Source organism: Pseudomonas sp. LFS044 (assembly GCF_047978245.1).
GTDB lineage: Bacteria > Pseudomonadota > Gammaproteobacteria > Pseudomonadales > Pseudomonadaceae > Aquipseudomonas.
Genome location: NZ_JBFPFX010000014.1, coordinates 1 through 56,937, shown reverse-complemented (window position 1 = coordinate 56,937; position 56,937 = coordinate 1). Strand labels below are relative to the sequence as shown.

The following is a 56,937-nucleotide window of genomic DNA, read 5'->3' as shown; positions in this document are numbered from 1 at the left end:
ATCGCCCGGGTAACCGCCGGCTGCCAGCACCACGCCGAGGCTTGGGCGCGGGTCCCACTGTGCTTCGACCTTGTCCAGTGCCTTGGCGAACGCTGCTTCGATCAGCAGCACCAGGCTCGATTCCAGGCGCAGCATGACGGGCTGGGTTTCCGGGTCGCCAAAGCGGCAGTTGAACTCGATGACCTTGGGGTTACCCGCCTTGTCGATCATCAGGCCGGCATACAGGAAACCGGTGTAGACGTTGCCTTCCTCGGCCATGCCGCGCACGGTCGGCCAGATCACCTGGTCCATCACGCGCTGGTGCACGTCGGCGGTGACCACCGGGGCAGGGGAGTAAGCACCCATGCCGCCAGTGTTCGGGCCGGTGTCCTGGTCGCCGACGCGTTTGTGGTCCTGGCTGGTGGCCATTGGCAGCACGTTGTGGCCATCGACCATCACAATGAAGCTGGCTTCTTCGCCGTCGAGGAACTCCTCGATCACCACGCGCGAACCGGCTTCGCCGAAGGCATTGCCTGCGAGCATGTCACGCACGGCGTCTTCGGCTTCCTGCAGGGTCATGGCGACGATCACGCCTTTGCCTGCGGCCAGGCCATCGGCCTTGATGACGATTGGCGCGCCTTTTTCCTGCAGGTAGGCCAGGGCCGGCTCGATCTCGGTGAAGTTCTGGTAGTCGGCGGTCGGGATCTTGTGACGTGCCAGGAAGTCCTTGGTGAATGCCTTGGAACCTTCCAGCTGGGCCGCGCCCTTGGTCGGGCCGAAGCAGTCCAGGCCGCGGCTGCGGAACAGATCGACCACACCGATGACCAGCGGCGCCTCGGGGCCGACGATGGTCAGGTCGACGTTGTTCTCGGCGAAGTCGGCCAGTTGCTCCAGGGCGGTTACGTCGATGGCGACGTTCTCGCACTTGGCTTCAATGGCGGTGCCGGCGTTGCCCGGGGCGACGAAGACTTTCTCGACGCGAGGGTCTTGGGCGACTTTCCAGGCCAGGGCGTGCTCACGGCCGCCGCTGCCGATGATCAAAACTTTCATGTCAAAACCTCGAATTCTTTCGGGCGCAAGGTAAAGCCTCACGCTGTACGAGGTCGCAATGAAGCAGGTAGATGCAAGGCGGGGCCGGTTCCGATGAGCGGAGTTGCCTTCTGGCAATGAGCATCAGCGGAACCGGCCCCAACGCAGCAGATGCCTGCTTCAGTGCGGCCGATTGCCGTAAATCAGTGGCGGAAGTGACGCATGCCGGTGAACACCATCGCAATGCCGGCTTCGTCGGCAGCAGCGATGACTTCGGCATCACGCATCGAGCCACCCGGCTGGATCACAGCGCTGATACCCACTTTAGCCGCATTGTCGATGCCGTCACGGAACGGGAAGAACGCGTCCGATGCCATGACCGCACCTTGAACCTGCAGGCCAGCATGCTCGGCCTTGATGGCCGCAATACGTGCGGAGTTGACGCGGCTCATCTGGCCGGCGCCGACGCCGATGGTCTGGCGCTGCTTGGCGTAGACGATAGCGTTGGACTTGACGAACTTGGCCACTTTCCAGGCAAACACCAGGTCGTGGATCTCTTGCTCGGTCGGTGCACGCTTGGTCACGATCTTCAGGTCATCGGCGGTGATCATGCCGATGTCGCGGCTCTGCACCAGCAGGCCACCGTTGACACGCTTGAAGTCCCAACCGGCAGCGCGCTCGGCTGGCCACTCGCCGCACTCCAGCAGGCGTACGTTCTGCTTGGCCGCCACCACGTCGCGGGCAGCCTGGGAGATTTTCGGTGCGATGATCACTTCGACGAACTGGCGCTCGACGATGGCCTTGGCAGTTTCGCCATCCAGCTCGCGGTTGAAGGCGATGATGCCGCCGAAGGCCGACTCGGTGTCGGTGGCGTAGGCCAGCTCGTAGGCCTGGCGGATACCGCCTTCGTCTTCAGGCACAACGGCCACGCCGCATGGGTTGGCATGCTTGACGATGACACAGGCCGGCTTGACGAAGCTCTTCACGCACTCCAGCGCAGCGTCGGTGTCGGCCACGTTGTTGAACGACAGTTCCTTGCCCTGCAGCTGCACGGCGGTGGAGATGCTGGCTTCGCCTTTGTTGGCCTCCACGTAGAACGCCGCGCTCTGGTGCGGGTTCTCGCCGTAGCGCATTTCCTGAGCCTTGACGAACTGGCTGTTGAAGGTGCGCGGGAATTCGCTGCGCTGTTCAGTGCTCAGGGTCTCCCGGGCCTGGTCGATGGTGCCCATGTAGTTGGCGATCATGCCGTCGTAGGCCGCGGTGTGCTCGAAAGCCTTGAGCATCAGGTCGAAGCGCTGTGCATAGGTCAGGCCACCGGCCTTGAGGCCTTCGAGGACGCTGGCGTAGTCGCTGGCGTTGACCACGATGGCAACATCCTTGTGGTTCTTGGCGGCCGAACGGACCATGGTCGGCCCGCCGATGTCGATGTTCTCGATGGCGGTCGGCAGGTCACAGCCAGGCTTGGCGATGGTGGCTTCGAACGGGTACAGGTTGACGGCGACCAGGTCGATCGGCTTGATGCCGTGCTCGTTCATGATGGCGTCGTCGGTACCGCGACGGCCGAGGATGCCGCCGTGGATCTTCGGATGCAGGGTCTTGACCCGGCCATCCATCATTTCGGCGAAGCCCGTGTAGTCGGCCACTTCCACCGCGTTCACGCCGTTGTCCTTGAGCAGCTTGTAGGTGCCGCCGGTGGACAGGATCTCGACACCGAGCTGTTGCAGCTCACGAGCGAATTCGAGGATACCGGTCTTGTCGGAGACGCTGATCAGGGCGCGGCGGACTGGCAGGCGGGTAGTCTGGTCGGTCATTTCGGATTCCAATAACGCGGTGGAGTCAGCAAAAAAGGCGCCTCTGTTCAGGGAGCCGCCTTTTCTGATTGGGATTCTGGCTTACAGCAAGTCGTACTGCTTGAGCTTCTTGCGCAGGGTGCCTCGGTTGAGCCCGAGCATCTCACTGGCCTTGGTCTGGTTGCCCTTGACGTAATTCATCACGCATTCGAGCAGGGGCGCCTCGACTTCGGAGAGCACCAGGTTGTACACGTCAGTGACGGTAGCGCCTTCCAGGTGTGCGAAGTAGTTGTGCAGCGCCTTCTCGACGCTGTCGCGAAGGGTCTGGCCCTCTTCGCTCGGCGTGTTGAGGTGCTGTTTGAGGTTGGCGTTGTCGCTCACGGGCGTTGTTCCACTCACTAATGTCTCGGTCATCATCGTCATGCGGCCACCCCTTGTCCGTCCTCTGTCTCAAGGCTCTGTCGACGTTCGTTGAAATAACCGCGAACGTTGGCGCACTGCGCTTGTGTGTCTTCCAAAGCGTTGAACCGGGAGCGAAACTCCTTGCCGCCGGGTCGTGTTGCCAGGTACCAGCCAACGTGCTTGCGGGCGATACGAACGCCCATCACATCGCCATAGAAGGCGTGCAGCGCGGCCAGGTGCTCCAGCAGGATACGTTCCACTTCGTCCAGCTGCGGGGCTGGCAAATGCTGGCCAGTCCCTAAAAAATGCTCGATCTCGCGAAAGATCCATGGCCGCCCCTGGGCAGCCCGGCCAATCAGCAGGCCGTCGACGCCGGTGGCGTCCAGCACCGCCCGGGCCTTTTCAGGCGATGTGATATCGCCATTGGCAAAGACCGGGATGGACACCGCCTGCTTGATCGCAGCAATGGTGTCGTATTCGGCATCGCCGGTGTACAGGTCGGCGCGTGTGCGGCCATGCACCGCCAGCGCCTGGATGCCGGCCTGCTCGGCGATCTTCGCCACGTTCAGGCCGTTTTTGTTCGCCCGGTCCCAGCCGGTGCGGATCTTCAGGGTCACCGGGACGTCCACCGCGCCGACGACGGCGTGGAGGATCTCGTGAACCAGAGCTTCATCTCTCAATAAAGCAGAGCCTGCAGCTTTGTTGCAGACTTTTTTTGCCGGGCAGCCCATGTTGATGTCGATGATCTGAGCACCCGCTTCGACGTTGGCCCGGGCCGCCGCTGCCATCATCTGCGCATCACCACCGGCGATCTGTACCGAGCGCGGCTCGGGATCACCTTCGTGGATGCGGCGCAGGCTCGACTTGCGGCTGTTCCACAGGCTCATGTCGCTGCTGACCATCTCCGACACCACCATGCCCGCGCCCAGGCGCTGACAAAGTGTACGGAAAGGCTGGTCCGTGACCCCGGCCATGGGCGCGAGGATCAGGTTGTTGCGTAGTGTGTATGGGCCGATGCGTACCGCCGACATTCAGATGAGGCCCAGCGCCGCGGCGTAGGTGGCAGCCAGCGTCTTGTTCGGCGCGTCGAACTTCTTCTGGATGTTCTTGTGGTGGAAGTTCACCGTGCTCTCGGAAATGCTCAGGATGATGGCGATTTCCCCGGAGCTCTTGCCGTCGGCGGTCCATTGCAGGATCTCGCGTTCGCGATGGCTCAGGCAGACCGGGTTGGACATCAGCATCGGATGCTCCAGGTCGGTCAGCTTCTGGGTCAGCAACTCGATCATGCAACGCAGCCGCAGGCGGATTTCCTCGCGCTCGAAGCTGGAGATGTTCTGCTGGTCGCGCGCCACGGAAAGCACGCTGAGCAAATTGTTCGGCGCGCGGATCGGCAGGGTCGCGCCGACACAGAGGCCCCAATCGCGAGCCTCGTTCCAGAGCATCCGGCTCTGGTCGAACAGGCTGTCGCTCCAGACCACCATTTCCGAGGAGCGCAGGCCGTTGAGGATCGCCGGATCCACGGCCCCGTAGTTCTGCATCTGGTATCGCTCCAGCCAGGCCTTGGGATAGGTGCCATGGACCTCGGTCTTCGGCCGGGTGAAGGGAATCGTGTGGCGCACGCCATAGGCGTAGTAATCGAAGCCCAGGCGCCGCACTTCCTTTTCCAGGACGGCGAACACGCCCTGGCTGTCGTGGATCGGCTGCATCTCGCTACGCAAACCGTCCCACCACAGCAAAAAGCCTCCGTCATTCCTCATAGGTGTTCCCTGTTGTGGGGCCGAATCATTGGAGTTCGAAAAAGGGTTGGCATAATACCCGCTCTCGGTGACCGGATAAAGATGGATCTGGATAAAATCTGAACAACTTTGGGCTTATGCCCGATGGTTAGCGACAGCAGGCTGGCGCCGAAAACACGGCGGCCAGCTGCGGCCGGTCACTCCGGTGAGCGGAAGCTGAGGCTGTAGTTCACGGCCTTCGGCCCTGGGTCGAGGATATCCAGGGCGATGTGGATCGGTGTCTGGCTGGGCATTTCGCCACGGCCAGCCAGTTCACCCGAAAGGTATTCGCTGGGCTTGAACCGACGGCTGGCGATCAGCTGGCCATTGAGGTCGGCGAAACGCAGCTCCAGCAGCGGGAACGGCTGGGCGAACGGTGCACGGTTGTAGATGATCGCGTCGACGATCAGTGCGCCCTTGAAGTCCGGGTGGCTGCGTACCACCAGGTTACTGCTCTTGATGCGGCCGATGTCGACCCGGGTAGGCACTTCGCAACCGAGCAGGGGGCACAGCTGCTGGAACAGCGGCCGGTACTGGTCCTGGCGGGCCATTTCGTCGAAATGGAACCATACATACTGAAAGGCCAGCAGGCCCGCGGCCAGTAGCGTCAGGAAGCCCCACAGCAGGCGCTTGCCCCAGTTGGGCTTGGGTTTTTCCCAGCCCAGCTGCAGCGGGTCGTCGACAACATCGACCAACGGCTCCTTGCGCGACGGGCGCTCGCCCTTGGCGCTAAAACCAGGCTCCAGGCGCTCGCCGGGCAGCGGCTCGTCAGGGTCGTCATCCCGCGCCGACAGGCGGATATCCGTTTCGTCGTCATCACGGGCACTCAGGCCTTTTTCGTGGATGATTTCCTCTTCCGCTGGCAGCGGCTCGTGGAAATCGTCCACGTCATCGTGTTGGGTAGCCCGAGGCGCAGCAGGCTCGTTTTCGAACTCAAGGTCCAGGTTGCCGCCCAGCGTGGGCTCGGTGCGGTCCCCAGGGGCTGGCTCAAGGTCCAGCGGCTCCTGCTCCAGCAGCACCGGCGCGGGCTCGACGGCTTCCAGCGGCTCATGGTGATCGTCAGTTGCATTGCCAAACAGCGCGTCGCCATGGGTGTCGGTGGCGGGCTCGTCACGCCGTGCCTGCAGCGCATCGACAGGTGGGGCAATGCGTGGCTCGTCAGGTTTGCCGCGCCGTTCAAGGCGGGCCAGCTCCTGGTCAAGGTCGAGTTCGTCCAGGGCTTGGGCAGTGGCTGCCCAGTCTTGTGGCTGGGCGCCCGGGCGTTCGCTCAGCGGCGGTTCGGGCACGGCGACGGGCTCGACCACCGGGATCGGCGGGATCACGGGCGCAGTGCCAGCGCGGCTCTGCTCCAGCAACTGCTTCGCCGCATTGAACACCTGCAGGCACTGGCCGCAGCGGACCACGCCACGCGCCACGCTCAATTGGTGATGGGTGACGCGAAAGCTGGTCTGGCAATGCGGGCACTGGGTGACGAAACTGTCGGTCATGCGGCGATCCGGAGGGCTGTGCAGAGAAGTATTCTAGGCCCGCTTAGCGGCGGCGACCACTGATGCGCACCCAGCCGTCGCGTACGACGATCGGGTCCAGCTCGAAGTCGGCGGCGTAGGCTGCGGCCACCTCCTCACCCTGCTCGGCAAGAATGCCCGAGAGGGCCAGCAGGCCACCGGGGCGAACCAGGCCGGACAATTGCGCTGCCAGCGAGACCAGCGGGCCTGCGAGGATGTTGGCGACCAGCACGTCGGCCTGCATGGCCGGCATGTCTTCGGGAAGGTACAGCGCCAGCTTCTGGTCGGCGATGCCATTGCGCTGGGCATTGTCGCGCGAGGCTTCGATAGCCTGCACGTCGATGTCGGTACCGACCGCTTCACGGGCGCCCAACAGCAGGGCGGCAATGGCGAGGATGCCCGAGCCACAGCCGAAGTCCAGCACCTGGGTGCCTTCGAGCTGTTGGCCGTCGAGCCATTCCAGGCACAGCGCGGTGGTCGGGTGAGTGCCGGTGCCGAAGGCCAGGCCCGGGTCGAGCAGCAAGTTGACCGCGTCTTTCTCCGGCGCATCGTGCCAGCTTGGCACGATCCACAGGCGGCGGCCGAAGCGCATCGGCTTGAAGCCGTCCATCCAGCTGCGCTCCCAGTCCTGGTCCTCGATCACCTCGGCCTGGTGCTCGGGCAGTTCGGCACCGGTCAGCAGTCGCAGGTGGGCGAATACTGCCTCAGGCACGGCGTCGGCTTCGAACAGTGCCAGCAGGTGAGTGTGCGACCACAGCGGGGTGGTGTTGAGGTCGGGTTCGAAGATCGGCTGATCTTCGGCATCCATGAACGTGACCGAGACGGCGCCGACTTCGAGCAGGGCGTCTTCGTAGGTTTCGGCTTGTTCCGGGCTGATGGCCAGGCGTACTTGCAGCCAGGGCATGGCGGGCACCTTTGGTAATTCGACAGGGGCAGCCCTAGGCTGCGCGAAGGCTGGCAGTTTACGCGAGTGCGGGGGGTTTGTAGAGGAGGGAGGGGAGGTGCTTGCCGTGGGGTTTCCCGTGTTCATGAAATCGAGCGCCGCCCGCGCGACGCATCGCGGATAAATCCGCTCCTACATGAGTTGCAATGCGCCATGGCCGGATAGGCCATAGTTGTCAGCCTGGATAGCACGGCGCAATTTTTCGGCACATGCATAAAAAACCCCGGCACAGGGCCGGGGTTTTCATGCATCACGCTAACGCGATCACTCCTGGTTGGCCAGTTTGTGCTCGAGGTAGTGGATGTTGACGCCGCCTTTGCAGAAACCTTCATCGCGCACCAGGTCGCGGTGCAGCGGGATGTTGGTCTTGATGCCGTCGACGACGATCTCGTCCAGGGCATTGCGCATGCGCGCCATGGCTTCGTCGCGGTCTTTGCCGTAGGTGATCAGCTTGCCGATCAGCGAGTCGTAGTTCGGCGGAACCGAGTAACCGCTGTACAGGTGCGAATCGACGCGAACGCCGTTGCCGCCCGGGGCGTGGAAGTGCTTGACCTTGCCTGGGCTCGGGATGAACTTGCGCGGGTCTTCGGCGTTGATCCGGCACTCCAGCGAGTGGCCACGAATCACTACGTCTTCCTGGCGGAACGACAGCTTGTTGCCAGCGGCGATGCTCAGCATCTCCTTGACGATGTCGATGCCAGTGACCATCTCCGACACCGGATGCTCAACCTGTACGCGGGTGTTCATCTCGATGAAGTAGAAGCTGCCGTTCTCGTACAGGAACTCGAACGTACCGGCACCGCGGTAGCCGATTTCGATGCACGCATTCAGATGAGGCCCAGCGCCGCGGCGTAGGTGGCAGCCAGCGTCTTGTTCGGCGCGTCGAACTTCTTCTGGATGTTCTTGTGGTGGAAGTTCACCGTGCTCTCGGAAATGCTCAGGATGATGGCGATTTCCCCGGAGCTCTTGCCGTCGGCGGTCCATTGCAGGATCTCGCGTTCGCGATGGCTCAGGCAGACCGGGTTGGACATCAGCATCGGATGCTCCAGGTCGGTCAGCTTCTGGGTCAGCAACTCGATCATGCAACGCAGCCGCAGGCGGATTTCCTCGCGCTCGAAGCTGGAGATGTTCTGCTGGTCGCGCGCCACGGAAAGCACGCTGAGCAAATTGTTCGGCGCGCGGATCGGCAGGGTCGCGCCGACACAGAGGCCCCAATCGCGAGCCTCGTTCCAGAGCATCCGGCTCTGGTCGAACAGGCTGTCGCTCCAGACCACCATTTCCGAGGAGCGCAGGCCGTTGAGGATCGCCGGATCCACGGCCCCGTAGTTCTGCATCTGGTATCGCTCCAGCCAGGCCTTGGGATAGGTGCCATGGACCTCGGTCTTCGGCCGGGTGAAGGGAATCGTGTGGCGCACGCCATAGGCGTAGTAATCGAAGCCCAGGCGCCGCACTTCCTTTTCCAGGACGGCGAACACGCCCTGGCTGTCGTGGATCGGCTGCATCTCGCTACGCAAACCGTCCCACCACAGCAAAAAGCCTCCGTCATTCCTCATCAACGCAGCGCTTGAAGACTTCCTGACGGGCCTTCTCGTCGATACCCGGAGCCGGCGCTTCTTCCAGTACCTTCTGGTGACGGCGCTGCAGCGAGCAGTCACGGTCGCCCAGGTGGATGGCATTGCCCTGGCCGTCGGACAGCACCTGAACTTCCACGTGGCGTGGGTTGGTCAGGAACTTCTCGAGGTAAACCATCGGGTTGCCGAAGGCTGCACCGGCTTCGGTACGGGTGAGCTTGGCCGAGGAAATCAGGTCCTCTTCCTTGTGCACCACGCGCATGCCGCGACCACCACCGCCACCGGCGGCCTTGATGATCACCGGGTAGCCGACGTCACGGGCGATTGCCAGGGCGACTTCTTCGTCTTCCGGCAGCGGGCCATCGGAGCCCGGTACGGTCGGTACGCCCGACTTGATCATCGCGTCCTTGGCCGAAACCTTGTCGCCCATCAGGCGAATGGTGTCGGCTTTCGGGCCGATGAAGGCGAAACCGGACTTCTCGACCTGCTCGGCGAAGTCGGCGTTTTCCGCCAGGAAGCCGTAACCCGGGTGAATGGCGGTGGCGCCGGTCACTTCAGCCGCGGCGATGATCGCCGGGATGTGCAGGTACGAATCCTTGGACGAAGCAGGACCGATGCAGACCGACTCGTCTGCCAGGCCCAGGTGCATCAGTTCGCGGTCAGCCGTGGAGTGTACGGCCACGGTCTTGATGCCCAGCTCTTTGCAGGCACGCAGGATCCGCAGGGCAATTTCCCCACGGTTGGCGATCAGGACTTTTTCCAGCTTCCCAGACATCGTTGGCTCTCCGCGAATCAAACGACGGTGAACAGCGGCTGGTCGAACTCAACCGGCTGACCGTCTTCCACCAGGATGGCGTCGATGACACCGCCGATTTCGGCTTCGATGTGGTTCATCATCTTCATCGCTTCAACGATGCACAGGGTGTCGCCTTTTTTCACCGACTGGCCAACTTCAGCGAAGTTAGGCGAGGTCGGCGACGGCTTGCGGTAGAAGGTACCGACCATTGGCGAACGGATCACGGTGCCTTTCAGGGCAGGTGCAGCAGCGGCAGCTTCAGCAGCTGGGGCAGCGGCGGCGGCGGCCGGAGCAGCTACAGGTGCGGCAGCCATTGGTGCTGGTGCGTAGAACTGTTGAGCAGCCGGGGTCTTGCTGTGACGGCTGATACGGACCGACTCTTCGCCTTCCTTGATCTCCAGCTCGTCGATGCCAGACTCTTCCAGCAGCTCGATCAGTTTCTTGACTTTACGGATATCCATTAATCATCAACTCCCAAAGGTTCGGTCAGGGGGCGTAAGTTAAAAAACGTATCTGAACGTTTCTCTCGAACCCCGGCCCACTCAGGCCAGGGTTTCAATCATCAGGGCTGTGCGTTGGCAGCCAGTTGTTCCAGCGCGGCTTCCAGGGCCAGGCGGTAACCGCTGGCGCCCAGACCGCAGATCACACCTACGGCTGCATCGGAGAAGTAGGAGTGATGACGGAACGGTTCGCGTTTGTGCACGTTGGACAGGTGCACTTCGATGAATGGGATGCTCACCGCAAGCAATGCGTCACGTAATGCGACACTTGTGTGGGTGAAAGCAGCCGGATTGATCAGGATGAAGTCCACACCCTCGTTGCGTGCGGCATGAATACGGTCGATCAGTTCGTACTCGGCATTGCTCTGCAGGTACTGCAGATGGTGGCCTGCGGCGCGGGCGCGTTGCTCCAGGTCTTGGTTGATCTGGGCCAGGGTCACGGCGCCGTAGTGGCCCGGCTCGCGGGTACCGAGCAGGTTCAGGTTGGGGCCGTGGAGCACCAGTAGCGTTGCCATCTGCGGATTCCTTGGATTTGTAGGGCAATTCGACACAGCGCGGCGAGTGTGCCGCAAAGCGACGGCAAGTGTCCAGTTCCCGGCAATAGCCAGCACGATGTCCGAGGTTCGCGCGAAGTATGTGACCGAATAATTAAATCCGGTCACTCATGCGCAGATTTTCCCGGCACGCGGGAAGTTATAGACCGAGTTTGCTGCGCACGCGCGTCACAGTGTCGGCAAATTCGCCGGCGTTTATCTCGCCAACCACCCGATCGTCGGTGATTTCGCTACCGTTAGCTGCAAAGAACAATAGCGCTGGCGGGCCGAACAGCTGGTAACGATCCAGCAGCGCGCGTTGTTCGGCGTTGCTTTCGGTGATGTCGAAACGCAACAGTTGGAATGCGCCCAGCTGCGGTTGAACCTGTGGCGCATTGAGCACCTCATGCTCGATGACCTTGCAACTGATGCACCAGTCTGCGTACCAGTCCAGCAGTACCGGCTGGCCGGCCGACTTGGCCTGGGCCAGGGCGGCGTCGAGTGCTGCAGATGTGGTGATGGTCTGCCAGGCGTCCGTTGCAGCTGCCGGGCTGTTGCCTGCAGCTGCGTGGGTTGGCGCGGGCAGCGGGCGCAGCGGGTCGCCCTGGCCATTGAGGGCGCCGTACCAGCAGGCCAGGGCATACACCAGCAGGGCCAGGCCGAGCAGTTGCGCCAGGCGTTGGCGCGGGGGCTTGATCACGAACTCCAGGGCACCCAGGAACAGCGCCACGCCGGCACTCAGGAAGCCGACCAGCAACAGGGTGGCCGGCCCCGGCAGTACACGGCTGAGCAAACCGATGGCCAGGCCCAGCAGCAGCACGCCAATGGCGTTTTTCACGGTGTTCAGCCAAGGGCCACTCTTGGGCAGCCAGGCCGCGCCACCGGTGGCGATCAGCAACAACGGCGCGCCCATGCCCAAGCCGAGAGCGAACAGCTTCAGCGCACCGCCCAAGGCGTCGCCGCTGGCGCTGATGTACAGCAAGGCGCCGGCAAGTGGCGCCGAAACACATGGCGAAACCAGCAGGCTCGACAGCACGCCCAGCACCGCCGCACCCAGCAACGAGCCGCCCTTGGTGCGGTGGGCGAGTGTGTCCAGGCGCTTGCTCAAGGCTTGCGGTAGCTTCAGCTCGAACAGGCCGAACATGGCGAGGGCGAACAGCACGAAGAACAACGCGAACGGCACCAGTACCCAAGCTGATTGCAGCCGCGCCTGCAGGTTCAAGCCCGCGCCGAAAAGGCCCATCAGCGCGCCCAGCACGGCGAAGCTGGCGGCCATCGGAACCACGTAAGCCAACGACAGGGCGAACCCGCGCAGGCCTCCTGCCTGGCCACGCATGACCACGCCCGAGAGGATCGGCAGCATCGGCAGCACGCACGGGGTGAAGGTCAGGCCAACGCCGGCGAGGAAGAACAGTAGTAGCGACTTCCAGCTCCAGCTGTGCTCGCTGATCGTCGCCGCTGCACCGGCCGCAACGCCATCTTCGCCATCGATGCTCAGGCGTTCGGTTTCCGGTGGGTAGCACAGGCCCTTGTCGGCGCAGCCCTGGTAGCCCACCAGCAGGGTGAACGCGCGGGGGTCGGTGCGCGGCAGTTCGATGTCGACTACACCGTGATACACCTCGACGTCGCCGAAGAACTCATCATGCTTGGCCTCGCCTGCAGGGATGACGGGCGCGCCCAGCGCGACGTCCGCAGGCTCGGTGCGGAACTGGAACCGATGGCGGTAAAGGTAATAGCCGTCGGTGGCGACGAAGCGCAGTTTGACGCTTTGCGCATCGGCCTTGACCAGGGTGAGCTTGAACGCTTCGTGTACCGGCAGGAAGTCTGCGCTGTTGCTCAGAGAGGCGGCGCCGAGGGTAGCGCTGGGGCGGTTGTCGAGCAGGCCCGAGGCGAAGGCAGGGCTGGCCAGCAGCAGGAACAGCAGGAAAAACAGGCGGCGCATGGCGGACTCGCGAGGTGGAACATGGCGGGCATGATAGCGGAGTTGGGGCGCGTTGGGGCCATGCTCCCACAAGGCCGTTCCCACATGGGGCGGCGCAGGATTCCTCAGACCCTGAACGCGCCCACCGCTCGGTTCAGCTCACCGCCGAGGGTCAACAGCTGCTCGCCGTGCTCGCGCCCCTCGCCGATGCGCTGCAGGTTGTCTTCACCCAATTCATGAATTCGCTCGCTGTGCCCACGGATCTCGCTGACCGCGCCGCTCTGCTGGGCGGTGACATCGGCGATGCGCACCGCAGTATCGGCAATGGTGCGGATTGCACTGACGATCTCATCGAGCGCGCCATCGGCTGCCTGGGCTTTGTCAGCCGTGGCTTCGGCGTGTTCGAGCTGCGCCCGCATGCCCGCCACCGATTCGCGCGCGGCCAACTGCAGCCGGTCGATCAATGCCTGGATCTCGCCGGTGGCGCCTGTGGTGCGTTGCGCCAGCGAGCGTACTTCGTCGGCCACCACCGCAAAACCCCGGCCCATCTCGCCCGCACGGGCGGCTTCGATGGCGGCGTTGAGTGCCAGCAGGTTGGTCTGTTCGGCAATCGACCTGATCACGGTCAGCACACCGCCAATGGTGGCTGATTCCTCCGCCAGCTGTTCGATCATGCGGGCGTTGCCCTGCACTTCGTCGACCAGTGCCCGCAGGCCGGAAAGGCTCTGGCCGATCACCGTCTGGCCTTGTTCCACGGCACGGCCGGCATCGCGGCTGGCATCGGCGGCAGCGCTGGCATCACCAGCCACTTGCTGAATGGTCGCTTCCAGTTCGCCCAAGGCATCGCGGATCTGCCCGGTGTCGCCCGCCTGGCGCTCGGCGCCGTCGTGCAGGGCGGCGCTCATGCCTGCCAGGGCGTGGCTGCTGCCGGCGACCTGTTCGGCGTTGTGGCGGATGGTGCCGACCAGTTGCACCAGGTACTGGCGCAGGCGGTTGAGCGATTCCTCGATGTCATGCAGCTCGCGGTTGGTCTTGCCCAAGGCTATGGGGGCGGCGAAATCGCCCTCGGCCCAAGCGGACAACCCGGGGGCCAGACTGGTCAGAGTGCGTGTCAGGCGTCGCTGCAAGGTGTCGATGAGCAGCGCGATCAGCAGGATCAGGCCAATCATCAGCCCCTGCATGATGCGCACTTCGCTGGCGATCTTCGCGTGCTGTGCTCGGACTTCCGGCTCCAGGCCGGCGATGGCCTGTTGCACGGCGTCGAGCCGTTCGTTGGTGCTAGTGGCCAAAGCGGTGCGCTGCTCGATCTGCGCGCGGGTGCGCTGCAGTTCGCCGGGGTAGCGGTTGAGCAGGCTTTGCAGTTCGCGCTTGAGGCCGACGGCGACGTCTTCCTGCTGCTCGCTGGCCTGGGTTTCCAGGCCCAGCAGGGCGGCGAAGTCATCGGCATTGGATTCGGCCGCGCGCGTCACCCCCAGCAGCGGCAGGCCTTCAATGACCTGGGCCTGCGCGCGGATCAGTTGAAGCTCGCGCTCCACCTCGTCAGCCAGTTCGGCGCGGCCACTGCTGACCAGTTTTTCCCGCGCCAGCGACAGGCGGCCCAGGTGCACGCTGGCGTCGAGCAACGGCAGCAGATAGCGGCTGGCTTCGCTGTTGCCGCTGTCACGCGCATAGCCGGCCAGCTGCTCGAAGTTGCCACCCAACTCACGTTCGGCCTGCAACAGCAAAGCCTGCGGGTCGCCGGCCAACTTGCCGGCGGCAAGCAGTTCGTTGGCGGCATACGCCTGCAGGGTGTCCAGGCTCGGGCGCAATTTGCGGGCAAGTGCGTCGGGCCAATCGGTCAGTGCGGCCTGCAATTGCTGGTTGGCGTCTATTGCGGCCGCATGGCGCAGCGCGTCGCCACTGCCCAGGTAGGCCTGGATGTTGCGGGCAGCCTGGTTCTGGAACTGTTGCGACAGGCCAAGGTAGCGTTCCATCAATTGATAGGGCCGTTCCAGGGCGCGCTGCGACCACCACAGGGTGGCGCCCAAGGCGATACACACAGTCACCAGCAACAGGGTGTTGAAATTGGTCAGCCACTTCAGGCGCATAGCCGCGAACTTCCTGCGGGGGAGTGAAGATAGGTGCCTGAAGTTATTGCTATTTTGTGACGTGGTGATGACGGTGGTGGCTTATTGCTATGTTGTGATTGAACGCTAAGGCTCTACCCGCACCACGCAATTGCGCCCCGCATGCTTGGCCCGATACAGCGCCTCGTCGGCTGCACTGGCCATGGTCAATGCATCGAGTTCTTCATCCATCTGCACCACCCCGGCACTGAACGTGCACTGCAGGTCGCTGGGCTGCGCCGGGTAGAGAATCTCGGCAAAGCGCCGGCGAATCTCGTCGAGCACCTTGTGCGCAGCGTCCAGCGCGGTGTTGGGCATGACGATGGCGAATTCTTCGCCGCCGTAGCGGCCTATGAAGTCGCTCTTGCGCAGGCGTTGCTTGAGGAACAATGCCAGGCTCTTGATCACCCGGTCACCCATGGGGTGGCCATGGTGGTCGTTGATCTTCTTGAAGTGGTCGATATCGAGCATGGCGAAGCTCAGCGGCTGGCGCTCGCGGCGGGCGCGGAAGCTGCAGTCTTCGAGCAGTTGCAAGATATGCGTGTGGTTGTACAAGCCGGTCAGGCTGTCACGGACCATGCGCGCTTTGAGGTGGCGGGCGCGGGCGGCACGGTTGCGCACCGTGGTGATCAGGTGGCGCGAGCGGATTGGCTTGGTCAGGAAGTCGTCGCCGCCTTCGCTCATTGCGTCGAGCTGTTTGTCCAGGTCGTCCTCGGCCGACAGGTAGATGATCGGCACGCTGACATAGCGGTCGTTGTGGCGGATCACCTTGGCCAGTTCCGGGCCGGAGCAGCCTGGCATGTACAAGTCGAGGATGATCAGGTCGGGTTGGAACTCGGCCAGCTCGGCCATGGTGCGGATCGGGTCGGTCAGGCTGCGGGTGATCATGCCGGCATTGGCCAACACGCGCTCGGTATGCAGCGCCTGGGTGCGCGAGTCGTCGATGATCAGCACCCGCAGCGGATCATGCGGGGCGGTGCTGGTGATCATCTCGAGTTTTTCCAGCAGGCTGGAGGCCTCCAGCGTGCCGGTCAGAAACGCCTGCCCACCTGCGCGCACGGCCGCCAGGCGGGTGGGCGTGTCGGTTTCGTGGTGGCTGAAAAACAACAGTGGAACCGCTTGTTCCTGGCCTTGCTGTACGCGTGCGGCCAAAGGCACACCGCCTCCAGGCCCGTCGAAGTCGACATCCATCACAATGGCTGCGGGCGGTTGTTCGGCCACCGACGCCATGAATGCGCCAGCGTCGAACAGCGGCTGCGCGCTCAGGCCGAAAAACTCCAGCTGCTGAGCCAGGCGCTCGGCACGCTCGTGGTCCCGCAACAACAGGTACACGGGCTTCCGTGCCGGTCGCAGCAGCGCCTGATCGGGAGGGTCGCCTTTGCGCAAGCGGGTGCGCGAAAGGCGTTGCAGCAGGTGATCGAGCTCCTGCTTGAGGCGCTCTTGGCTCGGCTCCGCGGCTTGGGTCATGTCCTGACTACTTATAGGTGGGAGGTGCAGGTGCGATGATGGCTCTATGCTAGCAGCTCTTTTAAGGCGTGCGCGTGCGCAGCATCAACAAAGCGTTGATAACGAATATTCAGTTACTGACCCACTGGTCGCTTATGCGTACGGCAGTGTCTGCTTTATAGTGCAGCTACCCGGGCTTGCCGTGGCACCCTGGCGAACGCCTGTGGTCAAAGCCCCTGAACCGTCGTGACTGATTAAGGACAAAAGCCATGCTGGACTGGAAAAACCGCGAGGCCAAAGCCGAGCCCCGTGAGCGTGTCGACGGCCGCGGCGCTGCCGCCCGTAGCTACTTGGGTGGGCTCTGGAGCCGTGCCCTGGGGACCCTGATCGGGTTGTACCTGCTGGTCTGCATTGGCCTGGGCTGGTACTGGAGCCAGGAGCCGGAACTGTTCCCGGTGCAGCAGAATGCCCAGGCGGCGGCCGAGCGCAACGGCCAGCAGATGGTGATCGGCTACACCACCATCGAAACCCTCAAGACCGTAGCCGGTACCTTGCTGAACAAGCCGGGTGGCTATATCTCCAACGACCGCTTCCCGCCGGGCCTGTGGATGGACAACATGCCGAGCTGGGAATATGGCGTGCTGGTGCAGGTGCGTGACCTGTCCCGTGCCCTGCGCAAGGACTTCGCCCGCTCGCAGTCGCAGTCCACCGAAGACGCCGACCTGGCCAAGGCCGAGCCGCGCTTCAACTTCGACAACAAGAGCTGGATCCTGCCATCGAGCGAGTCGGAGTTCGAAGAGGGCATCAAGTCGCTTAGCCGCTACCAGACCCGCCTGGCTGCCGGTGACAAGGGTGCGATCTTCTACACCCGCGCCGACAACCTGAACAACTGGCTGGGTGATGTCGCCACGCGTCTTGGCTCGCTGTCGCAGCGCCTGTCGGCCAGCGTTGGCCGGGTCAAGCTCAACACCAACCTGAAAACCGAGTCGGTGGTTGCCGGCCAGGCGCCGCAGGTGGATGAGGAGGTGGTCGAAACCCCGTGGCTGCAGATCGACAACGTGTTCTACGAAGCCCGCGGCCAGGCCTGGGCGCTGTCGCACCTGCTGCGTGCCATCGAGGTGGACTTCGCCGACGTGCTGGCGAAGAAGAACGCCACCGTCAGCGTGCGCCAGATCATCCGTGAGCTGGAAGCCTCGCAGGAACCGCTGTGGAGCCCGATGGTGCTCAACGGCAGCGGCTTCGGCATGTGGGCCAACCACTCGCTGGTCATGGCCAACTACATCTCGCGGGCAAACGCTGCGGTAATCGACCTGCGCCAGCTGCTGTCGCAAGGTTGAACATGGCCATCAGCCCAAACGAGGCCGCCCACCGGGCGGCCTCCGACCGTGAGTTGGTCGCCTGGGTGGACGAAGCCGACCAGGTGCTCGGCGCGCTGCCCAGGGCTGAACTGCGTGAGCGCGGCCTGATCGGCCGCTGCACGTTCATTCTATTGTTCAATGGCGCCGGTGAGCTGTGCGTGCACCGGCGTACCTTGAGCAAGGCGCTGTACCCCGGTTACTGGGATGTGGCGGCCGGCGGCATGGTGGCGGCGGGCGAAGCTTATGCCGATTCAGCGGCACGCGAACTGGCCGAGGAGCTGGGGGTGGAAGGTGCCGAACTGCGCTTTCATGAGCGCTTCTACTTCGACCAGCCAGGCAACCACCTGTGGTGTGCGGTGTATTCGGCGGTGTCCGATGCGCCCCTGCGGCTGCAGCCGGAAGAGGTGATCGAGGCCAGGTTTGTCAGCGTGGCCCAGGCGGAGGCTGAAAGCAAAGTACTGCCCTATTGCCCTGACTCGCTGGCGGCTTTGCAGCGATATAAAGCCAGCCAATAGGCGCGGATTCATCCGCGAGGCGCCGGTCCAGACACCTGCATTTCATGGCAAGGACTACGCCCTGTTCGCGGATAAATCCGCGCCTACACAACCGCCTGATTTATCGTTACACTGCGCGCCCTTTTCGGGCTGTCGCAGGTACTTGCGGCAGTAGCGCCGCCCCTGCCAGAGTGGGGCTTCGCGGTCGGCTCCCGCCGACCAGTTTTTGTCCTCAGCACAGAGGAACAAAAGTGGCCAAGAAAGCTTCTTCCTTTTCCGCCCTTGGCGGTCTCGTGTTCTCCACCGACGCTGGTCGGCACTGCCCCGACTGTAGCCAGCCGGTGGATGCCTGCATCTGCAAGCAGCAAACCCTTCCCGAAGGCGACGGCATTGCCCGTGTGCGCCGCGAGAGCAAAGGCCGTGGCGGCAAGACTGTGACGACCGTCACCGGCGTGCCGCTGCCGCCTGACCAGCTCAAGGAGCTGGCCACCACGCTCAAACGCCGCTGCGGCACCGGCGGTGCCCTGAAGGACGGGGTTATCGAGATCCAGGGCGACCATGTCGAGCTGTTGATCGGCGAGCTGACCAAACAGGGTTTCAAGGCGAAAAAGTCCGGCGGCTGAGGCCATCGCGCGATTTTTTGCCCAGTGCTTTCTAAACTCGTTCCCGTGGCCAGGGTCTATGCCTGAGCACGGATGAATCGTCATTTTCAGCTTTTACACTCGCCCCGCTGCCTGCGGGGCAGTGTCTTCGACTTATCTATAGGGGACTTGAATGTCCGTACGACGCACACGCAAAGACGATGGTAGCCAATGGACCGTGGCCGACAGCCGCAGTGTTTACGGCATCCGCCATTGGGGCGCTGGTTATTTCGCCATCAATGAAGCCGGGCGCGTCGAAGTGCGCCCCAACGGCCCCGAGAGCGCGCCGATCGACCTGTTCGAGCAGGTCGACGAGCTGCGCCAGAGCGGTTTGTCGCTGCCGCTGCTGGTGCGTTTCCCGGATATTCTGCAGGACCGCGTGCGCCAGCTGACCGGTGCCTTTGACGCCAACATCGCGCGCCTGGAATACCAGAGCCAGTACACCGCGCTGTACCCGATCAAGGTCAACCAGCAGGAAGCGGTGGTGGAAAACATCATCGCCACCCAGAACGTCTCGATCGGCCTGGAAGCCGGCTCCAAGCCCGAGCTGCTGGCTGTGCTGGCGCTGGCGCCGAAGGGCGGCACCATCGTCTGCAACGGCTACAAGGACCGCGAGTTCATCCGCCTGGCGCTGATGGGCCAGAAGCTCGGCCACAACGTGTTCATCGTCATCGAGAAAGAGTCCGAGGTGGCGTTGGTGATCGAAGAGGCTGCCGACCTGAAGGTCAAGCCGCAGGTCGGTTTGCGTGTGCGCCTGTCGTCGCTGGCTTCGAGCAAGTGGGCTGATACCGGTGGTGAGAAATCCAAGTTCGGGTTGTCTGCTGCCCAGCTGATTTCGGTGGTGCAGCGCTTCCGCGATGCCGGCCTGGACCAGGGCATCCGCCTGCTGCACTTCCACATGGGCTCGCAGATCGCCAACCTGGCCGACTACCAGCACGGCTTCAAGGAAGCCATCCGTTACTACGGCGAGCTGCGCGCGCTGGGCTTGCCGGTCGACCACATCGACGTCGGCGGTGGCCTGGGCGTGGACTACGACGGTACCCACTCGCGCAACGCCAGCTCGATCAACTACGACATGGACGACTACGCCGGCGTGGTGGTGGGCATGCTCAAGGAGTTCTGCGACGCGCAGGGCCTGCCGCACCCGCATATCTTCTCGGAGAGCGGCCGTTCGCTGACCGCGCACCACGCCATGCTGGTGATCCAGGTGACCGACGTCGAGAAGCATAACGACGACGTACCGACCATCGAAAACAAGCAAAGCCTGCCCGAGACCGTTCAGTGGCTGGCCGACCTGCTCGGCCCGACTGACATCGAGATGGTCACCGAAACCTACTGGCGCGCCACCCACTACATGGGTGACGTGGCAGCGCAGTATGCCGATGGCAAGATCAGCCTGGCCGAGAAAGCCCTGGCCGAGCAGTGCTACTTCGCCGTGTGCCGGCGCCTGCACAATTCGCTCAAGGCCCGCCAGCGCTCCCACCGCCAGGTGCTGGACGAGCTCAATGACAAGCTGGCCGACAAGTACATCTGCAACTTCTCGGTGTTCCAGAGCTTGCCGGACACCTGGGCCATCGGCCAGGTGCTGCCGATCATCCCGCTGCACCGCCTGGACGAGGAGCCGCTGCGCCGCGCTGTGCTGCAGGACCTTACCTGCGACTCCGACGGCAAGATCAACCAGTACGTCGACGAGCAGAGCATCGAGACCAGCATGCCGGTCCATGCGCTCAACGAGGGCGAGGACTACCTGCTGGGCGTATTCCTGGTCGGCGCCTACCAGGAAATCCTCGGCGACATGCACAACCTGTTCGGTGACACCGATTCGGTGAACATCTACCAGAATGCCGATGGCAGCGTGTACCACGCCGGCATCGAGACCCACGACACCATCGAAGACATGCTGCGCTACGTGCACCTGTCGCCGGAGGAGTTGATGACCCACTACCGCGACAAGGTGGCCAGCGCGAAGATCACCGCCCGCGAGCGCACCCAGTTCCTCGATGCACTGCGCCTGGGGCTGACCCGGTCTTCTTACCTGTCGTCGTAACCGCCGGGGCCGCTTCCACTTTTGATGTGTGGGAGCGGCCTCGCGTCGCGAAAGGGCTGCAAAGCAGCCCCCAGCTTCAGTGAACCCACAACCCTTTTTGCTGCAACCGCCACCCCACCCACCCCAGCGTCACCGCCCGCAACGCCATGAACCCAAGAAACGCCAACCACAACCCATGGTTGCCAAAGCCACTCATGGCCCACGCCAACGGCAGTGCAATCAGCACTGAAACCAGCATCGCGTTGCGCATCTCCCGCGCCCGCGTTGCGCCGATGAACAGCCCATCGAGCAAATAACTCCACACCGCCACCAACGGCAGTACCGCCAGATACGGCAAGTACGGGTAGGCAGCCGTGCGTACGCTGTCGATATCAGTCTGCAGGTCGATGAACAAGTGCCCAGCCAGCAGGAACAACCCGGCAAAGCCCAAGCTGGTGATCAACGACCAGCCACAGGCCACCACCAGTGAGCGGCGCAATGTGTCGCGGTCGCGGGCGCCGATGGCATGGCCGCACAGGGCCTCCACCGCATGCGCCAGGCCGTCGAGGGCGTAGGCAGTCAGCAGCAGGCCATTGAGCAGCAGCGCATTGGCCGCCACCGTGGCTTCACCCAGGCGCGCGCCCTGCACGGTGATCAACAAAAACACCAACTGCAGCGCCAGGCTGCGCAGGAAGATGTCGCGGTTCACCGCCAGCAACGGCCGCCAGGCTTGCCAGCGCTTGAGTGCCGCCCAGGCGATATGGCCGGGGTAGGCGCGCAGGGCAGGGCGGGTGAGGGCCAGGCCAAGCAGCGCCGCAGCCCACTCGGCGATCACCGATGCCCGCGCCGAGCCCAGCACCCCCCAGTCCAGACCCAGTACAAACCAGAGGTTGAGCGCGATGTTCAGCAGGTTGGTGGTCAGCAGAATGGCGAGCGGCGCACGGGCATTCTGGGTGCCGAGGAACCAGCCGACTAGCGCGTAGCTGGCCAGTGCTGCAGGAAGGCCGAGCAAGCGCGTGTGGAAGAAGGCTTCGGTGGATTGTTGCAAGGCCTCGCTTGGTTGCATCGCGTGCAGCGCCAACTGGCTGAAGGGCAGGGCGAGCAGGCCGATGAGCAAGGCGAAAGCAAGCGCCAGCAGCAGGCCTTGCACCAGAACCTGGCGTAGCGCGGCGCCGTCCGCGCGGCCCGCTGCCTGGGCGGCGAACCCGGTGGAGCCCATGCGCAAGAAGCCCATCAGGCCGACCATGAAGGTGAACAGCGTGGCGCCCACCGCCACTGCGCCAAGCTGGTGGGCGTGGGGCAGGTGGCCGATTACCGTGCTGTCTACCAGTGCCACCAGGGGCACCGAGATGTTGGAAAGGATCATCGGCGCGGCCAGGGCCCAGACCTTGCGATGGGTGAGACGGTGCTGCCAGTCGGTGGCAATTTGCGACATTTGAAGTCCTGGGTAAGCGGGGCCCAAGCCAGCTCCCAAGGGGCATGCACCGCCGTTGCCGGCGCTGAGGACGCTGTGGGAGCCGGCTTGCCGGCGATTGGGGCGCGCAGCGCCCCCTTTTGGATCGAATGGCCGCATTGTACCGGCCAGCCACCTGCCGTTGCGCTATAGTTGCGCCCTCACGTACACGCTGCCAAAGAGTCCCCACTCCATGTTCAACAAAGGATTGTTGCTGGCCTGCGCGCTGGCCCTGCTCAGTGCCTGTGATTCCTCGACGCCGGACAAACCCGCCGCTACCGAAAAGCCGGCCGCGACTGCTGCAGTCGAGGCCCCGGCGCCCAAGCGCGAGGACCCTGCGGTGCTCGCCAAGCGTTACGAGGGCCGCGAACTGTCCGTGCTGGATGTCTCGGAAGTGCAGCTCGATGGTGCCAGCACCCTGTCGGTCAGTTTTTCCGCACCGCTGGACGCCAAGCAGGACTTCGCCACCAAACTGCACCTGGTGGACACCGTCAAAGGCAAGGTGGACGGTGCCTGGGAACTCTCCGACAACCAGATGGAACTGCGCCTGCGCCACCTGGAGCCGCAGCGCAAACTGGTGCTGACCGTCGACAAAGGCCTGCTGGCGGTGAACGGCAAGCAGCTCGACAGCGAATCGGTGACCCGCCTGGAAACCCGCGACATGCAGCCGACCATCGGCTTCGCCAGCCGCGGCTCGCTGTTGCCCACCCGCCTGGCCGAGGGCCTGCCGGTGATTGCCCTGAACGTCGACAAGGTCGATGTCGAGTTCTTCCGGGTAAAACCGGAGATGCTGTCGACCTTCCTGGTCAACTGGGGGCGCAACAGCAGCCTGTACTACTACCAGTCCAAGGAAACCCTGGCCTTGGCAGACCTGGTCTACAGCGGCCGCTTCGACCTCAACCCGGCGCGCAACACGCGCGAAACGGTGCTGCTGCCGATCGCCGGGATCAAGCCGCTGCAAGAGCCGGGCGTGTACCTGGCCGTGATGCGTGCCTCGGGCACCTACGACTACTCGCAGCCGGCAACGCTGTTCACCCTCAGCGACATTGGCGTGTCTGCCCACCGCTATCGCGACCGCCTCGACGTATTTGCCCAGGCGCTGGAGGGTGGCAAGGCACTGAAGGATGTGAACCTCGAGCTGCATGACGAGAAGGGCAAGCTGCTGGCCCAGGCCAAGACCGATGGCGAAGGCCATGCCCAGTTGCCCATTACGGCCAAGGCCGACACCCTGATCGCTACCCAAGGCGTGCATACCACGCTGCTGCGCCTGAACACGGCAGCCCTGGACCTGGCCGAATTCGACATCACCGGCCCCCAGGCCAACCCCTTGCAGTTCTTCATCTTTGGCCCGCGCGACCTGTACCGCCCGGGGGAGACGGTGCTGCTCAACGGCCTGCTGCGTGACCAGGACGGCAAGCCGGTCAAGGCCCAGCCGGTAAGCGTGGAAGTGCGCCGGCCGGATGAACAGGTGAGCCGCAAGTTCGTCTGGGAGGCCGATGCCAATGGCCTGTATCAGTACCAGTTGCAACTGGCCACAGAAGCCCCGACCGGCCGTTGGCAGCTGCTGCTCGACCTTGGCGGTGGGCACAAACAGGTCTACGAATTCCTCGTCGAGGACTTCCTCCCCGAGCGGCTGGCGCTGGAGCTCAAAGGCAGCAGCACGCCGCTTTCGCCGGACCAGACTGCCGAGATCCAGGTTAACGGTCGTTACCTCTATGGTGCCCCGGCAGCCGGCAATCGCCTGAGCGGCCAGGCCTACGTTCGCCCCCTGCGCGAAGCGGTGCCGGCGCTGCCTGGCTACCAGTTTGGCGCTGTGACCGAGAGCGAGTTGAACCAGGACCTGGAGCTGGACGAAGTCACCCTCGACCAGGCCGGCAAGGCCACGGTCGCTATTGAAAGCCGATGGGCCGAAGCCCGTTCGCCACTGCAACTGACCGTTCAGGCCAGCCTGCAGGAGTCTGGCGGCCGCCCGATAACCCGCCGCCTCGAACAGCCAATCTGGCCTGCCGAGCGCTTGCCTGGCTTGCGTGGCCTGTTCGATGGCGAAGAGACCGACAGTGACGGCCCGGTAGAATTCGAGTTCCTGGTTGCGGACCGCGACGGCAACAAGCTGGCAGCCAACGACCTGAAGGTTCGCTTGGTCCGCGAACGCCGCGACTACTACTGGAACTACTCGCAGAGCGACGGCTGGAGCTACAACTACAACGAAAAATTCCTCACCCAGAGCGAGGAAAACGTTCAGGTCAAAGCCGGCTCTACCGCCAAGCTGACCTTCCAGGTCGAGTGGGGCCCGTACCGGGTCGAGGTGGAAGACCCCGAGACCGGCCTGGTTTCCAGCGAACGCTTCTGGGCGGGCTATCGCGCCCAGGACAACGCCGAAGGCGGCGCGGTGCGCCCCGACCAGGTCAAGCTGGCACTGGACAAACCCGCCTACGCCGACGGGGATACCGCCAAGGTCACCGTCACGCCCCCAGCCGCCGGTACCGGCTACCTGATGATCGAGTCCAGCGACGGCCCGCTGTGGTGGCAGGAGATCGACGTGCCAGCCGAAGGCAAGACCTTCGACGTGCAGCTGGACAAAAAGTGGGCACGTCACGACCTGTACATCAGCACCCTGGTGATTCGCCCGGGCGAGCGCAAGGCCAATGCCACCCCCAAGCGTGCCGTGGGCGTGCTGCACCTGCCGCTGGGCCGTGCCGAGCGCAAGCTTGCGGTAAGCCTGCAGGCGCCGGAGAAGATGCGGCCCAAACAGCCGCTGACAGTGAAGTTCAAGGCGGCCAATGCCGACGGCAGCATCCCCAAACAGGTGCATGTGCTGTTGTCCGCAGTCGACGTGGGCATCCTCAACATCACCGACTTCAAGACCCCAGACCCATTCGCCAGCCTGTTCGGCCGCAAGGCCTACGGCGCCGACCAGCTGGATATCTACGGCCAGCTGATCGAAGCCGGCCAAGGCCGCCTGGCCAGCCTGGCGTTCGGTGGTGACGCGGCCATGGCCAAGGGCGGCAAGCGCCCCAACACCACGGTGACCATCGTTGCCCAGCAGAGCCTGCCGGTAACCCTGAATGAGCAGGGCGAAGGCGAGGCGACGGTCGATATCCCGGACTTCAACGGTGAACTGCGGCTGATGGCCCAGGCCTGGACCGAAGAGCACTTCGGTATGGCCGAGGGCAAGACCGTGGTGGCCGCGCCGCTGATCGCCGAGCTTTCGGCGCCGCGCTTCCTCGCCGGTGGCGACCGCACCAGCCTGGCGCTGGACCTGGCCAACCTGTCTGGCAGCGCCCAGCAACTGAGCGTCGACATCACCACCGAGGGCCAGTTGAGCCTGGCGGCGAGCGCGCAGCAGACTGTGGCCTTGGCCGAAGGCCAGCGCACCACGCTGATGATTCCGGTGCAGGCCCAGGGCGGCCTGGGCCAGGGCAAGGTGCATGTACGGGTCAATGGCCTGAAGCTGCCGGGCGAGGCGGTAGATGCCTTCGAGCGCGAATGGACGCTGGGCATCCGCCCCGCCTACCCGGCAATGCTCAAGCACTACCGGGTGGCCCTCAAGGACCAGCCGTGGACCTTGCCGGAAGCCGACCTGGCGGCCTTCGAGCCTGCCGGGCTGGAAGCCAGCCTGGCCCTGTCGAGCCGCCCCCCGCTGAACCTGGCCGAGCAGATTCGCGCGCTCGAAGCCTACCCCTACGGCTGCCTGGAACAGACCACCAGCGGTCTGTACCCCTCGCTATACGCCGACGCCGAGAGCCTCAAGCGCCTGGGCATCAAGGGCGAGCCGGCCGACGTGCGCAAGCGCAAGATAGAGATGGGCATCGAGCATTTGCTGGGCATGCAGCGCTACAACGGCAGCTTCGGCCTGTGGAGTTCGGACAGTGAAGAAGAGTATTGGCTGACCGCCTACGTCACCGACTTCCTGCTGCGCGCCCGCGACCAGGGTTACGGCGTGCCGGCCGAGGCGCTGAAGAAGGCCAGCGAGCGCCTGCTGCGTTACCTGCAGGAGCGCAACCTGATCGAGGTCGACTACAGCCAGAACGCCGAGCACACTCGCTTTGCCGTGCAGGCTTACGCTGCGCTGGTGTTGTCGCGCAGCCAACAGGCGCCGCTGGGTGCCTTGCGCAGCCTGTTCGAACGCCGCGCCGACGCACGCTCCGGCCTGCCGCTGGTGCAACTGGCGGTGGCGCTGGACAAGATGGGCGACAAGCCGCGTGCCCAGGAGGCCCTGCAGGCGGGCCTGGGCATCAGCCGCAGCAAGGGCTGGATGGCCGATTACGGCAGCAGCCTGCGGGACCAGGCGTTGATCCTGGCGCTGTTGCAAGAGAGCAACCTGGCCAGCAACCAGGTCGACCAGCGCCTGTTCGCGCTGTCCGACGAGCTGGCAGCCAACCGCTGGCTGTCGACCCAGGAACGCAATGCGTTGTTCCTTGCCGGCCGTGGCTTGCTCGGCAAGCCGGAGAACCCATGGAAGGCGCGCCTGGACAGTGCCGGTGAGGTCCGTGAGTTCAACAATGGGGAGTCAGGCATGAAGCTGGAAGGCCCGTTGCTGGCATTGCCGCTGAGCCTGCAGAACGAAGGCAGCGAAACCGTGTACCAGCAACTGACGCTCTCGGGCTACCCGCGCCAGGCGCCTGCCGCTGGCGGTAATGGCATGGAGATCCGCCGTGAGTACCTGGGCATGAATGGCCAGCCGCTGGACCTGCACAACCTGCGCAGCGGCGACCTGGTGCTGGTGCACCTGGCACTCAAGGCCAGCGACGCGGTGCCGGATGCGCTGGTGGTCGACCTGCTGCCGGCAGGCCTGGAGCTGGAAAACCAGAACCTGGCGCAGAGCGCTGCCAGCCTGGATAACGCCAGCAGCGCCGTGAAGCAGTGGCGCGAGTCGATGCAGAACGCCAGCGTGGTGCATCAGGAGTACCGTGATGACCGTTATGTGGCGGCGCTCAAGCTAGATGGCTATGGCACCACCCACCTGCTGTACCTGGCCCGTGCGGTAACCCCGGGCACCTACCGCGTGCCGCCGCCGCAGGTCGAGTCGATGTACCGGCCAAACTTGCAGGCGGTGGGTGATGGGCAGGGTGAGATGACCGTCATAGGGCGTTGACGCGCAGCTGCAAGCTACAAGACAAAGCCAAACGCGGTGGGTCTTCCATCGCCAATCGGCTTGAAGCTTGTAGCTTGTAGCTCAATGAATCACCCAGCTCATCACCCACAACCCCAGCACCAGCCAGATGATCCCGAGGATGATCGAGGCGCGCATGAAAGCGCGGATCGCCGAGTACAGCAGCATCAAGCCGACGATAAGGGCGAGGATGCTGACCAGCGAGGTGTCCATGCCCAACGTGCGTGCCAGGCCATCGATGAAGTTGCCCCCGGCGTTGGCCAGCAGGTTGAACAAGCCGCTCAATGCGTCGACGATGAAGCGGATCAACGAACCCAGTGCCTGGCCAAGCCACTCGAAAAAACCTTCTACATGCATAGTTGCTTCCTGATGAACGAATCGGCGAGGTTGCCGTTCCCAAGCCTTTGGCCATTACCTGGCCAGGTCGGTTCCCGATGCCAAGCTTAGCCCGGCCGCGCACGCGAGCGGGAAGGTTCCTGCGTGCCGGTGTGGTCACCGTGGTCGCGTGGCTTGGCCTGTTGTGGCTGGCTGACCGTATCTGGCCGCTGCCCATGCCGGCTGATGACCTGGCGCGGGTGGTGCTGGCGGAAGACGGCACACCGTTGTGGCGCTTCGCCGATGCCGAGGGTGTGTGGCGTTACCCGGTCAGCCCCGAGGAGGTTTCGCCGTTGTACCTGCAGGCGCTGCTGACCTACGAAGACCGCTGGTTCTACCGCCACCCGGGGGTCAACCCGCTGGCGCTGGTGCGCGCGGCCTGGCTCAACCTGCGCGGCGGGCGCGTGGTGTCTGGCGGCAGCACGCTGTCGATGCAGGTGGCGCGGCTGCTCGACCCGCACGATCGCACGCTGGCTGGCAAGCTGCGGCAACTGTGGCGCACGGCGCAGCTGGAGTGGCACCTGCCCAAGCGTGAAATCTTGCAGATCTACCTGAACCGCGCCCCGTTTGGCGGCACGTTGCAGGGCGTGGCAGCAGCCAGCTGGGCTTACCTGGGCAAGTCGCCGATGCACCTCACGCCGGCCGAGGCGGCGCTGTTGGCGGTACTGCCGCAGGCACCCAGCCGTTTGCGCCCGGACCGCCATCCCGCGCGTGCCCAGCGTGCCCGCGACAAGGTGCTGCAACGCCTGGGCGAGTACCAGGTGTGGCCTGCCCAGCAACTGAAGGAAGCCGCCGAGGAGCCTTTGCTATTGGCCCCGCGCCAGGAGCCTGCCCTGGCGCCGCTGCTGGCGCGCCGCCTGAATAGCCCCGGCAGCCCGCCGCTGATCCGCACCACCCTCGATGCCTCGTTGCAACGGCGGCTCGAAGACCTGCTGCTGGGCTGGCGTGCGCGCCTGCCCGAGCGCACCTCGGCCGCGGTGCTGGTGGTCGACGCACAGAGCATGGCCGTGCGCGCCTACCTGGGCTCGGTCGACCTTGCCGATGAGCGCCGCTTTGGGCATGTCGACATGGTCCGCTCGCTGCGCTCGCCAGGCTCGACGCTAAAGCCGTTCCTGTATGGCATGGCGCTGGACGATGGCCTGATCCATTCCGAATCCCTGCTGCAGGATGTGCCGCGCCGCTATGGCGACTACCGCCCCGGTAACTTCTCCATGGGTTTCAGCGGCCCGGTCTCGGCCAGTTCGGCGCTGGCCTTGTCGCTCAACCTGCCGGCGGTGCAGTTGCTTGAAGCGTACGGGCCAAAGCGTTTCGCTGCAGAGTTGCGCATGGCCGGCATGCCGCTGGCGCTGCCGCCCCTGGCCGAGCCCAACCTGTCGTTGATCCTCGGGGGGGCCGGCAGCCGCCTGGAAGAGCTGGTCGGTGGCTATGCGGCGCTCGCTCGGGGCGGCAAAAGCGCCCGGGTGCGCCTGCAACCCCAGGACCCGCTGGTGGAGCGGCGTCTGTTGTCGCCGGGGGCGGCATGGATCATTCGGCGTATCCTCAGCGGCCAGGCACGGCCTGACCGCGACCCACATGCCGAACTGGTACAGCGCCCTCAGCTGGCCTGGAAGACCGGTACCAGCTACGGCTTTCGCGATGCCTGGTCGATCGGGGTCGGGCCGCGCTACCTGATAGGTGTATGGATTGGCCGCCCCGATGGCACCCCGGTGCCTGGGCAGTTCGGCCTGGCCTCGGCAGCACCGCTGATGCTGCAGGTGCACGACCTGCTGAGCAACCGCGACAGCCAGCGAGGGCTGCCGATACCGGTCGAGCAGGTACCGGGCAGCGTTGGAGTCGCCGCGATTTGCTGGCCGCTGGGCCAGCCCATGAACCGCCAGGACCCGAACTGCAGGCGCCAGCGTTTTGCCTGGACACTCGACGGCACCACGCCACCCACCCTGCAGGCGGCCGACCAACCGCTCGGGTTGGGCTTGCGCGAGAGCGTGTGGGTCAACGCCCAGGGTTTGCGTGTGGATGGCAGCTGCCCAGGCGCGAAGGCGCGCGACATCGCCCTCTGGCCGGCGCCGCTGGAGCCGTGGCTGGGGCGTGTGGAGCGGCGAGCCGCTCGGTTGCCGGCGGTTGACCCGAGCTGCCCGCCCCAGGCGCCCGCCAGTGCGCCGCCGTTGGCCATCGTGGGTGTACGCAGCGGTGACAACCTGCGCCGCCCAGCGACCAGCGCCGAGCCGTTGCAACTGCATGTCTCGGCGCTGGGTGGAGGTGGGCGGCGTTGGTGGTTCGTAAATGGCCAACCGTTGGGCGAAACCGAAGGCCAGGACAGCCTGCTGGTTCGCTTCGAGCACGCCGGGCAGATCGAGCTGAGCGCGCTGGACGAGAGCGGTGAAACCGCACGGGTGGCGTTTCAGGTCAGCGACTAGCCGTTCGACGTTTACCGGCGCAGCACCTACGCTTGCTGGTGACGGGTGTGACCGGCCGACGCCCCGGCGCCCAAGGGATTGTGGAGCGTCCTATGCGTCCTCTGGTCGTGCCCCTGTTGCTGCTGACCTGGGCCAGCCTGGCCCGTGCCGAACCGTTGCCGGGGTTTCTAGACGGCCACGAGTACGAGCGTCGCCTGCCCACCGCGAACCTGCCGGTTGAACACTATCGACCTGGTGCCACGCAGCTGCGACTTGCAGTGCCTGACACGGGCGCCGCCGCGCTGCCGGCGGACACGCGCCTGCGCTTGCACAAGGTGCGCTTCGAGGGGGGCACGGTCTATCCGCTGAGCGAGTTGCGTGAGCACTACCAGCCCCTGATCGGCCACATGATCTCGGTGGGCGAGCTGCAGCAGTTCACCGAGCGGCTGACCCAGCGTTACCGGCGTGACGGCTACCCGTTGTCGTATGCCTACCTGCCAGCGCAGGACCTCGCCGAAGGCCGCGTGCAGGTGGTGCTGGTGGAAGGGTACATCGATGACTATGAGTTGCTGGGCGATATCGGCCCGGCTGCGGCTTACCTCAAACAGATGATCGCGCGGTTGCAGGCCGAGCGCCCGCTGACTCAAGAAGCCTTCGAGCGCTTTATCGGCTTGACGCAACGTCTCCCGGGCCTTTCGGTAGAGGCGCAGGCTGCCGCCGCGCCGGGCCCGGATGGCCACACGCGGCTTACGCTTCGCGTGCAGCGCAGGCCGTTCGATGCCGATGTGACGCTGAGCGATGGTAACCGCAACGATCTGCAGGCGCTGTTCACGGTGTCGAGCAACGCCCACACACGCTTCGCCGAGCAGCTGACTGCGCGCTTTCTGCTGCCGCCGGGCGATGATTCGATGCATTACCAAAGCCTGGACTACAGCCAGTATCTGGACGCACAGGGCAGCCAGTTGCTGGTGTCGGCTGCGCGTTATCGCGCTGAGCCGGGCACGCGTGTGCGGCTGAAGGATGGCAGCGATGTCACCCCGCGCCGTGAAAGCGAGCGTTATTCGATCGGCCTTGGACAGTCACTGATGATTGCGCCGGATGAGTGGGTCAATGTGTCCGGGCGCTTGTATTCGGTGAGTGACCACATCGAAGATCGGCGTGCAGGGCAGCTCGAATACGACACGTATGTGCGCGCACTGTCATTCGAGGGCGACTGGCGCAAGGCGGATGCGCGTCGGCTGCGCATCGTCAGTGCCGGGGTTTATCAGGGCCTGGATTACCTTGGGGCCCGTAGCGATGCCGACTACGACATGGACTTCTTGCGCTTTCGGGTGTCTGCCTTGCAGAGCGACCAGCTGTTTGACAGCGGGCAGGGCGTGGCGTCGGCGGCGCTTTACTGGAGTGACGACAGGGTGCCCGACAGTGAGCGAGCGGTGTTCGGTGGGCAGCATTTCGGCCGTGGTTACCCCCGTGACCAAGCTGCTGGCGACAAGGGGTGGGGGGTAGCCTACGAGCTGAACTACAGCATTAGACCGGGTGACGGCTGGCTGAAGTTGCTGCAGCCCTATGCCGTGCTCGATGCCGCCCAGGCTTGGTACAACGGTGGGCCATTCGAGGATGCCCACATGAGCTCGGTGGCGCTGGGCCTGCGCCTGGGCGATGGGCGCTTTGGCAGTGTGGCGGTTGAAGTGGCCAAGCCGTTGGCGGATGTGGCGCTGGACAGCTTGAACCGTGGGCCGCGGTTGATGCTGACCATCAGCTATCAGCTTGAGTGAGGTTGCCTGTGGAGGCGAGGCCCTGTGTCGCGAAAGGGGGCGCACGGCGCCCCCAGGTTTCTCAGTGGGTAGTAAAGCGCAGATGCACCGGTGAAGAGCTGGGCGTCAGCGCCAGTGCCAGCTGCGTGCGGTTGTGCATATGGGTGAGGCGCAACACCTGCGAGACGTACAGTTTGACGGTGTTCTCGGTAATCCCCAGCTCGCAGGCAATCTGATAGTTGGTCTTGCCCTTGCTCACCAACCGGGCGACCTCCAGTTGGCGCGGCGAAAGCTTCTCGAACGCCGCAGGCAGCTCGCTTTCAGGCTCTTCGCCATCGGTGGCGCGGCGGTGCACGCCTTGGCCGCGGGCTTTTTCCAGGTCCTGATAAAGCTCGTCGATGCACCCTGCCAGGTCTTGCAGGCGCTGGTTGAGGTTACCCAAGTCCTGGAAGTTGGCTTTGCGCTCGCGCAGCACCTGCTCCTGCCGGCGCAAACCTTCGAGCAATTCGTCGAGGTCCATCGGCTTCTGGTAGTAATCGGCGAAGCCCTCGCGCAGGGCGCGGATCACATCCTGCTTCTCGGCGCGGCCGGTGAGCATGATCGCTTCGAACATGCGCTGGCGCCCGGCAACTTCCTTCAGCGCCCGAACCAGTTCGATGCCATCGCGCTCGGGCATGTGCAGGTCGCACAACACCAGCCCAATCGCCTCATCCGCTACATAGCGCTCGATGGCTTCGTCGGTGGAATGAGCCGCCACGCAATGGTGGCCCTGGTTTTCGAGGAACTCGCACAACTGTTCGACGATCAGGGGCTGGTCATCGACCACCAGAACCTTCACCTCACTAAATGACTTGTTCACGATCAACTCCCTGTTCGTAAGCGGCCCTGCTCCCGGGCCAGACGCTCTGGCAGCTTAACCATAGACGCTGCTGGCGACCCTGTACAACGCATGTACAAGTTATCGGACAACGGGATTGATTATTGGATCCATACAGCTGTGAGCATGAACCCGGCCAGCACATAGGGCACGAAGGCTTGTTTGTCGCCCATTTGTTCGGTCAGTGCCTGCAGGCGCTTCTTCACTTTGGGGTTGAGCAGGGTCCACAGCCGACGGCGCATGAGCAGCCACACCAGCACGCTGACGCCAGCACCGATGAAGGTGCCGAGCACGTATTGCGGGCTGGTTGCCAAGGCCAGAGCGCCCATCAATTTGACGTCGTCGGCGCCGAAGCGGCCGAGCATGTAGCCGGGCAAGGTCAGCAGCATGACGATTGCCAGTGCCCAGCCGGCCTCACTGGCGTCGGCACCGATCCAGCTGTGGCCAGTGACGAACAGCCAGACCAGGGCGCACGCTGCGACGCCCAAGGTCAGCATGTTGGCGATCTGGCGTTCGCGAATATCCTGTTCAGAGCACAAGGCAAGCCACATCAGGAGAACAATGCTTTGCATTGGCAGGTCGCCATCCCTATTCGTTGAACACGTCTACCCGTTCACTCAGGTGTCTTTATCAGGGTAGACGCGATCTGACGAACGGGCTATTTGCAGGCTACTTGGCTCTGCCTGGCGGGTAATTGCCCAGCACTTGGCTCACGGTCTTCTGAATGGCGCTGTTGCGCTCGTCGGGGCTGGGCGGGTAGTTGTTCATGATCTGCTCGGCACTGCCGCGCCAGACCAGCTTGCCGTCACGGCCGTCGAACATGTCGACCTGGATGGTCGCTACCTTGTAGTCGACGCTGCGAGTCTCGTTGTACATCGGCCCGCCCCAGTAACCTCCCCAATAGCCACCCCAGCCGCCGCCATAGTTGGTGGTGATCTGTTGCTGGCGCTGCTCGACGATCAGGTAGGCCCGCACCTTGAGGTCAGGCCGGGCATTGCCCTGGGCCGGGCGCAGGCCGCGCTGGTCGAGCTGGTCGGTAACGGCGGCGCGGATGCGCTGTTCGGTGAGGTCGCTCTTGATCCGTGGATCATCCGGGCGGTATTGCAGGCCCGGCTCCTGCCACGCCCAGCTGCGGTAGGCGGCGAAATCGCGGCTGGCGTCGAAATCCTGCTGGACGTTGTTGCTGGAGCAAGCCGCCAGCAATAACGCGAATGACAGTAGAACGAGACGACGCAACATGATGGTTCTCCGTTAGGTGTTAACTGGGAGGATAGCCGCTGAGTGCCTTGTGTACCGATTCGCGCAAGGCGCTTTCGCGATCGCGTGGCGAGCCTTTGTCGCTGCCGCTTTCCGCGCTCGCGCTCCACACCGGCTGGCCGTCGCGGGCATCGAACAGGTCGATGCGCACCACCATCACTTCAACTTCGTAAGTGCGCACGATCGGCACGCTGCCATAGGCGCCGTAGCCGTTGCGATAACCGCCGAAACCGACGCCACCGTAGGGGGACGGGCCGTAATACGGGTCGTAGTAGTCGTAATCACGTACCTGGCGTAATCGCCGTTCCAGCCGCATGTCGGCACTCACCAGCAGGTCGCCGGCGGCGCCCCGGGCCGGGCGCAGGCCGTGCTGGTCGAGTGCGCCACTGACCGCGTCGGCCAGCTGCGCTGGGTCGGCATCGGCAGTGCCACTTGGCAGCTGGCCACCCCGCCAGCTCCAGCTGCGGTAGCGCCCATAATCGCGCGCCGGTGCCGGGTAGGCACTGGCGTCGAAGGTGGTAGCCGCTTGCGCGGGGGCGGGTGGTAGTGGGCGGCTGCTGGCAACGTAAGGGTTGCTGCCCTGGCAAGCGCAGAGGGCGAGCGGCAGCAAGGCCAGGCATAACAGGCGGTACGGCATGGATTCCTCCCGGCGGGCAGGTCAGCGGGGGCGGCACATCCAGTGCAGGTAGCGGCCCAGCCCGGCAAAGCTTGGGTGACGGCGGTGGGCCAGTTCCATTTCCAGCAAGTCGAGCAGTTCGGCCTTGGCCTGGAAGTCCTTGGGCATGTAGTCGTGGAACACTCTCACACCACTCTCGCTTTCGACTTGCCAGATAGGCTCAAGTTGCGCCTTGAGTTCACGCGGATCAAGCGGTTTTTGTGGGGTCAGGCTCTGCTTTTCACCTTCCAGGCGGTTGCTGCGCAGCTTGCGGAAATGGCCCTTGAGCAGGTTGCGATAAACCAGTGCGTCGCGGTTGTAGAAGGCCAGCGACAACCAGCCGCCGGGTGCGGTCAGTTGGTGCAGCACCGGCAGGATGCTTTCCGGTTCGGCCAGCCATTCGAGCACGGCGTGGCACAGCACCAGGTCGTAGGGCTCGGTAAGTTGGCCAAGCAAGTCCTGCCAGGGCGCCTGGATGAACGTGGCGGCCTGGCCGGCCTCGGCAAAGCGCGCGCGGGCGCCCTCAAGCATGGGGGCGGCAGGTTCTGCGAGGGTCACGTGGTGGCCGCGCTGGGCCAGCCACAGGGCCATGTGGCCGAGCCCGGCACCGATGTCGAGGACCCGCAGCGGGCGGTCGGGCAGGGCGTCGGCCAGGTCGGCTTGCAGCACAGCCAGCCGGATGGCGCCCTTGGCACCGCCGTAGATCTTCTCGGCGAAGCGGGTGGCCAGCTCATCGAAGTGACGGTCGTTCATCGGGCGAAACGCCTTTCAGTGTCGGCCAGCTTGGCCCGTACCACCTGCTCCATGTCCAGGCCCAGTTCGCTGCAGAGCAGCAGCAGGTAGAGGACGACGTCACCCACCTCCTGCCCGGCGTGAGCGAGTTTGTCGTCAGGCAGCTGGCGCGATTGGTCTTCGCTGAGCCATTGGAAGATTTCCACCAGCTCGGCCATTTCGACGCTGGCGGCCATGGCCAGGTTCTTCGGGCTGTGGAAGCCGCCCCAGTCGTTGTTGTCACGGATCTGGTGCAGCCGTTTGGTGAGTTCTTGCAGGTTCATTGCGGGTCTCCTAGTGCCGCATAGCTTCGGTGGAGGCCTGTTGCAAAGCAAGTGGATTCGGGGCTGCGCAGCAGCCCTGGGCGTCAGAGCAAGGCCCATCTCCCGACCATGTGCAGCAGTTCGCCATGGCCATCCAGGCGCAGCTCACCCGTGGGACCTGCCGCGCTGGCGCTCAACACCACCTCCGAAGGCAACCGCACCGGCTTGCGAAAATCCACTTCGAAGGCATACCCGCTGTGCGGCAGGTGCCCGCCCAGCGCGGCCAAGGCCATGGCCTTGCTCCACATGCCATGGGCAATCGCCTTGGGGAAGCCGAACAGCCGAGCGCTGGCGGTGCTCAGGTGAATCGGGTTGTAGTCGCCACAGACTTTGGCGTAGCGCCGGCCGATATCGCTGTCGGCGTACCAGCGCGTCGCTTCAGGCAATGTCGGCGGTTCGCGTTCTTCGTGCTCATCGGCTGAGCCCTCGAGCTTCAGGCCGCGCACCAGCATGCGGCTGGTTTCGCGCCACAGCAGGCCAAGGCCATCTTCGGCCTCGGTAATCAGGTCGAAGGTGCCGCCCTTGGTATGCGCCTGCAGGTTGTCGGCATACACCGCGAAGCGCAGTCCATCGATGCCGCCCAACGGGCGCAGCACTTCGATGCGGTTGTGCAGGTGCACCAGGCCGAGCAACGGGAAGGGGAAGCCGGGCGCCGTCAGCAATTGCAGTTGCAGGGTGAAGGCCATCACATGCGGGTAGGTGCCCGGCAGGCGGCCGTCCTCGGTAAAGTGGCAGAGCCGCCGATAGGCTGCGAGGTTGTCGGGCTGCACGCGAATGAAACAGCGCAGGCCATCTGCTGGCAGCGTGTTGCCGCTGATCTTGCGTTTGCTGGCCGCGCGCAGGTAAAGGCTGGCGCGCGAGTCGGGGCTGTTCAGGTCGTGCCATTGCCGGTTCATGCTCAAGCCCCCATCAATGCCTGGCCACAAACACGCAGTACCTGGCCGTTGACCGCACCGGAACCGGGCTGGCTCAGCCAGGCGATGGCTTCGGCGACATCCTGCGGGCGACCGCCCTGACCCAGCGAACTGAGGCGCCGCCCAGCTTCGCGCAGGCCCATTGGCATAGCGGCGGTCATGTGGGTTTCGATAAACCCGGGTGCCACGGCATTGATGCTGCCGCCGCGCTCGGCGAGTTTTGGCGCCCAGGCTTGCGCAAAACCGATCAGCCCGGCCTTGCTCGCGGCGTAGTTGGCCTGGCCGCGATTGCCGGCGATGCCGCTGACCGAGGCCAGCAGCGTGATACGAGCGTTCTCGCCCAGCGCGCCGCCATCGTACAGTGCCTGGGTCAGCACCTGCGGGGCCTTGAGGTTGACGGCCATCACCGCGTCCCAGTATTCCGGGGTCATGTTGGCGAGGGTCTTGTCACGGGTGATGCCGGCGTTGTGCACGACGATGTCGATGCCGCCGGGCAACGCTTCCAGCAACTTTGCCGCGGCATCGCCGGCGCAGATATCCAGGCCCAGCGCTTTACCGCCCAGGCGGGCGGCGAGGGCGTCGAGGTCTTGCTGGGCTTGTGGCACGTCAAGCAGCATCACCTCGGCGCCATCCCGGGCCAGGGTTTCGGCAATGGCGGCACCGATACCACGTGCGGCACCGGTTACCAGCGCGCGTCGGCCCGCGAGCGGACGGGTCCAGTCTTCGACCTGGCTGGCGCAGGCCTGCAGGCGCAATACCTGGCCAGAAATGAATGCACTCTTGGGCGAAAGGAAGAAGCGCAAGGCCCCTTCAAGCTGTTCATCCGCGCCCTCGGCGACATACAGCAACTGCGCGGTTGCGCCATTACGCAATTCCTTGGCCAATGAGCGGCTGAAGCCTTCCAGCGCACGTTGGGCGACACTGGCCAGCGGCTCGTCAATGCCTTCGGGTGCGCGGCCAAGGATCACGATATGCGCGCTGGGCGCCAGGCTGCGTACCAAGGGCTGGAAGAATTCGCGCAACTGCTTCAGCTCGTCGCTGTCGGACAAATGACTGGCATCGAACACCACTGCCTTGAGTTTGGGCCCCAGGCCAGCGACCCAGGCAGGCGCTTGCAGGCTTTCGCGATTGAAGCTGTAGATTTCATCGGTCAGGCGCGGGGCGATGGCTTCGACCTGGTTTGCCAAAGGGCCTCCGCCGATGACCAGTGCGCCCTCCACCGGGCGCAGGCGGCCGGCCTGCCAGCGCTCCAGCGGCGCCGGGCTTGGCAGCCCGAGGGCATCGACGAGGCGGCGGCCGAGGTTGGAGTTGGCAAAGTCGAGATAGCGGTCGCTCATGTGCGGGTCTCCTTGAAGGCAAGCATTGAAGTGTGGACCAACTTTGTGGCGGGGTCGTTCGAATGCAGCAAAAACACCTAGGCTTTGTACGGAAAGTGCCTGCGCGACGATCATGCTGCGTTGAAAACAGGCTCGGAATGCTCATTTGCAACCAGCAAAGTCGGGCGCGACCCCGGCCGTTCCTCGCCTGTTTTCGCCTTGCCTGATCGCCGCTCGGCGACTTTCCGTACAAACCCAAGGCTGTCCGGATCGAATTGTTTAAGGAGGAATCTACGCATGCGTTCACTTCGCCGGGTCGCGATTCTGGGCGGCAACCGAATCCCTTTCGCCCGTTCCAACGGCGCTTACGCCACTGCCAGCAACCAGGCGATGCTCACCGTTACGCTGGAAGGGTTGATCGAGCGTTACCGCTTGCACGGGCTGCGCCTGGGCGAGGTGGTCGCGGGCGCGGTGCTCAAGCACTCGCGCGACATGAGCCTCACCCGCGAATGCGTCCTGGGCTCGCGCCTGTCGCCGCAGACGCCGGCCTACGATATCCAGCAGGCCTGTGGAACAGGGCTGGAGGCGGCGCTGCTGGTGGCCAACAAGATTGCCCTGGGGCAGATCGACAGCGGCATCGCCGGTGGCGTTGACACCACGTCAGATGCGCCAATCGCCGTTAATGAGGGGCTGCGGCGCATCCTGTTGCAGGCCAACCGTGGCAAGGCCTTGGGCGAGCGGCTCAAGCCGTTCCTGCAACTGCGCCCCGGCCACCTGAAGCCCGAGCTACCCCGCAATGGCGAGCCGCGTACCGGGTTGTCGATGGGCGAACATTGCGAGCGCATGGCGCAAACCTGGCAGATCGGCCGTGCCGAACAGGATGAGTTGGCGCTGCTCAGCCACCAGCACCTGGCGGCGGCGTATGCCGAGGGCTGGCAGGACGACCTGCTCACACCGTTTATGGACCTTACCCGCGACAACAACCTGCGGCCGGACCTGACGCTCGAGCAACTGAGCAAGCTCAAGCCTTCTTTCGACCGCAGCGGGCTGGGCACATTGACAGCCGGCAACTCCACACCACTGACCGACGGTGCTTCGCTGGTGCTGCTGGGCACCGAACAATGGGCTCAGGCTCAGGGGTTGCCGGTGCTGGCCTACCTGGTCGATGGCGAAACCGCAGCGGTGGACTTCGTCAAAGGCCAGGAAGGGCTGCTGATGGCGCCGGTCTACGCCGTGCCGCGGCTGCTGGCGCGCAATGGCCTGAGCCTGCAGGACTTCGACTACTACGAGATCCACGAGGCCTTCGCTGCGCAGGTGCTGTGCACGCTCAAGGCTTGGGAAGACGCCGATTACTGCCGTGAACGGCTGGGGCTGGATGCCCCGCTTGGCGCGATTGACCGCAGCAAGCTGAACGTGAAGGGCAGTTCGCTGGCCGCCGGGCACCCGTTTGCCGCCACCGGTGGGCGAATTTTGGCCAACCTGGCCAAGCTGTTGGCAACGGCAGGGAAGGGCCGCGGGCTGATTTCAATCTGCGCGGCGGGCGGCCAAGGGGTGACGGTAATCGTCGAGCGGTGAGCCTCTGACGAGCTGCAGTGGTAGGCTTGTCTGCTCACAACTACAAGAATTGCCTATGTCGAGTATCGGACAGCCGCGCGCTATTCCTGCCCTGGACCACCTGCCCAGGGCACTCTACGCCCGGGCCGAGAGCTTGGGGGCAGGGTCGTGGACCACGCGCCATAGCCATGACTGGGTGCAGTTTTCCTACGCCATCAGTGGCGTATTGGGTGTGTACACCCGTGACGGCAGTTACTTCGCACCGCCGCAGTGGGGGGTGTGGATCCCGGCCGATGCCGAACATGAAGTGGTGACGTCCGGGCAGGCTGAAATGCGCAGCCTGTATGTCCGCCGCGATGCGTGCCCGTGGGCGCCGGCACAATGCCGGGTGCTGGAGGTAACGCCGCTGGCGCGCGAATTGATCAAGGCGTTCTGCCTGTTCCCGGCGGATTATCCGGAGGGTGACAGTGATGAAGCGCGCCTGGTTGCGGTGCTGCTCGACCAACTGCGGACGCTGCCTGAGGTGGGCTTTTCGCTTCCGTTGCCGCGCCATCCTGGGCTGCTGGCGCTGTGCAATGGCCTGATCGCTGCGCCCGATCAGGTGCAGACCTTGCAACAGTGGGCACGGGAACTGGGGTGCTCGGAGAAGACCCTGATGCGGCTGTTCCAGCGTGAAACCGGGCTGAGTTTCCGTAACTGGCGCCAGCGTATGCGGCTGTTGTCGTCGCTGGCCTTGCTGGAGGCGGGGGAGAGCGTGACCGATGCGGCGTTGGGCTGTGGGTATGATTCGACTTCGGCTTACATTGCCGCTTTCAAGCAGATGTTTGGCTCAACCCCGGGCGAGCTGAAATTGTAGCGTTGGCTGCACTGGCCTCATCGCCGGCAAGCCGGCTCCTACAGGTACAGTGCGAGCTTGAAGGCCTGCGCAGTACCTGTGGGAGCCGGCTTGCCGGCGATGGGGCATTACTGGCAACCGATCAGGTACGGAAACGCCGCACCAGCGAATCCAGCTCATTCGACAACCCGGCCAGGCTCTGCGAATCCTGCCGGGCCGCCTGGGCCAGCTCGGCCACCAGCTGCGCATCGCCGTGGATCTGGCTGATATGGCGGTTGATGTCCTCGGCCACCTGGTGCTGCTCCTCCGCCGCCGTGGCGATCTGCGTGTTCATGTCGCGAATGATGTCCACCGATTCGCGGATCTGGCCAAAGCTGTCGCGGGCCAGGCCAATGCGGCTGACCGACTGCTGCGACACTTCGAGGCTGGCGTGCATCTGCTGGGCCACTTCGGCGGTGCGGCTGGCCAGGTTGCCCAGCAGGCCATCGATCTCGGCGGTGGAGTCAGCAGTGCGCTTGGCCAGGGCCCGCACTTCGTCGGCGACCACGGCAAAACCACGCCCCTGTTCGCCCGCGCGGGCGGCCTCGATGGCGGCATTCAGCGCCAGCAGGTTGGTCTGTTCGGCAATCGAGCGGATGGTGCCGAGGATCGACTGAATGGCATTGCTGTCACGCTCAAGTTGCTGGATCGACTGCGCTGACTGTTCGATCTCCTGGCTCAGCCGATCAACGCTGTTCACCGCCGCATCGATCTGCTGCTGCCCTTCACGTGCCTGCTGTTGGCCGCTGTCTGCCGACTGCGCGGCCTGGCTGCAGGAGCGGGCGACTTCGTTGGCGGTGGCGACCATTTCGTGGAAGGCGGTGGATACCATGTCCACGGCTTCACGCTGACGCCCGGCAGCCTCGGCCATATCGCCGGACACCCGGGTGGAGCTGGTGGAGGTTGCGAGGATCTTGCTGGCAGCCGAGCCGATGTGTTGAATCAGGCTGCGGATGGCACCCAGGAACTGGTTGAACCAGCTGGCCAGTTGCGCGGTTTCGTCACGGCCGCGCACTTCGAGGTTGCGGGTCAGGTCGCCTTCGCCCTGGGCGATGCCCTCGAGGCCGCTGGAGACACTGTTGATGGGGCGCACGATGAGCTTGGCGAACGCCGCGCCGACCACGGCAAACAGGGCAGCGAGGATGAGCGCGATGCTGCCGACCAGCCAGGTCAGGCGGGTGGTGGTCTGCATCACTTCGCCTTGCTGGATCAGGCCGATGAAGGTCCAGCCGAGCTTCTCGTCGGGGTAGACGTTGGCCATGTAGCGCACACCGCCGAGGTCGACCTCAACCAGGCCTTTACCGGCCTTGGCCAGCTCCGCATAACCGTCACCAAAGCTGGCCAGCTGCTTGAAGCTGTGGCTGGCATCGCGCGGGTCGACCATCACGTTGCCGTTGTTTTCCATGAGGATCAGATAGCCGCTTTCGCCCAGCTTGATCTGCTGGACGATCTCGGTCAGGCCCTTGAGCGACACGTCGATATTGACCACGCCACCGGGGTTGCCGAGCTGATTGGCGACGGAGCGCACGGTGCTGACCAGCACGGCATCATCGCCTGCCCAGTAGTAAGGCGCTGTGCGCAGGGTCTTGCCGGGGTTGGCCATGGCGGCCTGGTACCACGGGCGAGTGCGCGGGTCGTAGTTGCTCATGCTCGGGTCGCCGGGCCAGAACGCGTAACCACCGTCCTTCAGGCCGTAGGACACATAGGCATAGTCGGGGTGGCTGGTGGCCAGGCGGGTGAACAGTTCGAACAGCGCCTTGTCTTGCTCGCCGGGGGCAATCTGCGCGGCGTCGGCGCTGATGTGCTTCTTGATGGTCTCGCCGGCACCTGTAACCTGCGGCAGGCTGGCCAGGTAATCGACGTTTTGCGTGATGCCCTGGAAGAACAGGTTCATCGCATTGCTGACCTGGCGGATTTCCCGGCTGCTGCTGTCGAGGAATCCTTCGCGGGCTTCACCCCGCAAGTTGATGACCACCAGCGTGGCCACAAGGACGATGGGCAACGCGGCGATCACCGCGAAGGCCCAGGTCAGTTTCTGTTTGATGTTCATCGACGCTCCCGGAATTTATTTTTTTCGACACGCGAGGCAGGTATTTCTGCATCGGCAGCGTCCGGGATTTTTTGAGCGAAAATGCCCGTATTTATTGGGCAAAGTCGGGTTTGGCGACTATTCGGTCGGCTTAAGGCTAATATGGCATACCAAAAAGCTGATTACGTGCTCAAAGCTTCAGTGGCAGCACTCGCCTCCGTTTGCCAGGTCTTTGAGAATCGGGCAGTCGGGCCGATCATTGCCTTTGCAGTGGGCAACCAGCTCACCCAGCGTATCGCGCAGGCTGACCAGCTCCTCGATACGCCGGTTCAGCTCATCGATGTGCTGCAAGGCCAGCGTCTTGACGTCGGCACTGGCGCGTTGCCGGTCCTGCCACAGGGTGAGTAGCTTGCCGACCTCTTCCAGCGAAAACCCCAGGTCGCGGGAGCGTTTGATGAACGCCAGGCTGTGCAGGTCTTGCGCCTGGTACAGGCGGTAGCCGCTGTCGCTGCGGGTAGCCGGCTTGAGCAGGCCGATGGACTCGTAATAGCGGATCATCTTGGTGCTGAGCCCGCTGCGGCGGGCGGCCTGGCCGATGTTCATTGCTCCTCCTGCTGGGTGCTGGACGGTTTCCAGGTTTTCAACCACAGGGCATTGCTCACCACGCTGACACTGGACAGCGCCATGGCGGCGCCAGCCAGCACCGGGTTGAGGTAACCCAGCGCGGCCAAAGGGATGCCGATCAGGTTATAGATGAACGCCCAGAACAGGTTCTGGCGGATTTTCGCATAGGTTTTGCGGCAGATTTCCAGGGCGGCCGGCACCAGGCGCGGATCGCCACGCATCAGGGTGATGCCGGCGGCCTGCATGGCCACATCGGTGCCACCGCCCATGGCGATGCCTATGTCGGCGGCGGCCAAGGCCGGGGCGTCGTTGATACCATCGCCCACCATCGCCACCACGCCGCCCTTTTTCAGTTCGGCCACGGTGGCGGCTTTGTCGGCGGGCAATACTTCGGCGTGCACATCATCGATGCCGAGGCTATCGGCTACCACGTTGGCGCTGCCGCGGTTGTCTCCGGTCAGGAGGTGGCTGCTGATGTGTTGTGCGTGCAGGGCGGCAATCGCCTGATCGGCGCCGGGCTTCAGGCTGTCACCGAAGGCGAACAGGCCAAGCACGCGTGGTTGCGCGCCACGTTCGATCAGCCACGACAGGGTGCGGCCTTCGGCTTCCCAAGCCTGAGCCAGGGTGGCCAGGTCGCCAGGTTGCAGGCCGCTTTCGTCTAGCAGGCGGCGGTTGCCTAGCGCCAGCTCGCGGCCTTCCACACGGCCAGCGATGCCACGGCCGGTAAGGGACTGGCTGTCGGCCACGGTTGGAACGTTCAGGCCCTGCTCGCTGCAGGCATCCAGTACAGCCTTGGCCAGGGGATGTTCGCTGCCCCGTTGCAAAGCGCCGGCCAGGCGATGCAGCTCGCCGCTGTCATCCACTACTGCCTGGCTGTGAACTACGCGCGGGCTGCCGGAGGTGAGCGTGCCGGTCTTGTCGAACACTACACGGTTCACCGCATGGGCACGCTCCAGTACCTGCGCATCCTTGATCAGAATGCCGTGGCGCGCGGCCACCCCGGTGCCGGCCATGATCGCTGCAGGTGTGGCCAGGCCAAGGGCGCAGGGGCAGGCAATGACCAGCACGGCGACGGCATTGATCAGCGCGGTCTCCAGCGCTGCACCCGCCAGCCACCAGCCAATCAGCGTGAGCAATGCGACCACCAGTACGGCCGGGACGAACACTTGGCTGACCCGGTCCACCAGTTTCTGGATCGGTGCCTTGGCTGCCTGAGCGTCTTCGACCAGGCGGATGATCCGCGCCAGCACGGTCTCGGTACCCAAAGCCTGGGTGCGCACCAACAATCGGCCTTCACCGTTGATGGCGCCACCGGTCACATTGTCACCCGGTTGCTTGGGCACCGGCAGGCTTTCGCCGCTGATCAGGGCTTCGTCAGCGTGGCTGCTGCCTTCTTCCACTTTGCCATCGACCGGGAAGCGCTCACCGGGCTTGACCAGCACCAGGTCACCCAGCTGCAACCGAGCAATCGCGACGTCTTCCTCGCGGCCATCTATCAGCCTGACCGCCCGCTCGGGGCGCAGTGCTTCGAGGGCACGTATGGCACTGGCGGTCTGGCGCTTGGCCCGGCTTTCCAGGTATTTGCCCAGCAGCACCAGGGCGATGACCACTGCCGACGCCTCGAAGTACAGGTGCGGTGCCATGCCGGCAGGGGCCTGGGCCCACTGATACAGGCTCAGGCCATAGCCAGCACTGGTGCCCAGTGCCACCAGCAGGTCCATATTGCCGGTACCGGCGCGCACCGCCTTGTAGGCGGCCACATAGAAGCGTGCGCCAAGGATGAACTGCACCGGCGTGGCCAGAAGGAACTGTACCCAGGCGGGCAACATCCAGTGCAGGCCAAATGGCTGCACCAGCATCGGCAGTACCAGTGGCATGGCCAGCACCAGGGCGGCGCCAACCGCCAGGCGTTCCTTGCGCAGGCGGCGGTGTGCTTGCTGTTGTTCGTCTTTATCGGGCTGCGGCAGGCTGGCGCTGTAGCCGGCCTTTTCCACCGCGCCGATCAGCAGGTTGTCATCCAGGGCCTCTAGCACCTCAAGGTGGGCGCGTTCGCTGGCCAGGTTGACACTGACCTGCTCAACCCCCGCCAGCTTGCCGAGGGCGCGCTCGACCCGGCCGACGCAGCTGGCGCAGGTCATGCCGCCGATCTGCAACTCGACGGCCCGGGTCGGCACGCCGTAGCCGGCGCTGCGCACGGCATCGACCAGGGCGGGCAAGCTGTCGGCCGGGGCCTGGACCCGGGCCTGTTCGGTGGCGAGGTTGACGCTGACGTGTTCAGCGCCGCTGACTTTGCGCAAAGCGCGCTCGACGCGGCCAGCACAGCTGGCGCAGGTCATGCCGGAAATCGGCAGGTCGAAAACGGTGGATGCGGACATGGCTCTCCTCCTTGGACAGGCCACCAGCATCAACCTTGCCATGTGGGGAAGGTCAATACTCCAGATTGGCGCGTCTGAGCTCCAGCCCATTGTGGCCCATGGCAATGCGGTATTTGTTGATCTGGCCCGCCTGCAGCGTCAGCCGTGTGCTGCGCTGGTCCTCGATGCCGGGGGCGCAACCCGGCATCTGCCCGGGCAGCAAGCGCAAGCGCACGTCGATTGGGCCGGGCGGCAGGTTGAACGAGGTCGACTGCTCCTGGAACAGGCGCCCGGAAAGCTGATCGTTGAGGTACACGCCGATTTCGCAACTGGTGGCCACTTCCAGACGTTCCCGCGAAATGATCAGCACGCTGTAGTCCGAGTTGCCCTCGGCACTGGCCGGTGGCACAACCGCCAGCGCGGTCATTAGCCCGGCAACGCCCACTGCTGCCCTGAACATGAAGAATCTCCTGCTTGCCAAATCGTCAATGGCGCAGCTTGGCCGAGGTTTGCGCGGATTTCCAGCCCGGCCGTTCAACGCAGAACTTGACCTTGCCCCGGTGGCAAGCTTGAAACTGCGTAAAACCCCTAAGGAGGCAACACCCATGCAAGTGTTCAATGTTCAAGGCATGACCTGCGGCCATTGCGTGAAAGCGGTGACCCGTGCGGTGCAGGAACAGGATGTGAATGCTCAGGTGGAGGTCGACCTGGCTGGCAAGCAAGTGCGTGTACAAAGCGCGCTGTCGGCCGAGCAGCTGCTGGCGGCAATCCGTGATGAAGGTTATGTGGCCGAACAGGCTTGAGCGTGAAGGGGCCGCACGTCAGCCCCTAGTTTGTTGCAAATGTTTTCATGCTGATGGCGCCCACTGCAGGTAGACTTGTGCGCTTGCTTAGCCTGCTATGGATTCCTGATGAACCTGCGAATGGTGCTGATCCTGGGCGCATTGAGTGCGTTCGGGCCGTTGGCGATCGACTTCTACCTGCCTGCCTTCCCGGCGATGGCGCAGGCGTTCGCCACCGATGAAAAACATGTACAAACCACCTTGGCTGCCTACTTCCTGGGCCTGTCGCTCGGGCAGTTGGCCTACGGCCCGGTAGCCGACCGCTTTGGCCGGCGCATACCGCTGCTGTTTGGTGTAGCGCTGTTCACCCTGGCGTCGCTGGCCTGCGCCTACGCCCCCAACCTCGACACGTTGATCGTGGCGCGCTTTGTCCAGGCCTTGGGTGGATGTGCCGGGATGGTGCTGTCGCGGGCGATCGTCAGCGACAAGTGCGACCCGGTGGCCTCGGCCAAGGTGTTCTCGCAGCTGATGCTGGTCATGGGGCTGGCGCCGATCCTCGCGCCGATGCTTGGCGGTGTGCTGGTGAACGTGGCCGGCTGGCAGTCGATCTTCCTCACTTTGAGCTTGTTCAGCGCCGCCTGCCTGGTCGCAGTCGGCCTGGGGCTGCCGGAGAGTTTGCCTGCGCATATGCCACGCCAGCCGCTTTCAGGCGCATTGCGCCAGTACCTGCGGCTGCTGGCTGATCGGGTGTTCGTTGGGCATGCCTTGACCGGGGGAATTGCCATCGCCGGGATGTTTGCCTACATCGCCGGTTCGCCTTTCGTATTCATCAAGCTCTATGGCGTACCGGCCGAGCATTACGGCTGGTTGTTCGGCACCAACGCAGCGGGCTTCATTCTGGTGGCGCAAATCAATGCGCGCCTGCTGGCCAAGCGTGGCCCGGCGTTCCTGCTGGTGCGCGCAGTCTGGTTGTACCTGGCGGCAGGGTTGGTGTTGCTGGGTGTTGCAGCGCTGCGCCCGGCGCACCTGTGGCCACTGCTGGTGCCGCTGTTTGTCTGCATCTCGAGCCTCGGCTGCATCATCCCCAACGCTTCGGCCTGCGCCATGAGTGGCCAGGGCGCACGCGCAGGCAGTGCCTCTGCACTCATGGGTTGCCTGCAGTTCAGCGTCGCGGCCGGGGCCGCAGCGTTGGTCGGCCTGCTGCACGACGGCAGTGCGGTACCCATGACCTTGGTCGTCAGCCTGTGTGGGGCACTGGTGGTCAGTGTCGCGCTGTTGACCCACCGTTTGCAGGCCAGGCGTCCGGCATGAGGGTGTGGGGGGCCTGTAGGCGGGCCTCCAGGGTGAGCACGAAGGCGCGCGCTTCGGCCTCGCTGCGGAAACTCACAACATGCTGGTCGAGCCGGACCTGCCAGGGGCAGTTGGGGTTACGGTTCGACGCACTGACGACAATCTTCATCGCGGCATACCTCCGAATAGGGGGAGAGCGGACCTAGTGTAGCGCTGTGGCCACGTGGCGCCATGGCCGGCGTGAGTGTCCTGACTGGCGGTCGGGGCGCTTGTCCGCGAGTTGTGTCAGCCGTATCCAGGTGCAATGCCTGGATACGTGTAGAAGGTTCGCTTTTGTTTGCGCTATTTAGGGAACGACGCTGTCGGCAGAGTCGCTGGCCACGTGGGGCCATTCTTCCTGCTGCGGTATTTCTTCCCTTCCACCTCTCGGTTCCTGCCAGTTTTAGACGCCAGCGGCCAAACCTTGCGCCGGTTCGATCCCCGAGAGGGTGGCCATACCCATTCCACTTCAACACTGCAAGCCGGTGGGGCAGCTGCCGTAGTGCCCATTCGTGCGGCTTATACTGACCCAGGTGCCAGGCTCCCAGCTGCTGGGATGGCTACCGTCGTTGCCAGGCTTTGCCATTGGAAATCAGATGTGATCTTGCAGGGAGTTGAAGGACATGAGTGCAGTCAGCAGTATCAGTCAGATTGCCGGCCTGATGGCCGACCCCAAGCGCAGCGCGATGTTGTGGGCGCTCATAGATGGCATGCCGCGACCAACCGATGAGCTGGCGATGATAACGGGGCTGACCTCATCGTCAGCCTGCGCGCATCTGTCGTTGTTGTCTTCTGCAGGTTTGCTCAGGCTCGAAGCGCGGGGCCGCAAGCGCTACTTCCGGCTGGCAACGCCCCAGGTGGGGGCTGCAGTCGAAGCGTTGGCCAGCGTACAGCTTGGAGGCGAAAAAGGGGGGCAGGCGACACCGCTGCAGATGCCGATGTCGATGCGCCGGGCCCGCCGCTGTGGTGATCATCTAGGCGGCGAACTGGCGGGTGAGCTGTATCACCGCCTGGTGGTTGCAGGCTGGCTGGAGGGCGGCGTGCAGCAGATGATGGTCAGTGACGAGGGACGGGCGCAGTTGGCCAGCATCGGCGTTTACATCGATGCGCTGGCACCCCGTCAGCGAAAGGGCTGCGTGATTTGCCACTGCAATGAGTGGAGCGATCAGGGGCCGCATCTGGGCGGAAGCCTGGGGCAGGCGTTGCTCAGGTTGTTCCTGCAGTCGGGCTGGATTCGCGAGGCCGACAACACGCGGGCGTTGCAGATATCGGCCTTGGGTATTCAGCAGATCAATCGCATTGCCCGCGTGCCGACGTTGCAGGTGGGGTGACCGCAACGCCGCGCCCGGTCAGACCAGGCGTGCGTCCAGGCTGTTCTGCGCCAGGCGACGAGCCTGGTCTTCGGTCATGCCCAGGTGGGTGTGCAGGGCATGGAAGTTTTCGGTGACGTAGCCGCCAAAGTAGGCCGGGTCGTCCGAGTTGACCGTTACCTTCACGCCGCGCTCGAGCATGTCGAGGATGTTGTGCTGGCTCATGTGATCGAACACGCACAGTTTGGTGTTGGACAATGGGCAGACGGTGAGCGGGATCTGCTCGTCGATGATGCGTTGCATCAGGCGCTCGTCTTCGATGGCGCGCACGCCATGGTCGATGCGCTTGATCTTGAGCAGGTCGAGGGCTTCCCAGATGTACTCGGGTGGGCCTTCCTCACCGGCGTGGGCCACCGCCACGAAACCTTCGCTGCGGGCGCGGTCGAAGACGCGCTGGAACTTGCTGGGCGGGTGACCTTTTTCGGAGCTGTCCAGGCCGACGGCAATGAACGCGTCGCGGAAGGGCAGGGCCTGGTCGAGGGTCTTGTGCGCTTCGTCTTCGCTGAGGTGGCGCAGGAAGCTGAGGATCAGGCCACTGCTGATGCCCAATTGCTCACGGCCATCCTTGAGTGCCTGATTGATGCCGTTGAGTACCACTTCGAACGGGATGCCACGGTCCGTGTGGGTTTGCGGGTCGAAGAACGGTTCGGTGTGGATGACGTTCTGCGCCTTGCAGCGCTGCAGGTAGGCCCAGGTCAGGTCGTAGAAGTCCTGCTCGGTGCGCAACACGTCCGCGCCTTGGTAATAGAGGTCGAGGAATTCCTGCAGGTTGTTGAAGGCATAGGCGCTGCGCAGCGCTTCGACGTCATTCCAGGGCAGGGCGATCTTGTTGCGCTCGGCCAGGGCGAACAGCAGCTCGGGCTCAAGCGAACCTTCGAGGTGCAGGTGCAGTTCGGCCTTGGGCAGGGCGTTCAACCATTCATACATAGTGGGTGTTCTCGAATCAGGTACGGTTGCCGCCATTCTACAGGGCCTGGCCAGGCATTGCGCCCGGGCAGGCCCTGGAATGCGTCAACCACTGATCAGTTGCACGTCACCAGGTCAGGGCCTCGCCCTTGTAGTTGATGAAACGCAGGCCGCCGTTGCCGCTCTGGGCGTTGATCTGTTCAAGCATGCCACGGGTACTGGTGAGTACATCGATTTCCGCATGCTCGCCGCCCATGTCGGTCTGCACCCAGCCCGGGTGCATGGCCAGCACACAGAGGTCGGGGCGCTGCAGGTCGACCACGAAGCTGTTGATCATGGAGTTCAGGGCGGCCTTACTGGCTTTGTACAGGCAGATCTCGCCGCCATCGGGAATGGTCACGCTGCCCAGGATCGAACTCATGAACGCCAGCACTCCGGACCCTTCACGAACCTGGCCAGCCAGGCGGCGGGCTACGCGGATCGGCGCTACGGCGTTGGTCATGAACAGGTCGCCGATGTCCGTGCGTTGCACGGTTTCCAGGTCTTGCGGCAGGGGGCCCATGACCCCGGCATTGACGAACACCAGGTCGAATACTTCACCTTGCAGGCGCTGCTTCAGGCCGTCGAGCTGAGCGGTGTCATTCATTTCCAGCTGTTCGATGCGTACACCTGGCACCTCTTTCAGTGCGCCGGGGCTCTGTGGGTCGCGCACCGTGGCAATGATGTTCCAGCCATCTTCGTTCAGGCGTTGCACCAGGCCCAGGCCAAGCCCGCGGGAGGCGCCGATGATGAGGGCAGTTCTTGAGGTAGCCATTGGAACCTTCCTTTATCGGTTCAGGAGAAAGGAATTCAGCATACTTCAGGCGGGCTGAATGCGCCTGCATTCACGATTGATTAAAAAACGATCAGTTACGATTGGCCGTGCGCAGACGGGCGCTTCGCTTGTTGGCTAACGGGTTATCCACAGCCTGATCCACAGTTAATGTGCGCAAGCTGCGCTGAAGCCCTGTCGGCTGTTGATTGCTGGATTGGGGATAACTTTCGATGGCTCAGTGCGTTACGGCTGTCATCAAACAGTGATCAAAATATGCTCAATGCATTGCAGGCCATGTTATACGTGGCCTGCAGAGGATTGCCCCAAGCTTATCCACAGCCAGGCCCACAGCAGTTGTGTGCAACCTTCAGCAGGCCTGCAGCAGAATGCGGCCGCGGCTGAGGTCAGCGAGCTGCTGTTGCAGAGCGCTGATGAAGGCCTCGCCCACCGCTATTTGCAGGTCAACCCCATTGGCGGTGAACTGCTCATCCAGCACCAGCCCATCGATTTCCGCCAAACGCAGTTTGACCAAGGCCAGCTCACTGAAGCTGCAGCTGCAGCGGTATTCGCTGCGTTGCACCAACAGCCTTTTCGGCGCCTGTTGCAAGCATTTGTTGGCGCCACCGCCGTAGGCGCGGGCCAGGCCGCCGGTGCCCAGCTGGATGCCGCCATACCAGCGGATCACCAGTACCACCACCTGGTCGCAGTCCTGGGCTTCGATGGCCGCCAGGATCGGCCGCCCGGCCGTGCCGCCAGGTTCGCCATCATCGTTGCTGCGGTATTGCCCGCCCAGTTTCCAGGCCCAGCAGTTGTGCGTGGCGGCGAGGTCGCTGTGCTGTTCGATGAAGCTCATCGCCTCGGCTGCACTGGATATGGGGCCGGCGAGGGTAATGAAACGGCTCTTGCGGATTTCCTCGCGAAATTCGCAGAGGTCGAGCAGGGTAGAAGGCATATATAGATGTCAGGCACTCGGCGCGATGCCGCACCCCTTGAGGATGATGTGGATAAGGTTGTTGCTCGCGTCTTCCATGTCTTGCTTGGTCAGGCGGCTGCGGCCGGTGACCTGGCAGATCTGGGTGGCGAAGTCGGCGTAGTGCTGGGTGCTGCCCCATAGCAGAAAGATCAGGTGCACCGGGTCGACCGGGTCCATCTTGCCGGCGTCGATCCAGGCCTGGAACACTGCGGCCCGGCCTCGGAACCACTCGCGGTAGTCGGCACTGAAATACTCGGTCAGGCAGGTGCCGCCGCTGATCACCTCCATCGCGAAGATCCGTGAGGCCTGGGGGTTGCGCCGGGAGAACTCCATCTTGGTGCGGATGTATTCGCTCAGCGCCGCACCAGGGTCGTCCTCTACGCTCAAAGCGTTGAAGGTGCTGTCCCACAGTTCGATGATGTTGCTCAGCACGGCGATATAGAGCCCGAGCTTGTTGGTGAAGTAGTAATGCAGGTTGGCCTTGGGCAAGCCGGCCTTCAGCGCGATGGTGTTCATGCTGGTGCCCTTGAAGCCATGGCGGGCGAACTCGTCTTCGGCGGCCTGGATGATGGCCTGTTCGTTCTTCTGGCGAATGCGGCCGGCGGGCTTGCCCGAGGCGGAAAGGCGATGCGCAGGGACTTCTAAGGTCATGGACGATTCCGTACAGGTCTGTGGCAACGGATGTCGGACAAGATTACCTGCCTGCGCTCATGTGACAAGCATTAGCGTCACAAGCAGGCATCAGCGTGTCGCGGCCAGGCTTTCGAGGAAGCTTTCCAGCACCAGATTCGGTCGTCGCCCCTTGCGGGTTACCCAGCTCAGGCTCAGGTCATAGAAGCGCTGGGCAGGCTTGAGCGCGCGCAGGCGGCCTTGCTGCACCCAGAAGCTTGCGTAGTGGTCGGGCAGGTAGCCGATGTAACGGCCGGTGAGAATCAGAAACGCCATGCCTTCGCGGTCGGAGGCACTGGCACTGCAGTTGAGCGCCTGGTAGTGCGCCTGAATATCAGCGGGCAGGCGGAATGTCGGGGCGATCGCTTCCTGGTCGTTGAGGCGCTCATCGTCGATCTGCTGGTCGTCGGCATAGAACAGAGGGTGGCCGACCGCGCAGTAGAGCAACGAGCGTTCACTGTACAACGGTTGGTATTCAAGCCCGGAAAGCGGGCTGGTCTGCGGGACCACCCCAACATGCAGGCTGCCGTCCAGCACGCCCTGCTCGACCTGGCTGGGCGCGATCATGCGGATGTGGATACGCACATCCGGGCCGCGGTCCTTGAGTTCCGCCAGGGCGTGGGTGATGCGCATGTGCGGCAAGGTCACCAGATTGTCGGTCAGGCCGATGTTCAGCTCGCCACGCAAGTGCTGATGCAGGCCGTTGACTTCGGTGCGGAACGACTCCAGCGCGCCGAGCAGTTGCAGCGCCGAATGGTAGACCTCGCGGCCTTCCTCGGTCAGCGAGAAGCCCGCGCGGCCACGCTGGCACAGGCGCAGGCCCAAACGTTGTTCAAGGTCGTTCATCTGCTGGCTGATGGCCGAACGGCCGATGCCAAGCACGTTCTCGGCGGCCGAAAAGCCGCCGCATTCAACGACGCTTCGGTAGATTTTCAGCAGGCGGATGTCGAAATCGCTGACTTGAGCGAGAGGGTCGGGGCGTCGGCTCATAAGTTTAGTCTTGCGCTACCTGAAGATTAGAAATGTAGGCTTTTTCAGACTTTATCCGCGTGCCAATTTAGCTGCAACAACATCCATCGTTGCCTATTCGTCTTCCGAGGAACCGCCGATGAACATGCCCGAAACCGCCCCCACCGGTATCGCCAGCCAGCTCAAGCTGGACGCGCACTGGATGCCTTATACCGCCAACCGCAATTTCCATCGCGACCCACGCCTGATCGTGGCGGCCGAAGGTAACTACTTGGTCGACGACAAGGGGCGTAAGATCTTCGATGCCCTGTCGGGGCTGTGGACCTGTGGCGCCGGGCATACCCGCAAGGAAATTGCCGATGCGGTGACGCGTCAGCTGAATACCCTGGACTACTCCCCGGCCTTCCAGTTCGGCCATCCGTTGTCGTTCCAGCTAGCGGAAAAGATCACCGCGCTGACCCCGGGCGACCTGAATCACGTCTTCTATACCAACTCCGGTTCCGAGTGTGCCGACACCGCGCTGAAGATGGTCCGTGCCTACTGGCGCCTGAAGGGCCAGGCCGCCAAGACCAAAATCATTGGCCGCGCCCGTGGCTACCACGGGGTGAACATCGCCGGTACCAGCCTGGGTGGCGTCAACGGCAACCGCAAGATGTTCGGCCAGCTGCTGGATGTCGACCACCTGCCGCACACCGTGCTGCCGGTGAACGCCTTCTCCAAGGGCCTGCCGGAAGAGGGTGGCATCGCTCTGGCTGATGAGATGCTCAAACTGATCGAACTGCACGATGCTTCGAATATCGCGGCGGTGATCGTCGAGCCGCTGGCAGGTTCGGCGGGTGTGCTGCCGCCGCCGAAGGGTTACCTGAAGCGCCTGCGTGAAATCTGCACCCAGCATAATATCCTGCTGATCTTCGACGAAGTGATCACCGGGTTCGGCCGCATGGGCGCCATGACCGGCGCCGAAGCCTTCGGCGTCACCCCGGACCTGATGTGCATCGCCAAGCAGGTCACCAACGGCGCGATCCCGATGGGCGCCGTGATCGCCAGCAGCGAGATCTACCACACCTTCATGAACCAGCCGACCCCGGAATACGCCGTGGAATTCCCACACGGCTATACGTATTCGGCTCACCCGGTTGCCTGCGCCGCCGGTATTGCCGCGCTAGGCCTGCTGCAGAAGGAAAACCTGGTGCAGTCGGCTGCCGAGCTGGCACCGCACTTCGAGAAGCTGCTGCACGGCGTCAAGGGCACCAAGAACGTTGTCGACATTCGCAACTACGGCCTGGCCGGCGCGATCCAGATCGCTGCCCGCGATGGCGATGCCATCGTCCGTCCGTATGAAGCTGCAATGAAACTGTGGCAAGCCGGCTTCTATGTCCGCTTTGGTGGTGACACCCTGCAGTTCGGCCCAACCTTCAATACCCAGCCGCAGGAACTCGACCGCCTGTTCGATGCGGTCGGTGAAGCGCTGAACAAGGTCGACTGACCGTTCCGAATTTGACGTAAGGCGCGTGAGCCGATTACGCGCCAGCCTCAACCTCTTTATCTGGAGTTTTGCATGAGCATTGTTCAGCACCTGATTCACGGCGAACTGGTTACCAAAGGTGAGCGCACCGCCGATGTCTTCAACCCGTCCACTGGCCAGGCGGTACGCAAAGTCGAGCTGGCCAGCCGCGCAACCGTGCAGGAAGCGATCGATTCGGCCAAGGCTGCCTTCCCGGCCTGGCGCAACACCCCACCGGCCAAACGCGCTCAGGTGATGTTCCGCTTCAAGCAGTTGCTGGAGCAGAACGAAGCACGCATTTCGCAAATGATCAGCGAAGAGCATGGCAAAACCATCGAAGACGCTGCGGGCGAGCTGAAGCGCGGCATCGAGAACGTCGAGTTCGCCTGCGCAGCGCCTGAAGTGCTGAAGGGCGAGTACAGCCGCAACGTCGGCCCGAACATCGACGCCTGGTCCGACTTCCAGCCACTGGGCGTGGTCGCTGGCATCACCCCGTTCAACTTCCCGGCCATGGTCCCGCTGTGGATGTACCCGCTGGCCATTGCCTGCGGTAACGCGTTTATCCTGAAACCGTCCGAGCGCGACCCGAGCTCGACTTTGTACATTGCTCAGCTGCTGCTGGAGGCTGGCCTGCCGAAGGGTATCCTCAACGTGGTGCATGGCGACAAGGAAGCCGTGGACGCGCTGATCGAGGCCCCGGAAGTGAAGGCACTGAGCTTCGTAGGTTCGACCCCGATCGCCGAGTACATCTACGCCGAAGGCACCAAGCGCGGCAAGCGTGTCCAGGCACTGGGCGGCGCCAAGAACCATGCAGTGCTGATGCCCGATGCCGACCTGGACAACGCCGTCAGTGCGCTGATGGGTGCCGCGTACGGTTCGTGCGGCGAGCGTTGCATGGCCATTTCCGTTGCGGTGTGCGTAGGTGACCAGGTAGCCGATGCGCTGATTGCCAAGCTGGAACCGCAGATCAAAGCGCTGAAAATTGGCGCCGGTACCTCTTGTGGCCTGGACATGGGCCCGTTGGTAACTGCCGCTGCCCGTGACAAGGTGGTCGGCTACATCGACGACGGCGTTGCTGCTGGCGCCAAGCTGGTGGTGGATGGCCGTGGTTTCCGTGTGGCAGGCAATGAAGATGGCTATTTCGTGGGTGGCACCCTGTTCGACAAGGTGACCCCTGAGATGCGCATCTATAAAGAAGAGATTTTCGGCCCTGTGCTGTGCGTGGTGCGGGTGAACAGCCTGGAGCAGGCCATGCAGTTGATCAATGATCACGAGTACGGCAACGGCACCTGCATCTTCACCCGCGATGGCGAAGCCGCGCGCCTGTTCTGCGACGAGATCGAAGTGGGCATGGTCGGCGTCAACGTACCGCTGCCGGTGCCGGTGGCGTACCACAGCTTTGGCGGTTGGAAGCGCTCGCTGTTTGGCGACCTGCATGCCTATGGCCCGGACGGGGTGCGCTTCTATACCCGCCGCAAGGCGATCACCCAGCGTTGGCCGCAGCGGGCCAGCCATGAGGCGTCGCAATTTGCGTTCCCTAGCCTTTAAGGCATGAGGAGAAGCGGGGAGGCCGAAAGGCCTCCCCGCTTTGTTTTTGTGGTGTGAATGACAGGTGCTCGGCTTGGGGGCTTCGGCGCCATTGAGATCGAGCGCCGCCCGCGCGGCGCATCGCGGCTTAAGCCGCTCCTACATTTGTTGCAACGTGCCGTTCCAGGCAGGCCATGGTTGTTCGCCCTTGGCGCATGGCTGAAGACAGGCGGGGCGGCGCTAGCGCCAGCCGAAATATCGCGCCGTGCCAACAAGGCTGACAACTATGGCCTAGCAGGCCATGGCACGTTGCAACAAATGTAGGAGCGGGCTTGCCCGCGATGCGCCGCGCGGGCGGCGCTCGATCTCCTAGGCGCTGAACGTGTTGTGCCGAGCACTTGGTGGCCTTGATACGGCGTTCGCCGGGAATATTTCAAATAACTGAAATTAACCCTTGACCCGTTTCCAGATCCCCTTATAATGCGCCCCACTTCCAGCGACATCGGAACGACAAACTCCTTGAGATTCAATGAGTTAAGTAGTTAAGGTGGTGCTGCAAGGGCTACGATCGAATGATCGCAAGCGGTTGAAATGGTGATTGACAGCGCTTCTAAACGCTGTATGATTCACCTCCCGCTACGAGA

At 63.8% G+C, this 56,937-nt stretch carries 46 protein-coding genes and 4 pseudogenes (1 of these 50 only partly in view); 14 read left to right on the top strand and 36 right to left on the bottom strand.

Annotated features, from left to right (window positions below):
* From purD to ACNQPL_RS13775, 15 genes and pseudogenes are all read right to left on the bottom strand, one after another.
* Positions 1-1,029: the 5' portion of a phosphoribosylamine--glycine ligase gene (gene purD, locus ACNQPL_RS13845; protein ID WP_346614748.1), read on the bottom strand. The gene continues 267 nt to the left of window position 1, outside the view; only the first 1,029 of its 1,296 coding nucleotides appear in the window; it begins with the start codon at positions 1,027-1,029; its stop codon lies off the left edge, out of view.
* Between the two features lie 182 nt (positions 1,030-1,211).
* On the bottom strand, positions 1,212-2,819 hold the full coding sequence (purH, locus tag ACNQPL_RS13840; protein WP_416467047.1) for a bifunctional phosphoribosylaminoimidazolecarboxamide formyltransferase/IMP cyclohydrolase: 1,608 nt from the start codon (positions 2,817-2,819) through the stop codon (positions 1,212-1,214).
* A gap of 81 nt (positions 2,820-2,900) precedes the next feature.
* Complete coding sequence (fis, locus tag ACNQPL_RS13835; RefSeq protein WP_011535876.1) at positions 2,901-3,221, bottom strand: DNA-binding transcriptional regulator Fis; 321 nt, start codon at positions 3,219-3,221, stop codon at positions 2,901-2,903.
* Positions 3,218-4,231, bottom strand: coding sequence for a tRNA dihydrouridine synthase DusB (dusB, locus tag ACNQPL_RS13830; protein WP_346614746.1), 1,014 nt, complete (start codon positions 4,229-4,231; stop codon positions 3,218-3,220). The genes fis and dusB overlap by 4 nt, the downstream gene beginning before the upstream one ends.
* Positions 4,232-4,957 (bottom strand): transcriptional regulator RhlR, encoded by a 726-nt coding sequence (rhlR, locus tag ACNQPL_RS13825; RefSeq protein ID WP_347063173.1) that lies wholly within the window; start codon positions 4,955-4,957, stop codon positions 4,232-4,234.
* Between the two features lie 176 nt (positions 4,958-5,133).
* On the bottom strand, positions 5,134-6,462 hold the full coding sequence (locus ACNQPL_RS13820; RefSeq protein ID WP_416467046.1) for a DUF3426 domain-containing protein: 1,329 nt from the start codon (positions 6,460-6,462) through the stop codon (positions 5,134-5,136).
* 43 nt (positions 6,463-6,505) lie between these two features.
* The gene (prmA, locus tag ACNQPL_RS13815; RefSeq protein WP_416467045.1) at positions 6,506-7,384 is read right to left on the bottom strand and encodes a 50S ribosomal protein L11 methyltransferase; all 879 of its coding nucleotides are present in this window, start codon (positions 7,382-7,384) and stop codon (positions 6,506-6,508) included.
* Positions 7,385-7,687: 303 nt separating this feature from the next.
* Positions 7,688-8,254 (bottom strand): annotated as a pseudogene (locus ACNQPL_RS13810) (acetyl-CoA carboxylase biotin carboxylase subunit); the annotation flags it as partial.
* Positions 8,251-8,976, bottom strand: coding sequence for a transcriptional regulator RhlR (rhlR, locus tag ACNQPL_RS13805; protein ID WP_347063173.1), 726 nt, complete (start codon positions 8,974-8,976; stop codon positions 8,251-8,253). The pseudogene ACNQPL_RS13810 and the gene rhlR (ACNQPL_RS13805), both read right to left, overlap by 4 nt.
* A 1-nt stretch (position 8,977) precedes the next feature.
* Positions 8,978-9,769, bottom strand: a pseudogene (locus ACNQPL_RS13800) (biotin carboxylase N-terminal domain-containing protein); the annotation flags it as partial.
* A gap of 17 nt (positions 9,770-9,786) precedes the next feature.
* The gene (accB, locus tag ACNQPL_RS13795) at positions 9,787-10,251 is read right to left on the bottom strand and encodes an acetyl-CoA carboxylase biotin carboxyl carrier protein (protein WP_346614742.1); all 465 of its coding nucleotides are present in this window, start codon (positions 10,249-10,251) and stop codon (positions 9,787-9,789) included.
* Between the two features lie 101 nt (positions 10,252-10,352).
* A complete protein-coding gene (gene aroQ / locus ACNQPL_RS13790; RefSeq protein WP_346614741.1) occupies positions 10,353-10,805 on the bottom strand; it encodes a type II 3-dehydroquinate dehydratase in 453 nt (150 codons plus the stop codon).
* Positions 10,806-10,983: 178 nt separating this feature from the next.
* Positions 10,984-12,765 (bottom strand): protein-disulfide reductase DsbD, encoded by a 1,782-nt coding sequence (locus tag ACNQPL_RS13785; RefSeq protein WP_416467044.1) that lies wholly within the window; start codon positions 12,763-12,765, stop codon positions 10,984-10,986.
* A 104-nt stretch (positions 12,766-12,869) separates the two neighbouring features.
* On the bottom strand, positions 12,870-14,717 hold the full coding sequence (locus ACNQPL_RS13780) for a methyl-accepting chemotaxis protein (RefSeq protein WP_416467089.1): 1,848 nt from the start codon (positions 14,715-14,717) through the stop codon (positions 12,870-12,872).
* 219 nt (positions 14,718-14,936) lie between these two features.
* On the bottom strand, positions 14,937-16,316 hold the full coding sequence (locus ACNQPL_RS13775) for a diguanylate cyclase (RefSeq protein ID WP_416467043.1): 1,380 nt from the start codon (positions 16,314-16,316) through the stop codon (positions 14,937-14,939).
* Positions 16,317-16,564: 248 nt separating this feature from the next.
* Here ACNQPL_RS13775 and ACNQPL_RS13770 point away from each other — a divergent pair, with 248 nt between their 5' ends.
* The 4 genes from ACNQPL_RS13770 (at position 16,565) to speA (ending at position 20,835) form a co-directional block, all read left to right on the top strand.
* A complete protein-coding gene (locus ACNQPL_RS13770) occupies positions 16,565-17,632 on the top strand; it encodes a DUF2333 family protein (protein ID WP_387522423.1) in 1,068 nt (355 codons plus the stop codon).
* A 2-nt stretch (positions 17,633-17,634) separates the two neighbouring features.
* Positions 17,635-18,168, top strand: a complete 534-nt coding sequence (locus ACNQPL_RS13765) for an NUDIX hydrolase (protein ID WP_346614736.1) — start codon at positions 17,635-17,637, stop codon at positions 18,166-18,168.
* Between the two features lie 230 nt (positions 18,169-18,398).
* Positions 18,399-18,770 (top strand): translation initiation factor Sui1, encoded by a 372-nt coding sequence (locus ACNQPL_RS13760; RefSeq protein WP_346614735.1) that lies wholly within the window; start codon positions 18,399-18,401, stop codon positions 18,768-18,770.
* A 151-nt stretch (positions 18,771-18,921) separates the two neighbouring features.
* Positions 18,922-20,835, top strand: a complete 1,914-nt coding sequence (speA, locus tag ACNQPL_RS13755; protein ID WP_346614734.1) for an arginine decarboxylase — start codon at positions 18,922-18,924, stop codon at positions 20,833-20,835.
* 76 nt (positions 20,836-20,911) lie between these two features.
* On the opposite strand, the gene ACNQPL_RS13750 is transcribed toward speA, so the two are convergent.
* Positions 20,912-22,249: an MATE family efflux transporter gene (locus ACNQPL_RS13750; protein ID WP_346614733.1), complete on the bottom strand. Its 1,338-nt coding sequence runs from the start codon at positions 22,247-22,249 to the stop codon at positions 20,912-20,914.
* A 211-nt stretch (positions 22,250-22,460) separates the two neighbouring features.
* Here ACNQPL_RS13750 and ACNQPL_RS13745 point away from each other — a divergent pair, with 211 nt between their 5' ends.
* Positions 22,461-27,362, top strand: a complete 4,902-nt coding sequence (locus ACNQPL_RS13745) for an alpha-2-macroglobulin family protein (RefSeq protein ID WP_416467042.1) — start codon at positions 22,461-22,463, stop codon at positions 27,360-27,362.
* An 81-nt stretch (positions 27,363-27,443) separates the two neighbouring features.
* Here the strand turns inward: ACNQPL_RS13745 and ACNQPL_RS13740 are convergent, their stop codons facing one another.
* Positions 27,444-27,737 (bottom strand): hypothetical protein, encoded by a 294-nt coding sequence (locus tag ACNQPL_RS13740; protein ID WP_054913171.1) that lies wholly within the window; start codon positions 27,735-27,737, stop codon positions 27,444-27,446.
* 77 nt (positions 27,738-27,814) lie between these two features.
* Here ACNQPL_RS13740 and pbpC point away from each other — a divergent pair, with 77 nt between their 5' ends.
* On the top strand, positions 27,815-30,169 hold the full coding sequence (pbpC, locus tag ACNQPL_RS13735) for a peptidoglycan glycosyltransferase PbpC (RefSeq protein WP_416467041.1): 2,355 nt from the start codon (positions 27,815-27,817) through the stop codon (positions 30,167-30,169).
* A 92-nt stretch (positions 30,170-30,261) separates the two neighbouring features.
* Complete coding sequence (locus tag ACNQPL_RS13730) at positions 30,262-31,923, top strand: ShlB/FhaC/HecB family hemolysin secretion/activation protein (RefSeq protein WP_416467040.1); 1,662 nt, start codon at positions 30,262-30,264, stop codon at positions 31,921-31,923.
* Positions 31,924-31,984: 61 nt separating this feature from the next.
* On the opposite strand, the gene ACNQPL_RS13725 is transcribed toward ACNQPL_RS13730, so the two are convergent.
* From ACNQPL_RS13725 to ACNQPL_RS13690, 8 genes are all read right to left on the bottom strand, one after another.
* Positions 31,985-32,767, bottom strand: coding sequence for a response regulator (locus ACNQPL_RS13725; RefSeq protein ID WP_416467039.1), 783 nt, complete (start codon positions 32,765-32,767; stop codon positions 31,985-31,987).
* Between the two features lie 113 nt (positions 32,768-32,880).
* On the bottom strand, positions 32,881-33,351 hold the full coding sequence (locus tag ACNQPL_RS13720; RefSeq protein WP_346614728.1) for an A24 family peptidase: 471 nt from the start codon (positions 33,349-33,351) through the stop codon (positions 32,881-32,883).
* Positions 33,352-33,448: 97 nt separating this feature from the next.
* Positions 33,449-34,018, bottom strand: a complete 570-nt coding sequence (locus tag ACNQPL_RS13715) for a DUF4136 domain-containing protein (RefSeq protein WP_416467038.1) — start codon at positions 34,016-34,018, stop codon at positions 33,449-33,451.
* Positions 34,019-34,037: 19 nt separating this feature from the next.
* A complete protein-coding gene (locus tag ACNQPL_RS13710) occupies positions 34,038-34,673 on the bottom strand; it encodes a DUF4136 domain-containing protein (RefSeq protein WP_416467037.1) in 636 nt (211 codons plus the stop codon).
* A 21-nt stretch (positions 34,674-34,694) separates the two neighbouring features.
* Positions 34,695-35,444 carry a methyltransferase domain-containing protein gene (locus ACNQPL_RS13705; protein ID WP_346614725.1) on the bottom strand — a complete coding sequence of 250 codons (750 nt, stop codon included), beginning with the start codon at positions 35,442-35,444 and terminating at the stop codon, positions 34,695-34,697.
* A complete protein-coding gene (locus ACNQPL_RS13700) occupies positions 35,441-35,746 on the bottom strand; it encodes a MazG-like family protein (RefSeq protein WP_346614724.1) in 306 nt (101 codons plus the stop codon). Before ACNQPL_RS13700 ends, ACNQPL_RS13705 begins: the two co-directional genes overlap by 4 nt.
* An 83-nt stretch (positions 35,747-35,829) precedes the next feature.
* A complete protein-coding gene (locus ACNQPL_RS13695) occupies positions 35,830-36,681 on the bottom strand; it encodes a MaoC family dehydratase (protein WP_416467036.1) in 852 nt (283 codons plus the stop codon).
* Positions 36,682-36,683: 2 nt separating this feature from the next.
* Complete coding sequence (locus ACNQPL_RS13690) at positions 36,684-38,036, bottom strand: 3-oxoacyl-ACP reductase (protein ID WP_416467035.1); 1,353 nt, start codon at positions 38,034-38,036, stop codon at positions 36,684-36,686.
* Positions 38,037-38,312: 276 nt separating this feature from the next.
* Here ACNQPL_RS13690 and ACNQPL_RS13685 point away from each other — a divergent pair, with 276 nt between their 5' ends.
* Both ACNQPL_RS13685 and ACNQPL_RS13680 read left to right on the top strand, forming a co-directional pair.
* Entirely contained in the window at positions 38,313-39,590 is a 1,278-nt protein-coding gene (locus tag ACNQPL_RS13685; protein WP_416467034.1) for an acetyl-CoA C-acetyltransferase, read from the top strand.
* A 55-nt stretch (positions 39,591-39,645) separates the two neighbouring features.
* Positions 39,646-40,425: an AraC family transcriptional regulator gene (locus tag ACNQPL_RS13680; protein ID WP_416467033.1), complete on the top strand. Its 780-nt coding sequence runs from the start codon at positions 39,646-39,648 to the stop codon at positions 40,423-40,425.
* Between the two features lie 121 nt (positions 40,426-40,546).
* Here ACNQPL_RS13680 and ACNQPL_RS13675 read toward each other — a convergent pair.
* The 5 genes and pseudogenes from ACNQPL_RS13675 to ACNQPL_RS13655 all read right to left on the bottom strand — a co-directional run.
* Positions 40,547-41,143 (bottom strand): annotated as a pseudogene (locus tag ACNQPL_RS13675) (methyl-accepting chemotaxis protein); the annotation flags it as partial.
* Between the two features lie 261 nt (positions 41,144-41,404).
* Positions 41,405-42,337: pseudogene (locus ACNQPL_RS13670) on the bottom strand (cache domain-containing protein); the annotation flags it as partial.
* 333 nt (positions 42,338-42,670) lie between these two features.
* The gene (gene cueR, locus ACNQPL_RS13665; RefSeq protein ID WP_416467032.1) at positions 42,671-43,075 is read right to left on the bottom strand and encodes a Cu(I)-responsive transcriptional regulator; all 405 of its coding nucleotides are present in this window, start codon (positions 43,073-43,075) and stop codon (positions 42,671-42,673) included.
* Positions 43,072-45,471 carry a heavy metal translocating P-type ATPase gene (locus ACNQPL_RS13660; RefSeq protein WP_416467031.1) on the bottom strand — a complete coding sequence of 800 codons (2,400 nt, stop codon included), beginning with the start codon at positions 45,469-45,471 and terminating at the stop codon, positions 43,072-43,074. The genes cueR and ACNQPL_RS13660 overlap by 4 nt, the downstream gene beginning before the upstream one ends.
* A gap of 52 nt (positions 45,472-45,523) precedes the next feature.
* Positions 45,524-45,910: a hypothetical protein gene (locus ACNQPL_RS13655; RefSeq protein WP_346614715.1), complete on the bottom strand. Its 387-nt coding sequence runs from the start codon at positions 45,908-45,910 to the stop codon at positions 45,524-45,526.
* A 145-nt stretch (positions 45,911-46,055) separates the two neighbouring features.
* Here ACNQPL_RS13655 and ACNQPL_RS13650 point away from each other — a divergent pair, with 145 nt between their 5' ends.
* Together ACNQPL_RS13650 and ACNQPL_RS13645 are read left to right on the top strand one after the other, a co-directional pair.
* Positions 46,056-46,253 carry a heavy-metal-associated domain-containing protein gene (locus ACNQPL_RS13650; RefSeq protein ID WP_346614714.1) on the top strand — a complete coding sequence of 66 codons (198 nt, stop codon included), beginning with the start codon at positions 46,056-46,058 and terminating at the stop codon, positions 46,251-46,253.
* A 108-nt stretch (positions 46,254-46,361) separates the two neighbouring features.
* Positions 46,362-47,543 (top strand): multidrug effflux MFS transporter, encoded by a 1,182-nt coding sequence (locus tag ACNQPL_RS13645; RefSeq protein WP_416467030.1) that lies wholly within the window; start codon positions 46,362-46,364, stop codon positions 47,541-47,543.
* Here the strand turns inward: ACNQPL_RS13645 and ACNQPL_RS13640 are convergent.
* On the bottom strand, positions 47,494-47,691 hold the full coding sequence (locus ACNQPL_RS13640) for a hypothetical protein (RefSeq protein ID WP_346614712.1): 198 nt from the start codon (positions 47,689-47,691) through the stop codon (positions 47,494-47,496). The two genes, ACNQPL_RS13645 and ACNQPL_RS13640, sit on opposite strands and share 50 nt — an antisense overlap.
* A gap of 493 nt (positions 47,692-48,184) precedes the next feature.
* Between ACNQPL_RS13640 and ACNQPL_RS13635 the strand changes: the two genes are divergently transcribed.
* On the top strand, positions 48,185-48,892 hold the full coding sequence (locus ACNQPL_RS13635; RefSeq protein WP_416467029.1) for a transcriptional regulator: 708 nt from the start codon (positions 48,185-48,187) through the stop codon (positions 48,890-48,892).
* Between the two features lie 18 nt (positions 48,893-48,910).
* Here the strand turns inward: ACNQPL_RS13635 and ACNQPL_RS13630 are convergent, their stop codons facing one another.
* The 5 genes from ACNQPL_RS13630 to ACNQPL_RS13610 all read right to left on the bottom strand — a co-directional run bounded on the left by ACNQPL_RS13630 (position 48,911) and on the right by ACNQPL_RS13610 (position 53,283).
* Positions 48,911-49,858: an adenosine deaminase gene (locus tag ACNQPL_RS13630; RefSeq protein WP_387522378.1), complete on the bottom strand. Its 948-nt coding sequence runs from the start codon at positions 49,856-49,858 to the stop codon at positions 48,911-48,913.
* Between the two features lie 106 nt (positions 49,859-49,964).
* Complete coding sequence (locus tag ACNQPL_RS13625) at positions 49,965-50,651, bottom strand: SDR family oxidoreductase (protein ID WP_416467028.1); 687 nt, start codon at positions 50,649-50,651, stop codon at positions 49,965-49,967.
* 367 nt (positions 50,652-51,018) lie between these two features.
* Positions 51,019-51,603 carry an IMPACT family protein gene (locus tag ACNQPL_RS13620; protein ID WP_416467027.1) on the bottom strand — a complete coding sequence of 195 codons (585 nt, stop codon included), beginning with the start codon at positions 51,601-51,603 and terminating at the stop codon, positions 51,019-51,021.
* Between the two features lie 9 nt (positions 51,604-51,612).
* Positions 51,613-52,275: a TetR/AcrR family transcriptional regulator gene (locus ACNQPL_RS13615; protein WP_346614707.1), complete on the bottom strand. Its 663-nt coding sequence runs from the start codon at positions 52,273-52,275 to the stop codon at positions 51,613-51,615.
* Between the two features lie 90 nt (positions 52,276-52,365).
* On the bottom strand, positions 52,366-53,283 hold the full coding sequence (locus ACNQPL_RS13610) for a LysR family transcriptional regulator (protein ID WP_416467026.1): 918 nt from the start codon (positions 53,281-53,283) through the stop codon (positions 52,366-52,368).
* Positions 53,284-53,401: 118 nt separating this feature from the next.
* On the opposite strand from ACNQPL_RS13610, the gene ACNQPL_RS13605 reads away from it, so the two are divergent.
* Positions 53,402-54,748 carry an aspartate aminotransferase family protein gene (locus ACNQPL_RS13605; RefSeq protein WP_416467025.1) on the top strand — a complete coding sequence of 449 codons (1,347 nt, stop codon included), beginning with the start codon at positions 53,402-53,404 and terminating at the stop codon, positions 54,746-54,748.
* Between the two features lie 72 nt (positions 54,749-54,820).
* Positions 54,821-56,314, top strand: a complete 1,494-nt coding sequence (locus ACNQPL_RS13600; protein WP_346614704.1) for a CoA-acylating methylmalonate-semialdehyde dehydrogenase — start codon at positions 54,821-54,823, stop codon at positions 56,312-56,314.
* Positions 56,315-56,937: the final 623 nt, after the last annotated feature.

Bases quoted from the DNA above. Each gene is read 5' to 3' on its own strand.
- dusB (WP_346614746.1), bottom strand. From the start codon at position 4,231: ATGTCGGCGGTACGCATCGGCCCATACACACTACGCAACAACCTGATC.
- purH (WP_416467047.1), bottom strand. From the start codon at position 2,819: ATGACCGACCAGACTACCCGCCTGCCAGTCCGCCGCGCCCTGATCAGC.
- ACNQPL_RS13680 (WP_416467033.1), top strand. From the start codon at position 39,646: ATGTCGAGTATCGGACAGCCGCGCGCTATTCCTGCCCTGGACCACCTG.
- prmA (WP_416467045.1), bottom strand. From the start codon at position 7,384: ATGCCCTGGCTGCAAGTACGCCTGGCCATCAGCCCGGAACAAGCCGAA.
- ACNQPL_RS13645 (WP_416467030.1), top strand. From the start codon at position 46,362: ATGAACCTGCGAATGGTGCTGATCCTGGGCGCATTGAGTGCGTTCGGG.
- ACNQPL_RS13710 (WP_416467037.1), bottom strand. From the start codon at position 34,673: ATGCCGTACCGCCTGTTATGCCTGGCCTTGCTGCCGCTCGCCCTCTGC.
- ACNQPL_RS13600 (WP_346614704.1), top strand. From the start codon at position 54,821: ATGAGCATTGTTCAGCACCTGATTCACGGCGAACTGGTTACCAAAGGT.
- ACNQPL_RS13695 (WP_416467036.1), bottom strand. From the start codon at position 36,681: ATGAACCGGCAATGGCACGACCTGAACAGCCCCGACTCGCGCGCCAGC.
- ACNQPL_RS13745 (WP_416467042.1), top strand. From the start codon at position 22,461: ATGTTCAACAAAGGATTGTTGCTGGCCTGCGCGCTGGCCCTGCTCAGT.
- speA (WP_346614734.1), top strand. From the start codon at position 18,922: ATGTCCGTACGACGCACACGCAAAGACGATGGTAGCCAATGGACCGTG.
- ACNQPL_RS13720 (WP_346614728.1), bottom strand. From the start codon at position 33,351: ATGCAAAGCATTGTTCTCCTGATGTGGCTTGCCTTGTGCTCTGAACAG.
- ACNQPL_RS13765 (WP_346614736.1), top strand. From the start codon at position 17,635: ATGGCCATCAGCCCAAACGAGGCCGCCCACCGGGCGGCCTCCGACCGT.
- ACNQPL_RS13730 (WP_416467040.1), top strand. From the start codon at position 30,262: ATGCGTCCTCTGGTCGTGCCCCTGTTGCTGCTGACCTGGGCCAGCCTG.
- ACNQPL_RS13625 (WP_416467028.1), bottom strand. From the start codon at position 50,651: ATGGCTACCTCAAGAACTGCCCTCATCATCGGCGCCTCCCGCGGGCTT.
- ACNQPL_RS13705 (WP_346614725.1), bottom strand. From the start codon at position 35,444: ATGAACGACCGTCACTTCGATGAGCTGGCCACCCGCTTCGCCGAGAAG.
- rhlR (WP_347063173.1), bottom strand. From the start codon at position 4,957: ATGAGGAATGACGGAGGCTTTTTGCTGTGGTGGGACGGTTTGCGTAGC.
- ACNQPL_RS13630 (WP_387522378.1), bottom strand. From the start codon at position 49,858: ATGTATGAATGGTTGAACGCCCTGCCCAAGGCCGAACTGCACCTGCAC.
- pbpC (WP_416467041.1), top strand. From the start codon at position 27,815: ATGCCAAGCTTAGCCCGGCCGCGCACGCGAGCGGGAAGGTTCCTGCGT.
- cueR (WP_416467032.1), bottom strand. From the start codon at position 43,075: ATGAACATCGGCCAGGCCGCCCGCCGCAGCGGGCTCAGCACCAAGATG.
- ACNQPL_RS13620 (WP_416467027.1), bottom strand. From the start codon at position 51,603: ATGCCTTCTACCCTGCTCGACCTCTGCGAATTTCGCGAGGAAATCCGC.
- ACNQPL_RS13785 (WP_416467044.1), bottom strand. From the start codon at position 12,765: ATGCGCCGCCTGTTTTTCCTGCTGTTCCTGCTGCTGGCCAGCCCTGCC.
- ACNQPL_RS13610 (WP_416467026.1), bottom strand. From the start codon at position 53,283: ATGAGCCGACGCCCCGACCCTCTCGCTCAAGTCAGCGATTTCGACATC.
- ACNQPL_RS13690 (WP_416467035.1), bottom strand. From the start codon at position 38,036: ATGAGCGACCGCTATCTCGACTTTGCCAACTCCAACCTCGGCCGCCGC.
- ACNQPL_RS13650 (WP_346614714.1), top strand. From the start codon at position 46,056: ATGCAAGTGTTCAATGTTCAAGGCATGACCTGCGGCCATTGCGTGAAA.
- ACNQPL_RS13655 (WP_346614715.1), bottom strand. From the start codon at position 45,910: ATGTTCAGGGCAGCAGTGGGCGTTGCCGGGCTAATGACCGCGCTGGCG.
- fis (WP_011535876.1), bottom strand. From the start codon at position 3,221: ATGACGATGATGACCGAGACATTAGTGAGTGGAACAACGCCCGTGAGC.
- ACNQPL_RS13770 (WP_387522423.1), top strand. From the start codon at position 16,565: ATGCTGGACTGGAAAAACCGCGAGGCCAAAGCCGAGCCCCGTGAGCGT.
- ACNQPL_RS13750 (WP_346614733.1), bottom strand. From the start codon at position 22,249: ATGTCGCAAATTGCCACCGACTGGCAGCACCGTCTCACCCATCGCAAG.
- ACNQPL_RS13635 (WP_416467029.1), top strand. From the start codon at position 48,185: ATGAGTGCAGTCAGCAGTATCAGTCAGATTGCCGGCCTGATGGCCGAC.
- ACNQPL_RS13605 (WP_416467025.1), top strand. From the start codon at position 53,402: ATGAACATGCCCGAAACCGCCCCCACCGGTATCGCCAGCCAGCTCAAG.
- ACNQPL_RS13820 (WP_416467046.1), bottom strand. From the start codon at position 6,462: ATGACCGACAGTTTCGTCACCCAGTGCCCGCATTGCCAGACCAGCTTT.
- accB (WP_346614742.1), bottom strand. From the start codon at position 10,251: ATGGATATCCGTAAAGTCAAGAAACTGATCGAGCTGCTGGAAGAGTCT.
- ACNQPL_RS13740 (WP_054913171.1), bottom strand. From the start codon at position 27,737: ATGCATGTAGAAGGTTTTTTCGAGTGGCTTGGCCAGGCACTGGGTTCG.
- ACNQPL_RS13640 (WP_346614712.1), bottom strand. From the start codon at position 47,691: ATGAAGATTGTCGTCAGTGCGTCGAACCGTAACCCCAACTGCCCCTGG.
- ACNQPL_RS13615 (WP_346614707.1), bottom strand. From the start codon at position 52,275: ATGACCTTAGAAGTCCCTGCGCATCGCCTTTCCGCCTCGGGCAAGCCC.
- ACNQPL_RS13685 (WP_416467034.1), top strand. From the start codon at position 38,313: ATGCGTTCACTTCGCCGGGTCGCGATTCTGGGCGGCAACCGAATCCCT.
- ACNQPL_RS13780 (WP_416467089.1), bottom strand. From the start codon at position 14,717: ATGGAACGCTACCTTGGCCTGTCGCAACAGTTCCAGAACCAGGCTGCC.
- aroQ (WP_346614741.1), bottom strand. From the start codon at position 10,805: ATGGCAACGCTACTGGTGCTCCACGGCCCCAACCTGAACCTGCTCGGT.
- ACNQPL_RS13775 (WP_416467043.1), bottom strand. From the start codon at position 16,316: ATGACCCAAGCCGCGGAGCCGAGCCAAGAGCGCCTCAAGCAGGAGCTC.
- rhlR (WP_347063173.1), bottom strand. From the start codon at position 8,976: ATGAGGAATGACGGAGGCTTTTTGCTGTGGTGGGACGGTTTGCGTAGC.
- ACNQPL_RS13700 (WP_346614724.1), bottom strand. From the start codon at position 35,746: ATGAACCTGCAAGAACTCACCAAACGGCTGCACCAGATCCGTGACAAC.
- ACNQPL_RS13715 (WP_416467038.1), bottom strand. From the start codon at position 34,018: ATGTTGCGTCGTCTCGTTCTACTGTCATTCGCGTTATTGCTGGCGGCT.
- ACNQPL_RS13660 (WP_416467031.1), bottom strand. From the start codon at position 45,471: ATGTCCGCATCCACCGTTTTCGACCTGCCGATTTCCGGCATGACCTGC.